Source organism: Flavobacterium sp., assembly GCF_035292545.1.
Classification (GTDB): domain Bacteria; phylum Bacteroidota; class Bacteroidia; order Flavobacteriales; family Flavobacteriaceae; genus Flavobacterium.
Genome location: NZ_DATDPV010000036.1, coordinates 1 through 57,671 on the forward strand (window position 1 = coordinate 1; position 57,671 = coordinate 57,671).

The window sequence follows — 57,671 nt, forward strand, 5'->3', positions numbered from 1 at the left end:
ATAGTGCGGTTACTACAGGAACTATGGCTACGGCGTTATACACTGGAACGCCTGGAAGTCTGGTCCAATTGACAGGAGCTTGTCTGTCAGGTGCTTCTCAGGATTTCTTAGGTTTAACAGTAGGGACAACTTATTATGCTCGCGTGTATACAACGTCTTCAACGGTAACTTTAACTACTAATTTTACGGTTTGTTTAGGAACATTGCCTGCTCCACCAACAAATGATGAGCCATCAGGTGCTGTGGTTCTGACTGTCAATCCTGATATGGCTTGTGCTATTACAACAAATGGAACTACAATATCAGCAACAGCTTCAACTGCTGTTGCACCTTCATGTAATGCTACTGGTATTAATGATGATGTTTGGTACACTTTTACAGCTACTGATGTTGCGCATAGATTTGTTTACAGTGGAGTAACTTCAGGAACTATAGCTACAGCATTGTATACTGGAACACCTGGAAGTCTTGTTCAATTGGTAGGAGCTTGTCTGTCAGGTACTACTCTAAATTTTACAGGTTTGACAGTGGGCACAACCTATTATGCTCGCGTATATACAACTACATCAACAGTAACAATTACTACTGATTTTACAATTTGTTTAGGAGTGCCGCCACCTGCGCCAATTAATGATTTTATTGCAAATGCTTCAATATTGACGGAATCTACAAATGAAACTTGCAATAATGGACTTGTTGGAACAACAGATTCTGCAACTCATTCTGCCGATTATATTTGTAACGCTACGGATCTTGATGTATGGTATACTTTTACACCATCTACAACGGGAACCTATAACTTTAACAGAACAATTACTTCAGGAACAGGAACTGGTTATATTTCAGTATATTCAGGGGTTTCTGGAGCTTTAACCAGATTAAATACTAGTTGTACTATAAATAATTTTGCTCTGACATTAACTGCAGGAACTACCTATTATATATCTGTTGCATCTGCTGCAACTTCTACTATTAACTTTTCTTTATGTGCTTATTTAGTTCCGGCAGCTCCGGCAAACGATCTTTGTGCTAATGCCGTTACGTTAACTGCTGGAAGTGTATTTGCAACTGGAGCAGTTGTTGGTTCAACTGCAGGAGCTACAACGGTTTCAGGATTAACGTATGCATGTCAGGCGACGAATCGCTCTGAAGATGTTTGGTATACTGTATCAGTTCCTGTTTCAGGAACCTTAACGATAGAAACAAAACAAGTAAACGGTTCACCATTACTTGATACGGTTCTTAGTGTGTTTTCCGGAACGTGTGGTTCTTTAATCGAAATTGGATGTAATGATGATGGCGGAGATGGAAATCATTCTATTGTCAGTTTAACCGGGCAAACTCCTGGATCAACTTTATATATTGGAGTATGGAAATTTAATTCGTCAGCAAGTGGACAATTCCAAGTTTCAGCATTCGATGCTTCATTAAGCAATTCAGGTTTTGATAACAATGGTTTCAGTGCTTATCCAAATCCAGTGAAAGAGGTATTGAATTTATCATACACTCAAAACATTTCTGTTGTGGAGGTATATAATTTACTTGGACAACAAGTGATTGCAAAAACAATCAATGCCAATCAATCACAAATTGATATGTCTCATTTATCAAGTGGAGCATACATGGTAAAAGTTACAGCTGATAATCAGGTAAAAATGATTAAAGTGATTAAAGAATAAGTTTTATAACATTTCTTCATATTAAAACCACCAACATAAAAGTTGGTGGTTTTTTTATATCTCATTGTATTTAATGGAATTAATCTCATTGTCGAATAATAAAAAACAACAATCAATTGCTAAATAATTAGCCTCATTCTCAATTAGTCTGAAAGAGTGAATGGACTTTATAAAAATATTTAATGTTTATGATAAAATATAACATTAAATATTTAAAATGTTAGAGACCTTGTTATTATGATTTTTTTTTTATTATTTATTTATATTAGCAATCTAATAAATATAATTAATACTTATTAATATGAAAAAAATTACTTTGTTATTTATGTTGTTTCTGGGAATACATTCTTATGGACAACTTTTTGAAATTGCATCGTGCTCAAATGGTGGTTCGTCAAATTATGGACCAATGTATAGCACAGCAGTAGTAAATGCTACAAACCGTACTGCAGTTATTTATCCGGCTTCACAATTAGCTGGTATTGCAGGTAATAATTTAAATGGAGCCTATTTTAAAAGATCCACTGCATCAGGAACTATGGCCGGAACTCCAAATTTTAAAATCTATTTGAAGGAAACTTCAAGTATTGATTGGGGATCAGGAGCAGTAGATTGGGCAGTAATTTCTACTGGTGCAACTTTAGTATATGATTCGAATCCTGCTTCAAGTGTTGGTGCCGATGCTGGATGGAAAAATTTTGCATTTACTACAAACTTTTTATATTCAGGAACACAGAATTTGGCTGTTTTCTTCGAATATACAAATGATACAGCAAGTACTTCAATTGCATGGAATTATGAATTTAACAGCCCATGTATAGTCACAACAAACAATAATACAACTAAATATAGTAATAATACTTCAGGTACATTGCCAAGTTCATTAACTACATCAGAATATAGAAGGCCTTTAATAGGTTTTGATTTTGTTGTAAGTTGTCCATCACCAACAGGATTTTCTTTTTCAAATCTTACTAATTCATCAGTAAATTTGAATTGGGTTGCCGGTGGAGCAGAGACAAGTTGGGAATATGCAGTTTTGCCTTCAACTAATCCAGTCCCAACATCGGGAACGTCAATTGGAGCCAATTCAGTTATTGCGGCTGCGGTATCTCCTAATACAAGTTATACTGCATATGTAAGAGCAATTTGTGGTGCTGCAGATAATTCGGTATGGAAAACAGTGAGCTTTGTGACTCCTTGCGTTCCAATAACTGATTTTATTGAGAATTTTGAGTCATGGCCTACTGGAACAGGAAATTTACCTGATTGTTGGAGAAAACTAGGAACTAGTGCTAATGTTTATAATACTACTGGAAGTGTGGCACCAATGTCGCCAGCAAAAAGATTGTATTTAAATAGTGGAACTGGACTAAGTGCATTAGCCATTCTGCCTCCTGTAAGTAATTTGTCTTCTAGTACTCATAAATTAAAATTTACAGCATATGCTACTGCGGCAGATAAATATCTTGAGGTAGGATATTTGACTAATGCATTAGATGCCAGTACATTTGTGCTGATAGAATCTCTATTAATGCCAAGTACAGTAGCTAGTACAGCGCAAACGTTTACTGTTGTTCCTTTATTAATACCATCCGGCGCTACCAATTTGGTTTTTAGAAATCAACCTGCAGTCGGAACATCTACAATTTATATAGATGATGTGAAGTGGGAAGTGAATTCATCTTGCGTTGAACCTTCAGCATTATCAGCAAATAATATTACAACTGACACTGCTCAATTAGGATGGACTGGTGGTCCAGAAACAGAGTGGTCTATTCAATACGGATTACAAAATTTTCAATTAGGTACAGGTACAATTGTTCCTAGTGTAACCACTAACCCATATGTAATTAATGGTTTAACTCAAAACACTGTTTATCATTTTTATGTAAGAGCTATATGTACAGGAAACATTAATAGTTCATGGACGGGACCATTTACTTTTTCAACTCCATGCGCTTCGGTTACTGATTTTATTGAAAATTTTGAATCATGGCCTACAGGTACAGGAAATTTACCTGCTTGTTGGAGTAAATTGGGAACAAGCGCGAATGTTTATACCACTACCGGTAGTGTTGCACCGATGTCACCTGCAAAAAGATTGTATTTAAATAGCGGTACCGGACAAAGTGCATTGGCCATTCTTCCTCCTGTAAGTAATTTACCTGCGGAAACTCATAGATTAAGATTTACAGCCTATGCCACTGCGGCAGATAAATATCTAGATTTAGGGTACTTAACTACACCTTCAGATGTTAATTCATTTGTATTGCTTGAATCTCTGCTGATGCCAAGTACGACAGCTACTACAGCACAAATTTTTACTATTATACCTTATTCAGTACCATCAGGTGTTACCAATTTGGTTTTTAGAAATCAACCTGCAGTCGGAACAGCAACAATTTATATTGATGATGTAAAGTGGGAAGTGAATTCCTCTTGTGTTGAACCATCAGCTTTATCAGCGAATATGATTACTACTGGCACTGCTCAATTAGGATGGACAGCAGCAGGTCCTGAAACAGAATGGACTATTCAATACGGATTGCAAGGTTTTACATTAGGTACAGGTACCATTGTTTCTAATGTAATGACTAACCCCCATTTAATCTCAGGTTTATCTTCCAATACTGCTTATCAGTTTTATGTAAGAGCAGTATGTGCAGGGGCTATTAATAGTTCTTGGAGTGGACCATTTAGTTTTAGAACTCTTTGTACTGCGGTTACTGCATTTTCTGAAAACTTTGATTCCTCACCAACCGGTACAGGTAATTTGCCTGATTGTTGGAGTAGTATTGGTACAGCAACGACTGTTTATAATACTACAGGAAGTGTCGCTCCAATGTCTCCGTCTAATAAATTATATTTATATGCGGGAACTGGTTTAAATGCGGTTGCGGCATTGCCTACAGTAAGTAATTTATCAGCGGGAACGCACCGATTAGTTTTTAGAGCTTATGCAACTGCTATCGATAAAATGTTAGAAGTGGGTTATTTAACGGATGGGTCAGATGCTAGTTCATTTGTACTTATTCAATCTATTCTTATGCCAAGTACTGTAGTAGCTAATGCTCAGGTATTTACAGTAATCCCAGTTTCAATACCTGCAGGAGCAGTGCGATTGGCACTTAGAAATCAGCCAGCTACTGGAACTTCAGTTATTTATATCGATGATGTGAAATGGGAAGCCGTACCATCGTGTGTGGAACCCACTAATATCGTTGTAAGTAATGTAACGACAACTTCTGCTACTGTAACATGGACCGCTTCTTTTACTCCGCCGGCAATGGGTTATGAATATTATTATTCAACTACAAATACAGCGCCAACAGCTGGAGCTGTTCCAACAGGTGCAGTAGCAGCGGGAGTAACAACAGTCAATCTGACTGGACTTACACTTTCATCTACCTATTATCTATGGGTACGTTCAAAATGTACGGGATCCGATTCAAGTGTTTGGAGTCCTGTGGTTTCATTTATAACTCCATGTAATCCTTATACAATTCCTTATTTCGAAGGTTTTGAAACCGGATACACGCAAGATGTTGCAATTGCCGGATGTTTGACTCAAGCATCTATAACAGGAACGAATGATTGGGCAGCGAATACTTCTTTAACTACCTATAATAGAACGCCAAGAACAGGTGTATGGAATGCTTATCTTAGATATGGTAATGAAGATTGGTTATTTATTCCAATAAGCTTAGTAGCAGGAACAAATTACACCGTGAGTTTTTATGCGCGCCAAGACGGGGCTACTGCAGCCAATTCTACTATGGCTGTGAGTTATGGAACTGAAGGTACTGTAGCTGGTATGACCAATGCAATAGTTGCTGCAACAGGTATCATTAACGGTAATTATCAGCAAATTACGGGTATATTTACGCCTGCAACTTCAGGGGTGTTTTATGTAGGAATTAAAGGATATATGAATAGTACTCCTTGGTATATTTCATTAGATGATATCAGTATTGATGTTAGTCCTACTTGTCTTGCTCCCTTAGGTTTAGCGATTAACAACTTGACGAGTACTAGTGCAACTCTTACTTGGGCAGCCTCTTCTACGCCGCCGGCATTAGGATATGAATATTATTATTCAACTATAAATACAGCTCCAACAGCTGGAACTGTTCCTACAGGTGCAGTAGCAGCGGGAGTAACAACAGCCAACCTGACTGGTCTTAGTGTTGCCACTACGTATTATGTATGGGTGCGATCTAAATGTACTGTGTCCGATAGTAGTTCTTGGAGTGTATTGTTTTCCTTTACTACCAATTGTACTGTTGCTACAGTGCCTTATACTCAGGACTTCGAATCATCAATTGTGCCTGCTATGCCAATATGTACATCAATTGGAAATGCGGGAACAGGGAACAACTGGGAAACAGCCAGCAATCCTGGATATGGTTTTACTTCAAAAGTATTGCGTTATACTTATAACACTACAAATGCCGCAAATGCTTGGTTTTATACACAAGCTATAACTTTAACAGCAGGTACTAGCTATAACATCGCCTATAAATATGGTAATAATAGTACTACTTATGTAGAAAAATTAAAAGTAGCTTATGGCATGACTGCGACTTCAGCAGGCATGACAACTGTTCTAGCGGATCATCCAAGTATTACCGGAGGAACAACAACCTCTACGGCAACATCAAACATGGTTTCGTTTACACCTACAGTATCCGGCGAGTATTACTTTGGTTTTAATGCGTATTCTATTGCTGATCAATATTATCTTTTTGTTGATGATATTGCGATTACTACAACATTAGGAACCGATTCTTTTGATAATACTAATTTTTCGTACTATCCAAACCCGGTAAAAAACACACTGAATTTATCTTATACTCAGAACATTTCTTATGTAGCGGTATATAATTTACTTGGACAACAAGTGATTGCAAAAACAATCAATGCCAATCAATCACAAATTGATATGTCTCATTTGTCAAGTGGTGCATACATGGTAAAAGTTACTGCTGATAATCAAGTAAAAATGATTAAAGTGATTAAAGAATAAGATAATTTTTATATTGAAAAACCATCAACAAAAAAGTTGGTGGTTTTTTTTTATATTTTTTAAAGTTTACCTTTGTTAAAGTTTAATTGATGTAATTAAAAATAGTTAACTCATAAATAAAAACAATGTATTTCTCTTTAATTATCCCTGTTTTCAATCGTCCGGAAGAAGTAAAAGAACTTTTAGAAAGTTTATCACAATCTGATTTTAAGGAAGAATTCGAGATAGTTATTATAGAAGATGGTTCTACTTTTCCTTGTGAAAATGTAGTTGATTCCTATAAAGAAACATTAAACATTTCCTACTATTTAAAATACAATTCAGGTCCTGGAGATTCCAGGAATTTTGGTATGGGTCTTGCTAAAGGCGATTACTTTCTGATTTTTGATTCAGATTGTATCATTCCGAAGCACTATTTGACCGAAGTATCAAAAGCATTAAAACAAAATTATGTCGACTGTTTTGGTGGTCCTGATAAAGCATTAGATTCGTTTTCTGATATTCAAAAAGCAATCAATTTTGCAATGACATCATTTTTAACAACGGGCGGAATCCGCGGAGGTTCAGAAAAAATAGACAAATTTCAACCAAGGAGTTTCAATATGGGATTGTCTAAAAAGGCATTTGAAGTCTCTGGAGGTTTTGGAAATATACATCCCGGAGAAGATCCGGATTTGACGATTCGATTATGGAATCTAGGTTTCAAAACCAAACTTTTTCCAAGCGCGTATGTATATCATAAGCGAAGAATTGATTGGGATAAATTTTCAACACAAGTTAACAAATTTGGAAAAGCAAGACCAATTTTAAACAGTTGGTATCCAAAATACAGCAAATTGACTTATTTTTTTCCATCGATTTTTATTATGGGATTTTTTGTAGCGTTAATATTGTTAATTTTCGCGCAAGATTTATTGTTAAAATTATATTTTTTTTATTTTTTTGTTTTGTTTTTAGTTTCAACATTTCAGAACAAAAGCTTAAAAATAGGTTATCTGTCACTAATTGCAGTATGGAAACAATTTTTCGGATATGGTTTTGGTTTTTTAGAATCTTTTATTAAAATAAATATTTTAAAGCAAAAACCCCAAGAAGCATTTCCAGAATTATTTTTTAAAATATGACAAAAATAATCGGTTTAACGGGCGGAATCGGAAGCGGAAAAACGACGATTGCAAAGTACATTCAATCGTTGGGGATACCCGTTTATATTGCTGATGATGCTGCAAAAAAAATAATGGAATTACCAGAAACCATAAGCTCAATAAAACAGGTTTTTGGAAGCGAAGTATTTGAAAATGAAAAACTAAGTAAAGAGAAGTTAGCCAAAATAGTTTTTAATAATTCACAAAATCTAAAACAGTTAAACCAAATCGTTCATCCGGCAGTGAAACGTGATTTTGATGAGTGGTTTAGTAAGCAAAAAGGATTTCCTTTTGTCGTCAAGGAAGCCGCAATTCTATTCGAAAGTGGCAGTTATAAAGATTGTGATGCCATTATTACTGTTGAAGCACCCTTAGATACTAGAATTCAGAGGGTAATCAAGCGGGATAATACAAATCTTGAAAGCGTAATGAGTCGCGTCAATAACCAGTGGACTGATGAAATGCGGGCAACAAAAAGTGATTATGTGGTTGAAAATGTGGATATTAAGAAGGCGATGTTGCAAATTGATGAAATTCTTAAAAAAATGACAAATCAATAAAAATAAAGATAGGTGTTAATGTTTGGTTAATATATTTATTGCTTAAGTGTTAAAATGTTAAATTTGTAGTGATGAATAAATTGTTTTTCCGATTACTGATTGTACTGATGAGTTTATCCCTAATTGGGATAATTTTAGTGCAGGTATATTGGTTTAATACTTCCTTTCAGAATAACGATGAACAATTTCGATTTCATGTTCAGCAGGTGATCAGTAATGTAGCTGGAAAATTACAAAAACAGGAAGCGTATAACTTTTATGACAAGTATAACCATTACAAAGACAGTACTGGTAAAGCGCCTCAAAAAAATGATTTATTAGAATTTTATTACGTTCAAAAAAATTCCAGAACTAATGAAACTATAATCTATTCAAACAGTATAATATCCGAAGATTATGATATATCTTCATCGTTCTTTGATAAGAAAAAAGACAGTGTAAAACTAAAGAATTTTTCATCCAAAAGAGTTACAGAGGTTTACAACAATAGCAATATTGATAAATCAACGATTCAAAATAATTTAATTCCGGATGTTAAAATTCAAAAGTCCGGGAACTTGGATATATTAGATAATGCCCAATTTGAAATTTTTTTCAAGGACGTTGCTTCAACAATGCCGATACAAGAAAGAGTTTCAAAAGCAGCATTACAAAAGTTATTGGCAAATGAGCTTAATGAATTTGGAGTAAAAACGCCTTTTGAATACGGAATTTACAGTAACGGATTGGCAACAAAAATCAAATCTGATAAATTCAGATATGATAAATTTACAACTTATTCCATTCCAATATTTGTAGATAATGAAGGAAACAGTAAATACCAATTACTGGTTAGTTTTCCACATAAAAAGAAATTTTTATTTTCAGAATTAGTAGGAATAACCGTTTTGTCAATAGTTTTCACATTAATCATTGTCATTGCTTATTCGAGTGCCTTGAACCAGTTAATACGACAACGTCAGATTTCTGAAATCAAAACCGATTTTATCAACAACATGACGCATGAGTTCAAAACACCGATTGCCACCATTAATTTGGCTTTGGATGCCATTAAAAATCCAAAAATTATAGACGATAAAGAGAAGGTACATCGGTATCTGCAAATGATTAGGGATGAAAATAAACGAATGCATGCACAAGTAGAAAATGTGCTTAGAATTTCAAAATTAGAGAAAAGAGAGCTCGAAATCAGTAAAGAATCAAATGATATTCATGAGGTAATTGACGAAGCGATTGAGCATGTTAATTTAATTATTGAAGACAGACAAGGAACAATCACTACGCATTTTAATGCAAAAAGAACCACCGTTTTATTAAACGATGTTCATTTTACCAATGTGATTGTAAATATTCTGGACAATGCCATAAAATATTCTCCCGAAGCACCAAAAATTGATGTTTATACAGAGAATATAAAAGATTTTATAATTATTAAAATCAAAGATCAGGGTGCAGGAATGAGCAAAGTGGCCCAAAAAAGAATTTTCGAAAAATTCTATAGGGAACACACCGGAGATTTGCATAATGTTAAAGGCCATGGTTTAGGTTTGGCCTATGTTAAAAGAATAGTTGAAGATCACCACGGTGAAATATTTGCAGAAAGCGAAAAAGGAAAGGGTAGCACCTTTATAATAAAAATACCACTAATTAATTAAGGTTATGGAAACAGAAAACAAAAAAATACTTTTAGTAGAAGACGACCAAAATTTCGGCGCAATCCTTAAAGATTATTTAATGCTAAATGATTTTGATGTTACATTGGCAAAAAATGGAATGGAAGGTTTTGAAAAATTCAAAAAAGACACTTTCGATTTGTGTATCCTCGATGTCATGATGCCTTATAAAGATGGTTATACTTTAGCTAAAGAAATTAGAGAAAAAAATAAAGAAGTGCCTATTATTTTCCTGACCGCAAAATCTATGAAAGAAGATGTGCTAAAAGGATACAAAGTAGGAGCAGACGACTATTTGAACAAACCTTTTGATTCAGAAGTTTTGCTAATGAAAATCAAAGCCATTATTCAAAGAAAATCAACCGATGTAAAAACGGATATTACCAAATTTGAATTCCAAATCGGTAAGTTTCATTTGAATTCTAAACTTAGATTTCTGACGTTCGATAATGAAGAACCAATAAAATTGTCTCCAAAAGAAAACGAATTGCTAAAAATGTTGATTCTTCATGAAAACGATTTGATGCCAAGAGAATTGGCCTTGACAAAAATCTGGAGAGACGACAACTATTTCACTTCAAGAAGTATGGACGTTTATATCGCCAAATTGAGAAAATACCTAAAACCGGACGAAGATGTAGAAATCTTAAATATCCATGGCGAAGGTTTCAGATTGGTAGTAAAAAATAAGGTAATGGAATAACAAAATAGCTTCGAGAAATCGGAGCTTTTTTTTTGAAGCTAATCCAGCTATACGTTCCAATCTTTTCTTTTTTAAAGAAAAAAAGAAAAGGATTTCCACTGCTATCTGGGCTATGGCAATAAGGATATATGAACTTTAATTTATAATTTTATTTCCAATTCAATTGCAAGGCAAAACAGGTTTTATCGTCTTTTGTAATATTAAAAATGGAAGCCTTTTCCGTCACGCTTTCATGGATAATAACGGTGTCTTTTAACGATAATTCTTTTAAAAAATTCATCTCAAAACTTTCAATCTTCTGTTTCAAAATGGATATTTCGTCAACCAAATCCAAACACCATTCCAGGTATTTTACATTATTCACATGATTTACAATATCCAAATCAGATAAGACGACAGTTCTTTCAAACACCATTTCCTTTTCATCCTGAAGTGTGATTTTAGAAAATGGTTTTTCGGTTGCTTTCTTTTCAGGATAGATTTCAAAATGGGCATAGGGTAATGCCAAGGCTTCCGGTCGTCTGGTTTTAGTGTTAAACACGGCCCAAAAGGTTTCTGAACCCACCATTTTCGCTCCGTTGACATACACTTCCAGAGCTCTTACCGATCGGGAATTTTCCAGAGAATTAATCCATGTTTTTACAGTAATAACATCTTTCCATTTGGGCAATTCTGTAATTTCAACCCGCATTCTGCTCAAAACCCAAGCTTGATTAAATTCTTGCATATCGGTAAAACTGATCCCTCCAATTTCCGAATGTGCCGCAGCAGTCAATTGCAAAAAATTACACAAATCCGTATATTTCAAATAGCCGTTTGGTGTGCATTGTGTAAAATTGATTTCCCAATCTTTACTAAAAACCGAAGTGAAATTTGGTGCTATTGGCATAAAAATAAATTAGGAATCATGTTTTTTTGTTTTGATATAATCAATGATTTCATTTTTATTAATGGTGAAATCGAACCATTTGGTATCCTCATCTCTCTTAAACCAAGTTAATTGTCTTTTAGCAAATCGACGGGTATTTTTCTTGATTTCTTCAATGGCAAATGCCAATGTGAATTCACCGTTAAAATAACTGAATAATTCCCGGTAACCTACAGTTTGTAAGGCGTTAAGGCTTTTATGAGGATATAGGTTTTCGGCTTCTGCCAATAAACCTTCGTTTATCATAATATCTACACGTTGGTTTATTCTATCATAAATGATAGGTCTTTCGGCTTCCAAACCAATTTTTATCGGGGTAAAGTTACGTTCGTTTTTCTTTTGATTTAAAAAAGAAGAGTAGGGCTTCCCGGAGCCGATACACACTTCCAAAGCGCGCATCATGCGTTGCGGATTTTCTTTGGCAACTACGGCAAAATAGTTTGGATCTCGTTTTTGTAATTCGGTTTGTAAATATTCAATTCCCAATTTTTCGTAATTTTGGGTTACTTGTTCCCGAACAGAAGCATCAATCTCTGGAAATTCGTCGAACCCTTTTAAAACTGCATCTACATACAATCCGGAGCCGCCAACCATTACGACATAATCATTGGTTAAAAATAATTCATCCAGTTTTGCAATGGCTTCTTTTTCGAAATCACCAACGGTATAATTCTCAAAAATGGATTTGTTATGAATAAAATGGTGTTTTGCCGCAGCTAATTCCTCGGTTGATGGAACGGCCGTTCCAATAGTCATTTCCTGGAAAAACTGTCGGCTGTCGCAAGATATAATTTCGCAATCGAAATGTTGTGCCAAAGCAATACTCAAGGACGTTTTTCCTATGGCTGTTGGTCCGATAATGGTGATTAGGTATTTCATATTTTTTAGCCCGGATGGAAACGAAAACCCCACAGTTATGAAAGTTAGTTTTTCTTGGTTGTAAAAGAGCGACCTTAGAAGCTCCTTTTACGGCCTTAGAAAAACAACTTGAATGACGAGGAGTTGCAGTGCATAGCCGGAAATAGCTTCAAATTAATTTTCTTCTAAACGAAATCCGCAATGATCGCAAAACTTTGCGTTTTCACGATGGTATTTTGTACCGCAACTTTCACATGGATTTTTAAGGTCTGAATCTGTTTTTTTAGTATTTGTTTTGGCGATTTCCGCAGTTACAATTCCTGTTGGAACGGCAATGATTCCGTACCCTAAAATCATAGCTAAAGAAGCTATAAATTGACCTAATGGTGTGATAGGAGAAATATCGCCATAACCTACGGTGGTCAGCGTAACGATGGTCCAATAAATGCTTGTTGGAATGCTGGTAAAACCACCTTCTTTTCCTTCAACAACATACATGATCGATCCTATTATGATGGTGCTAATCAGCACAAAATAAACAAAAATAATAATCTTTCCTTTACTGGCCAACAGGGCTCTTTTCAATTGAAGGGATTGGCTTGAAAATTTTGGATGGTTTAATATTTTGAATAATCTTAACAATCGGAAGGCTCGAACTATGGTTAAAACACTTGCTCCGGTAAAGAAAAAAGTCAAATACATGGGCAGTACGGCAATCAAATCTATAATGCCGTAGAAACTGAAAATGTACCGGAACGGTTTGTTGATAGAAATGACTCTTAAAATATATTCGATGGTAAATAAAATGGTGATAACCCATTCAAAAAACACAAGATAATCATGGTATTTCTGATTGAAATCCTGTACCGTTTCCATCATTACCAGAAGAACACTCAGCAAAATAAGACCTAGAAGAATCTTGTCAAACAGTCGGCCAGCAACTGTGTTGGTGCCATGAACAACGATATGGATTTTTTGTCTTAAAATGTCGAATTTTGATTTTATTCCCAGCATGATATGAAATTAAGTGAAGTTAATAAAATTAAAAATTTACAATCTTCATCACCTTGCTTTTTCGCATATAATTTTGAATGCTATTTCGAGTATCGCGATTGTTTTGCATCGGAATAATGATGTTTCTTAAAATCTCAATATTGTTAATCTGGTAATTCAAATCGTAGAAAGCATAGCCTTTATAAACTCCATTTTCTATCAAAACAGCACTGCGTTCATTAATGGTGCGGCCTTTATCTACAATGACCATGCTTTTATTTTCAAACAGGTTTTTGTTGATAAATGTCTGAACTCGGGCATTATATTCTTCGGAAGAAATTTTCCCTACACAAGCACCATCACATTCATTAATAGTATGTTGAAAACAATGCGTTTTGGTTTCGTATAAGCCGGTTAATTTCTGGCATAAATTATAATGAGACGTAATTCGGAACATCGCATTTTTTCCTTCTTGTGCAGTGACGAAAGCTGTAACCTCTTTTTTCCTGCCATCGGCTTTTAAAAGTTTCAAATTCAGATACCCATTTTTGTCTTTTTCGGCATAGATAGCCCAGGCAAAATTAGTCTTTGGGGACATTCTGTTATAAATAGGTCTGTTGATTTTTATTTCTTCCGATTCTTTTAAAAGGGCAATCAATTCGCTTCCGGTTTCCTCATAAGTCACCGTGAAAACTTCATTTTGAATTTTTTTGGCACTTTTTGTAATCCCTGTAAAATGCTGATTGACTCTTTTTTTGATGTTTTTGCTTTTACCAATAAAAATAATACTTCCATCTTCCCGATGAATGTAATAAATTCCCGTTTTTGAAGGCAAATGTTCAACGATATCTAACAATTTGGGAGCAATTCCTTTGACAATATCTGTTTTGATGAGTTCTTTTACGATAACTTTTTCCAAATCTTTATCCAAAAGCATTTTGAATAATTTCACGGTTGCCATGGCATCACCAGTTGCGCGGTGTCTGTCAGCCATTGGAATCCCTAAGGCTCGAACTAATTTCCCTAAACTGTGTGAAGGTTGTTCGGGTAAAAGTTTTTTAGATAATTCAACCGTACAAAGAGTTTTTTGATTAAAGTCATAGCCTAAGCGACTAAATTCGGTACGTAAAATTCGGTAATCAAAAGAAGCGTTATGCGCTACAATTACACAATCATTGGTCATTTCTATAATACGTTTGGCAACTTCAAAAAACTTTGGAGCACTTCGTAACATCGCATTATTTATGCCGGTTAATTTGACCACAAAGGGCTGAATGGGAATTTCCGGATTCACCAAACTGATGAATTGATCCACGATTTCGTGGCCATCAAATTTATAAATGGCAATTTCGGTAATTCCTTCTTCGTTGAATTGTCCTCCAGTGGTTTCTATGTCGAGTATAGCGTACAAGATATTTGTTTAAAGTTTAATATTTGAAGTTGTGCAGCTTCAAAATTCATTGTTCGTCTTTCAATAATCAAATATTGAATTAACGATTACCAAAGATACGACTTCCTATTCGAACCATCGTACTTCCACAGTCAATTGCGAGTTGATAATCGCCTGACATTCCCATCGATAATATAGACATGTACTGCTGTGTATCTTTACTTGATGCGTCTTTACGTAATTCATCAAAAATCGATTTCAAATGTGTGAATTCTTTCCTAATTTGGTTTTGATTTTCGGTAAAAGTCGCCATTCCCATTAAACCTGTAATGCGAATGTTTTTCATTTGCTGAAAAGCTTCAGAGGATAGGAGAGCAGTGAGTTCTTTTTCGTCGAGACCAAATTTTGTTTCTTCTTCGGCAATATGTATTTGCAGCAGGCAATCTATGATTCTGTTGTTTTTTAATGCTTGTTTGTTGATTTCTTCTAATAATTTCAAACTATCGACACCGTGAATCAGGCTCACAAATGATGCCATAAATTTGACCTTATTCGTCTGAACGTGACCTATCATGTGCCATTCGATATCTTTGGGCATTTGTTCCCATTTCTCAGCCATTTCCTGGATTTTGTTTTCACCAAAAATGCGTTGTCCGGCATTGTAGACTTCCATTAGATCGGAAACGGGTTTGGTTTTGGAAACCGCAACAAGAGTTACGTGTTCCGGTAAAGTGTTTTTTATGGAAAGTAAATTTTCAGCAATTGACATTTTTGAATCTTTTAATTTTTAAACCTTTTCATTAAGATTTAAAGTTCATAAACCACTAATCCACTTCTGAATTTTGGTTCAATATATGTGCTTTTTGGAGGCATAATCAAATTGGCATCGGCTATAACCTTGATTTCATTGGTATTAGATGGGAATAATATAAAACCAATTTCAAATTCTTCGCTATCCACTTTTGCTTTTACATCCAAAACAGATTGCTTTCCGGGGATATATTCAATTCGTTCATCATTGCGTAAATCTTCAATTCCTAATATAGGTAAAAGTACGGTTTCGTATAAAATTTGTGCATCCAAACTCCCTAAAATGGTTTTGAAATGATTTTTTTCTTTTAAGAGTAAAGCATAAAAATTGCCATCTAGATACATTCCAAATTGATGTTTGTCTGAAGGTTGAAATAACTTTTCAGATTTTATTTCTACAACGAAATTTTTGGATAATTTTTTTATAAAATCGTCTTTGGTTAAGCCATTCAAATCTTTGATTAACCGATTGTATTCGTAGATTTTCACATTACTTTCAGCGATGAGGAAACTCATAAAATAGTTCAGGTTCTCATTACCCAAATGCTTGTTTTGTTCGTATAATAATTCAGCGGAAGCCGAACGATGATGCCCATCGGCAATATACAAATCACCAATTTCATCAAAAGTTTTTTGCAACCAAATGATTTCTTTTTCATCATCAATTTTCCAGAGATAATGAATGTCTTTGTTAGTTGTCGAAAATTCAAAATCAGGAATTGCTTCTTTCTTTTTGATAAACCAACTCTCAATGTCGGGATTATCGGGATAGGTCATCAAAACGGGTTCGGTATTAAAACCCGCATATTTGATGTAATCTTTAAACAAATCGACACGGTATTCGAGCGTGTCTTCGTGTTTTTTGATGATATTGTTTTTATAATCTTCAACAGAAGTACCAACAATAATACCTATAAATGTATGTTTTTCAGTAGTTATCTGATATAAATAGACTGATGGCTTTTGGTCTTGAACCAAAATATGTTCCTCTTTAAATTCCTGAAATTTTTGATTAACCTGCTTAAATCGTTTTTCAAAAGTATTCTTTTGTTGATTGGTATAAGCTGGGTTCAAAATATGCAAAAAGGACAACGGATTAAAATCCAATTGCGAAGCCAGTTCGGCTGCTGAATATTCCTCATAGGAACGTGAAGTCACTAAACTCACTTTGTCGCGAGTGGGACGAACTGCTTTAAAAGGAATTATTTTTGCCATTTATAGAATTGAAAAATGATAATTTATGCGAACATTGTTGCTACTTTTTCTGCTTTTTTGCTTTCTGCATAATCGTAAAAACCTTCACCTGATTTTGCTCCTAATTTTCCGGCGCGAACCATATTTACCAATAATGGACAAGGGGCATATTTTGGGTTTTTGAAACCGTCGTACATTACATTCAATATTGCTAAACATACGTCAAGCCCAATAAAATCAGCTAATTGTAAAGGTCCCATTGGGTGTCCCATTCCTAATTTCATTACGGTATCAATTTCGTAAACACCAGCTACTTTATTGTATAACGTTTCGATAGCTTCGTTAATCATTGGCATTAAAATTCTGTTGGCCACAAATCCAGGATAATCATTTACTTCAACAGGAGTTTTTCCTAATTTTTCAGATAAATCCATGATTTGTTTGGTCACTTTGTCTGAAGTATTGTAACCACGAATGATTTCAACCAGTTTCATAATCGGCACCGGATTCATGAAATGCATCCCGATAACTCTTTCAGGATGAGAAACAACCCCGCCAATTTGTGTGATGGAAATGGAAGAAGTATTGGTGGCTAAAATGGTGTCATGGGAGCAAGCATCATTTAATTGTTTGAAAATGTTTAGTTTCAATTCTACATTTTCGGTTGCAGCTTCAACTACTAAATCTACACCAACAACACCATCTTTTATGTCTGTATAAGTGATAATATTACTAATCGTTTTGAATTTATCTTCTTCAGAAATTGTTCCTTTTGCAACCATTCTGTCCAAATTGGCAGCAATAGTTGCCATTCCTTTATCCAAAGATTTTTCGGAAACATCGATTAATTTTACGGTAAAACCGCTTTGTGCAAAAGTATGCGCAATTCCGTTACCCATTGTTCCTGCTCCGATTACTGCAATATTTTTCATTTTTTATGTTTTGAATTTAAAGATTTTAAAATTTTATAATGGATAGACTATTTTTTGAAACAATCAATGATTTGATATGCTACTCTTAAAGCATTTGTTCCTTGTTCTAAAGTTACCACTGGAGTCGTATTGTTATTTATGGCATCTGCAAAAGAATCCAATTCGTCCAAAATAGCATTGTTTTGTTCTACTTCAGGATTTGCGAAATAGATTTGTTTTTTTATGCCTTCGGCATTTTGAAGAATCATATCAAAATCCCCGGGAATTTCGGGAGCGTCTTTCATTTTTACGACTTCACATTTTTTCTCCAGGAAATCTACAGAAATGTAGGCGTCTTTTTGGAAAAAACGAGATTTACGCATGTTTTTCAATGAAATTCTGCTGGCTGTTAAATTGGCCACACAACCATTTTCGAATTCAATTCTAGCATTAGCAATATCCGGCGTATCACTAATTACCGAAACGCCGCTGGCATTGATGTTTTTTACTTTGGAATTCACCACGCTCAAAATCGCATCAATATCGTGAATCATCAAATCTAAAACCACAGGAACATCGGTGCCACGAGGATTGAATTCGGCCAAACGATGCGTTTCTATAAACATTGGGTTTTCAATCATGTTTTTGGTGGCGATAAAAGCAGGATTGAACCTTTCGACATGGCCAACCTGACCTTTTACCTTGTATTCATTGGCTAAAGCGATGATTTCTTCGGCTTCTTTGACTGTATTTGAAATGGGTTTTTCTATAAAGACATGTTTACCCGATTTGATGGCTACTTTGGCACATTTGTAATGTGAAAGCGTTGGAGTTACAATATCAATAACATCAACAGCGTGAATTAAAGTGGCTATGGTATGGAATTGTTTATAACCAAATTCAGCTGCTATTTTTGCCCCGTTTTCTTGATTTTCATCATAAAAACCGACTAATTCGTATTTATCAGACTGTTGTAATAATCGTAAATGTATTTTTCCAAGATGACCGGCACCTAAAACCCCTACTTTTAACATATAAATGTATTTTGAACAAAAATAGGAATAAAATGATAATTGATAATTGATAATTCATAATATTTTAGCCCCGATTAATTCATCTAATTTTTGTTTTAATTAGAGTTCAGTGAATTTCATTTATAGTAGAAATCCTTTTTTGATGAACGAAAAAGAAAGATTACTTCACCATGCATTTATTTGATTTGAAGTTCAGTGAATTTTATTTGAAACGAATAGCATTAAATGCTTCTTAAATTTATATTTCTTTTCTTAATTTTACCAAAATAAATCAACCCCAGTTTTGAAAGATACCGCCAAACACCAAGGACTTCGTAATCAATTAGTAAAACTTTTAGAAGGAAAAAGAATTACAGATTCCACTGTTTTGGAAGCTATTAAAAAAGTGCCAAGACACTTGTTTTTCAATTCTAGTTTTGCGGATTATGCATATCAGGACAAAGCTTTTCCGATTGCTGCCGGACAAACGATTTCTCAGCCTTTCACGGTAGCGTTTCAAAGTCAATTATTGGAAGTAAAAAAAGGTCATAAAGTGTTAGAAATAGGAACAGGTTCAGGTTATCAAACCGCTGTTTTGTGTACGATGGGAGCGACAGTATATAGTGTAGAAAGACAAAATGAATTGTTCAAGCAAACCTCTATTTTACTGCCAAAATTAGGAATTCGTCCCAAACTTTTGACTTTTGGAGATGGTTATAAAGGATTACCCAATTATGCTCCTTTTGATAGTATCATCGTTACGGCTGGAGCACCAATTATTCCGAAACCATTGATGGCACAATTGAAAATAGGGGGAAGACTAGTTATTCCGTTAGGGGAAGACGTGCAGATTATGACTTTATTGATTCGGAAAAGCGAAACCCAATTTGAAAAACATGAATTTGGAGAATTTCGATTCGTTCCTCTATTGGAAGATAAAAATTAAACCAAAACCCATTCACAATCGAATGGGTTTTTTATTGACCAATAATTCCAATATAACGCTCCAAACTTTCTTTCTCAATTTGAGCAATAAACAATAAGAAATCTTCTTTATTGTTTTTTGTTTGAGCCGTTTCTAATGTTTGATAATATTGCATTCTGGAATCATAATCGCCTTTGATATTGGCAATGATATAACCATGTTGCAATAAAATCAGGTTCATTACCAAACGAGAAGTTCTCCCGTTTCCATCAATAAATGGGTGGATAGTAACCAAACGTTCGTGCATTTCGGCAGCCAGAACGATGGGATGCAAACTGTTTTTATAAGTTTCATACCAAATGAAAAAATCTTCCATTTCTTTACTGACCATAAAAGGTTGTGGCGGCATGTAGGAACTTCCTTTTATCATGACTTGCACTTTTCTATAACGACCGGCGTCTTCAGGATAAATACCTCTCAAAATCAGATTATGAATAGATAAAACTTCACGTTCATTCAAAGAAGTATTTTTCTCCATCAGATGCTTGATGTAACCAATAGCTTCCTGATGATTAATCGCTTCGAGATGTTCGCGCATACTTTTTCCGGAAATGGTCAAACCTTCATTTATAACCAAATCGGTTTCACGAAGCGTCAGAGTATTTCCTTCGATACGGTTGCTTTCAAAAGTATATTCCAATTCTAAAGCTTGGGCAATTCTAAAACTGTCAAACTGACGAAAAGTATCTAATTTTGCTTTTAAAACATCGATTTCATCTAGAATAGTTTGCAATGTTTTTGAAATTTTTTTAGATGAAGAACTTCTTACATATTTAATTTCATCTTCGGCAACTTTTAAGGCTTTTAAGGCAAATTCGTCCTGACCAATTTCATAAAGAATTTTTTCTTTTAGCCAGGCTACCATTATCGTTTCAAAATCGATTTCAAGAAGTGAAGCTAATTTTATAATTTGTTCTTTGGTAGGTTTTCTTGTTCCGCTTTCGAATTTACTGATTAAAGCCTGATCAATTCCTAAAAGTTGAGCCACTTCTCTCGTTTTTAATCCTTTTTGCTCTCTTGCATTTTTGAGTAGTGTTTTCATTTTCGAGGATGTTTAAAATTGTCTTGACAAATTTAGTCATAATTTTTTGATAAAAAAAAAACATTTCCAATTTTAACCTAAAAATTACAACTTAAAATGATTTTTTGATTCGATCTAGATCACGCTTTGTGTCTTGCTCTTTTAGAGATTCGCGTTTGTCGTAGGTTTTCTTTCCTTTGCAAAGTCCAATTTCGAGTTTGGCCATTCCTTTTTCGTTGGTAAATAACTTAAGAGGAACAATGGTTAATCCTTTGGCCTGAACACTTTTTAGCAACCCTTTCAATTCTTTTTTATTCAATAAAAGCTTGCGTTCGCTTCTTGCTTTGTGGTTGAATTGATTCCCAAAAGTATATTCTTCTATGTAAGTATTAATAGCAAACAACTCGTTATTGCTGAATTCACAAAAACTTTCAGTGATATTGGCTTTTCCTAAACGAATAGATTTAATCTCAGTTCCGGCCAAAACAATACCAGCCGTAAATTTTTCAATTATTTCGTAATCGAATCGGGCTCTTTTGTTTAGTATGTTGATTGTTTTTAGCATAGGAATGCAAATGTACAAACTATTTATTCAACAAAAAATAATTCAAAAACGAATATTAATTTTATAAAAGTTGAAAGTTATTTTATAATAAAAAAGTGCTGACATTTAAATTATTATTATATTCGTAATTCAAACGCTAAAATTGTATAAAAATGACAAAAAAATTACTAAAATTATCTGTTATTTCGTTTTTACTTATTGTGTCTTGTACCAAAGAGGACGCAGTTCAAGAAAGTAATATTATTATTGATGCCTCTCAAAAAGAGCCTCTGACAGCAAAAGAAATTAATGCGAAAATAGACGAAGCTATAGCAACCAAAGGTTCGTTTAACTGGAATGAAGCCTCAAATCATTTGCTTTGGAGTGCGGCAGTTCGTGGAGAAAATGTTATTACAATAGGATTTGGAAATTCAAACAAAGATATTGAAAGAGCAAAATCGTATAGTAATGCAGATATTCAAAACGATTTATTGGGTTTAATTATGAAATATGAAGGAGCAAGTTTAGAGAAAACCCTTATTTCTGCTGATGAATATTTAAATTTGATTGATGTTATTATCTCAAAACAAGAAACTATAATTGCCCTGAGAAACAGTAAATTTATTCGTTATATCGAACCTGGAGATTACAAATATTTTGAAATAAAAAATGCAGAAAGTCGTTCCGATTCAAGTTCCGGTTCTGGTTGTGGTTTTGATACTTCAATATTAAGTTCCGTTGATTATACTACAATAACTCCAAATGCAAAAGCTCCTTGGACATTCTATCAGCACAATATTCCAAATGCATGGAATTATAGTACCGGAAGAGGAATTACCATTGGAATTATTGATACCGGAGTTTCCCCAAATCAAACATTATTAGGGTCGAGTTTTAATGATGGATTTTCAACAGGAAGAACAATCCAAAAGTATGGAACTTATGTAGATTCTATTTGGCCTTGGAGTACAACAACCGATGGTTCAAGTGATCAATGTGGCCACGGGACAAGCATGTCTTCAGTTGCTGCTGCCCCTAGAAATGACAATGGCATGCCTGTTGGTGTTGCTTACAATGCAAATTTAGTTACTTATCGTGCGGCGTTGAATGTAGTTTTAGATGGATATCACGAACAAAATGGTGTGAAAAATGCTTTTACAGCTTTGGCAAATAATGCTAATGTTAAAATTATTTCCATGTCAATGGGACATATTTTCTCAGTTGGTAAAATTGAAGACGGAATAAAATATGCTTACAGCAAAGGAAAATTGATTTTCTGTGCAGGCGGAACGTCAACTAGTTTTACCAACTTTGTGGGAGTAATTTTTCCAGCCTGGATGGCAGAAACTGTTGCTGTAACCGGAGTTAAAGAAGGTTCGGTCTATCAAAAGTGTGATGTATGTCACACGGGCGGAAAAATAGATTTTACTGTAGTAATGGAAAGAACAGTTTCCGGAAATACGGTTCCCGTTGGTAGTTATTATGATAATCAATCAGATTATGTAGGCGGTTCATCTGTTGCAACGGCTACCACTGCCGGAATTGCAGCTTTAGTTTGGTCAAAAAATCCAACGTGGACCAAAGATCAGGTTTTAACAAAAATGAAACAATCGGCAAGTTTTTACCCAAATAAAAATGCAGATTTTGGTTACGGAAATATTAATGCTTTGTTAGCCGTTCAATAATCGATGTTTAAATAATACAAAAAGCCATCAGAAGTAAATTTTGATGGCTTTTTTATGGTTACTAATAACTAAACACTATTTTTGCGTCATGAAAGATAACCAATCAAAAGATCCGCTTCACGGAATTACGCTTCAAAGAATTTTGGAACAATTGATCGATTATTACGGATTTGATACGTTAGGCGAACTGATAAAAATCAAATGTTTTACTGATAAGCCAAGTGTTAAATCCAGTCTGACTTTTTTACGAAAAACAGATTGGGCCAGAAAAAAAGTGGAGGAATTGTATTTGAGAACTTTGCCTAAATTTGAGGATAAATAGCTTTTATTTATTTAAAAGAGAATAAATAACGGTGTCCAAAAACCGACCTTCATAAAATTCATTTTCCTTTAAGTGGGCTTCTTTTACAAAATTATTTTTTTCTAAAACGATAGCCGAAGCTGTATTTTCAGGGTCAATGATAGCTTCAATAGAATGGAGTCCCATTACATTGAATCCATAATCAACTGCTTTTTTAATAGCTTCTGAAATAATCCCTTTTCCCTGAAATTCAGGAAGCAGCATATAGCCAATTTCTGCACGAAAGTGCTCGGGTTTTATTCTGTAATGACCAATTATTCCGATTAATTTCGGATTACCTTTTAATGTAATGGCCCAGTTAATTCCTTCGTTAGCTTCAATTTTTGAATCAATCATGGCGATATGTTCCAAAGCATCTTCAATACTTTTCACTAAAGGCCTTGGGATATATTTCATGGTTTCGACATTAGAACGTAAGGTAAAAATTTCGTTTACATCATTATTATCGACACGTCTTAAAAGCAATCGTTCGGTTTCAAGATTAGGAAAAGGAGTGAAGTTTATAGTTAACATTTTAATTCTTATTTAAAAATTCAACAACTTTTATATTTATAATTTCCGACTGATCGATACTTAAGAAATGCCCGGCATCTTTGATAACCGCAGTTTCTACATTTGGAATAAATTTGTGTGCTTTTACGAATATTTTCTCATCATTTACTATATCCTGATCGCCAATCAAAACCATTACAGGAATTTTTAATGACCTTAAATTCTTTTCAGAAAATCGGGTCATATCTAACAATCGAGGTTTGCTGTTTCCATATTTGTAAGCCAGAAAAAGTTGGTTTTTAAACAGACTGTCAATTTTATCCGGTTCGGATGAAAAGGACTTAAAAAATTTCGTAAGACTTTTTTCGCTAGGATATAATTTAAGAACTAGTCCGGAAAGCACTTTCCCTAAATTTTGAATTCCGCCGAAAGTTTGAGCCGGACTTAGTAAAATCAGTTTTTTGATTTTGTTGTCAGGCTGCACCGCTAAATAGGTTGCCATCCATCCACCTCTTGACACACCCACCAAATTAATATTTTCCATCTGAAAATGATCAAAAATCTCATTATAAAAAATACCGGTTTCTTTATTAGTCAATTTAATGCGGTTTGCTACTGACTTTCCAGCTTCTAAAGGAAAATCGATTGCATAAACTCGATGTTCTTTACTAAATTCTTTTACATTGGGAAACCACATGGTAGAACTCGCATCAGTGCCATGAAACAAAATTACAGGCTCGCCGGTTTTTGGTCCGCAGATAATGACGTGGGCTAGTCCGTAACTGGTTAGCACATCAATTTCTTCAAAAGGAACATCCCATAATTTTAGTGTTAGATTATAGGAGTCTATATATTGGCTTTTTTCTTTTTTAGATGGGAAAACGTAATCTAGTGTTATTTTAGAACTGGAACATCCTGTTAACAAAATTATTAAAGTTAACAGAAGAAGTAAATTGCGCATAAGGGGATTTTAAATATAGAAAGTTTTATTTATATACGAACTTTAGTTGCTTTTAGTTCATTTTCCAAATATAGAAAATTGTTTTCATTGATTAGAAAATTTCAATGTTGAATTTTGCTTCAAATTTTTCTCCGGAATTCAGAATTTGAATGCCTTCTTTTTCAAACAAATTACCCGATTTTTCGATTGTATCGGAATAACCTAACCAAGGTTCAATGCAAATAAATGGCGCATTGTTTTTTGTCCAAATGCCCAAAGACGGAAAATCATCAAATCTGATACGAAGCAGCGGTATATTTTTCTCTATAATATCAACATATTTGGACTGTATTTTTTTTAAAATTAGAGCGTCATTTTTAAACAAAGAATAGGTAAGAGGCAGTGTGTTTTTTATCATTGGTAATTCAATCGTTTTATCAGAAATCAAATCATTTTCAAGCGGATAAACGACTAGTTTTTCTTCTTTTTCAAATAGAATCTGATAATCATCAAAAGCTTTTGATAAAGCAAATGCCGGATGCGCACCAATAGAAAAAGGCATTGCAAACGAGTTTTTATTAATGACGTGATAGACAATTTCTAAATCATTATCGAGTAGTATATAATGTATTTGCAATTCGAATTCAAAAGGATAACATCGCAACGTTTCCTCAGAATGAGTTAATGAAAAAACAACATGATTCTTGGAATTTTCGATTAATTCAAATTCCATATCTCGAGCAAAACCATGGCGGGATAAAGAATAAGTTTTTCCATTATACTCGTATTGATTGTTCTTTAAAGTTCCAACAATTGGAAATAAAACAGGGGAGTGTTTGCCCCAAAAAGCGGAATTTCCATCCCAAATATATTCTATTTCAGAACTATTTAGTAAAGAAACTAATTCGGCACCTTTATGGTTTATTGTGGCAATTAAATTGGAATTCGAAAGTGTTGTTATCAAGGTAATTTTAAATTTAAGGCTATTTGTGTTGATTTGTAAATATATTTCATTAATTTTATTTTAACCGCTTATCTTTTATTAAAAATTTAACTAAAACTATTATGAATACAAAATTCGAAATCATTGAAAAAGAAGTAATTGAAACACTTCATTTTCCAAAAACCGATGTTCTCGAAGATAAAGATGAAATTCAGCAAAGAAATTCAGAGTTAGAAAGAGCACTTTCATTGGGTAATTTAGAACATTCTAAAATTAAAATATTTTTTGAGGACAATGAATCTAAAAAGGTAGTTGAAACTACCGTTTGGGGAGTAACTGATAAAAGAGTAATCTTAAAGCAGGGTGTTGGTATTCCGATAAACAGAATATATAAAACAGTTTAGCATTATAAAAGTTTGAATAAAGACATTAACTTTCGTTGGTGTTTTTTTTTTTTTGTCTTTTTTAGTTGAATTAATTTTGACCAAAAAAGCGAAATTTTTGTAACAAAATATAGAAAAACGAGTCTTAAACTATTATCAATCAAAATAAACTATATGAAAAACAATTTTTTTAAAGCCAATTTGGTTTTGGCTTTATTCTTAGGAGCATTGTCACTAAAGGCACAACAAACTCCAACTGCTGCATCAGCAAATCCATCGGCTTCCAATTACAATTATCATGATGCTTTTGCACCACTTTTTTATACCAAAAATGGAACAAGCACACGTTCAGCAAGCGGTCAGCCAGGTGCTAAATATTGGCAAAACAGAGCGGATTATCAGTTAACTGCAAAATTAAATGATCAAACCAATGAGATTATTGGAACTGAAACACTGACTTACACCAATAACAGCCCCGATAAATTATCATTTTTATGGATGAACGTTGATCAAAATCTTTTCAAAAAAGACTCTCGCGGTAATGCGGTAATTCCTGTAACCGGAAGCCGTAATGGAGCAAGAGGAGAAGTTTTTGACGGAGGTCATAAAATAAAATCGATAAAAGTGGTTTCTATTATCGGCGGAAAATCTATCGAGAAAGAAGTGAAATTCGAAATTATTGATACCCGAATGCAAATTTTTCTTCCTCAGGAATTGAATGCTAACGGTGCAACTGTAAAACTAAAAATTGATTTTTCTTATATTTCTCCAAAATACGGTTCGGACAGAACAGGCGTTTTAGATACAAAAAATGGAAAAATTTTCACAATAGCACAATGGTATCCACGTATGTGCGTCTATGATGACGTGAAGGGATGGAATACACTTCCGTATTTAGGCGCAGGAGAGTTCTATCTTGAATATGGCGATTTTGATGTAAATATTACAGCACCGGCAAATCATATCGTAGTTTGTTCTGGTGAATTACAAAATCCTGCCGAAGTTTACACTACAGAGCAACAAAAACGTTGGACAGCAGCTGCAAATAGCGATAAAACGGTTATTATTCGTTCTGCTGAAGAAGTGACGAATGCAACGTCTCGTCCGTCTGGAAAATCGACATTGACTTGGAAATTTAAAATGAAAAACTCCCGTGATGTATCTTGGGCATCTTCGGCAGCATTTATTATAGATGCAGCTAAAATCAATTTGGCAAGTGGTAAAAAATCGTTGGCAATTTCGGCTTATCCTGTTGAAAGTAACGGTGGTAATGCATGGGAGCGTTCTACAGAATATACCAAAGCATCTATTGAAAATTATTCTAAAAGATGGTTTGAATATCCTTATCCAGCAGCAGTAAATGTGGCAGGGAATGAAGGCGGAATGGAATATCCTGGAATTGTTTTTTGCAGTTGGGAATCTAAAGGAGCCGATTTATGGGGTGTTACAGATCACGAATTTGGGCATATTTGGTTTCCTATGATTGTAGGTTCGAATGAACGTTTATTTGCCTGGATGGATGAAGGATTTAATACTTTTATTAACTCTTTGAGTTCAGTTGATTTTAATAAAGGGGAATACAAATCTCCAGTAACAGATATGCATCAAATGTCTGAAGCATTTACAAATCTTAAGATAGAACCAATCATAACGGCACCAGACGGTTTGAAGGAAGCTAATTTAGGAATATTAGCCTATTATAAGCCATCGATGGGATTGGTTATGTTAAGAGAGCAAGTATTAGGAGAAGCACGTTTCGATAATGCTTTAAGAACATATGTCGCTCGTTGGGCTTTTAAACATCCTACTCCGGATGATTTTTTCAGAACGATGGAGAATGTTTCCGGTGAAGATTTAAATTGGTTTTGGAGAGGTTGGTTTGTAAACAACTGGCGTTTAGATCAGGCGGTAACTAAAGTTAAATATGTGAAAAATGATCCAAAATTAGGTGCAGTTATTTCTATTGAAAATATGGAAAAGATGCCAATGCCGGTAATTTTAGATATAAAATATAAAAGTGGTGCTGTAAGTAGAGTTAAACTTCCGGTTGAAATTTGGGAACGGAATATCAGTTGGTCGTTCAAGCAGGCTTCAACTGAAGAAATTGAAACGATAACTTTAGACCCGGATCACGTTTTACCAGATGTAAATCCCGCTAATAATGTTTGGAGTTCAGGTAAGAGTGAATTAGAAAAAGACGTTATTTTAGATGGGTATTTAGGAAATTTTTCAAGTAAAATGATTCCTATAAAAATCACATTTACCGAAGATAATGGTGTGCTTGTAGCAAATGCAACTGGTCAGCCAGAATTGCATCTTGAATCTGCAGGGAAAGATAAGTTTGTATTTGAGCAAGCCGGTCTCATAATGCAGTTTAACGAAAGCAAAAACGAATTTACTTTGGGAGTTAACGGACAGAGTTTTTTATTTACGAGAGATAAATAATTTATAACTTTATTATAAATGAAAAAACACCAACTTTCAGTTCGTGTTTTTTTTTTTTGCGAATCAATTATCTGGTTCGCTTTGGCATAGGTTCGTAGTGGATATTCTTGCAAAAAAAACTGAAAAAAAACTAACTTATATTAACAAAACTTATTGAAACAATTAACTATATAGACTTAATAAAAATAGTAATTTTACTTAAGCAAATAAATATTTTTAAATGTAAACTTAAAACAATAAGTAGCTAATATTTTGAAAAACAGTTATGTATAGAAAAAAATAAAATAACAAAAAGGGGAAGAAAATAATAAGCCTTAGAAATTTTTTCTATAATATAGTCATTAACTGAATATTAATTTAAGAAAGAATATCATGAAATCACTTGTTATTGTTTTGTTTTTTTTGGGTTTAACCACCTTATCTTATTCTCAAGATAAAAAAGGCGGTGATGGAAGTATGAAAGCGGAAGAATTACCAGAAGTTGTAATAAAAAGTGCGGGAAAAGATTTTTCTGTATACTTACCGGACAGAAACCCAGATGAAAAAGTAAGACGTCTCCAAGAAAAATTCATTTCCTATGACCTAGGAAAAGATTATGAGGGGTTTGATACGTACTTGGTAACTATGGAAGTTAAAAATGGCTTATTGGCAGCAACTTATAATGAAAATGGAAAATTAATTAGTGTTGTTGAAAATTATAAAAATGTAAAACTTCCAAGTGAAGTAATTTACTCTGTTTATAAAACATTCCCTGGTTGGAAAATTGTAAACGACAAATTTCTATACTCTCAAGAGGATGGCGATATTGTTAAAAAAGAGTATAAACTTAAGATTAAAAAAGATAAAGAAACACGTAGTTTAGTCGTTCATCCTAATGGAGAAATTTTGAAAGGAATCGACTAAAAAACATTTAAAAACTAATTAAAAAAAAGAGGTTTAGTATTAAAATGGTACTAAACCCCTTTTCTTTTCAAATCTTTTTTATTGCAAAACTAAATCTGTTTGATTTCTAAAAACCAATTTTCCGTCAAATTCATCAATCAAAATAACGCTATCCGTTTTAATTGTTCCGGCTAATATTTCTTTTGATAATTCATTTAATACTTCTCTCTGAATCACCCGTTTTACAGGTCGTGCGCCAAATTGCGGATCATATCCTTTTTTAGCTAAATATTTAACAGCTTCCGGTGTAGAATCCATGGTGATGTTTTGCTGTGCCAGCATTTTAGTTACTGATTTCAGCTGTAGTTCTACAATTCGCTGGATGTTTTTATTGGTTAATGGTGTGAACATCACAATTTCATCAATACGGTTAATGAACTCAGGACGAACTGTTTGTTTTAACAATCCTAAAACCTCTGCTTTTGCTGCTTCAGTTGCTGCTTCGATATTTCCTTTTAAGTTCTCGAATTTTTCTTGTATAATCTGGCTTCCCATATTGGATGTCATGATGATAATCGTGTTTTTAAAATCAGCCAAACGTCCTTTGTTGTCTGTCAAGCGTCCTTCATCCAATACTTGCAATAAGATATTAAACGTGTCCGGATGTGCTTTTTCAATCTCATCGAGCAACACAACAGAGTATGGTTTTCTGCGAACTGCTTCGGTTAATTGTCCCCCTTCGTCATAACCGACATATCCCGGAGGAGCACCTACCAATCGGCTTACACTGTGGCGTTCTTGGTATTCACTCATATCAATTCGGGTCATTGCATTTTCATCATCGAACAAATATTCTGCTAAGGCTTTCGCTAATTCGGTTTTTCCCACACCAGTTGTTCCCAAGAATAGAAAGGTTCCTACCGGTTTTTTCATGTCTTGTAATCCAGCCCGGCTTCTTCGTACCGCATCACTAACGGCTTCGATTGCTTCTTCCTGACCAACGACGCGTCTGTGTAATTCATCTTCAAGTTTTAAGAGTTTTTCTTTTTCACCCTGAAGCATTTTCATAACTGGAATTCCGGTCCATTTTGCCACTACTTCGGCAATATCTTCCCGTGTTACTTCTTCTTTTATCAAAGATTTTCCCGATTGATTTTCTTGTAATTGTTTCAGTAAAACATCCAAACGTTCTTGTGCTTCTTTGATTTTTCCGTAACGGATTTCGGCAACTTTCCCATAATCACCATCGCGTTCGGCACGTTCGGCTTCATATTTAAAATTTTCAATTTCAGTTTTTATAGCCTGAATGTTATCTACAACATCTTTTTCAGATTTCCATTTGGCATATAATTCATTACGGTCTTCTTTTAAATTGGCTAAATCCAATCCAAGCACTTTCAATTTATTTTCGTCTTTTTCACGTTTAATGGCTTCGATTTCAATTTCCAATTGCATTATTTTCCGATCCAAAACGTCTAATTCTTGAGGTTTAGAATTGATTTCCATGCGTAATTTTGAAGCTGCTTCATCCATTAAATCAATGGCTTTGTCAGGAAGAAAACGATTGGTGATATAGCGTTGCGATAATTCGACAGCCGCAATAATCGCATCATCTTTTATCTGAACCTTATGATGGGTTTCGTATTTTTCTTTAATACCACGCAAAATCGAAATCGCACTTTCGGTATCTGGTTCGTCGACCAAGATTTTCTGGAAACGACGTTCTAATGCTTTGTCTTTCTCGAAATATTTTTGATATTCATCCAATGTTGTGGCGCCAATAGCACGCAGTTCACCACGAGCCAAAGCAGGTTTTAGAATGTTTGCTGCATCCATGGCACCTTCGCCACCCCCGGCACCAACTAATGTATGGATTTCATCAATAAATAAAACGATATCCCCTTCGGCAGAGGTTACTTCTTTCACAACGGATTTCAAACGCTCTTCAAATTCCCCTTTGTATTTGGCACCGGCTATTAACGCACCCATATCGAGAGAGAAAATAATTTTATCTTTAAGATTATCGGGTACATCTCCATCTACAATTCGATGGGCCAATCCTTCGGCAATAGCCGTTTTACCAACACCCGGTTCGCCGACTAACATAGGATTGTTTTTGGTTCGTCGGGTTAGTATTTGTAACACACGGCGAATTTCCTCATCACGACCAATTACAGGGTCGAGTTTACCATCTTTTGCTAGTTCGTTGAGGTTTTTGGCATATTTGTTCAAAGCATTATAGGTTTCTTCTGCCGAAGCGGAGGTCACTCTTTCGCCTTTTCGTAATTCATCGATAGCCATTTGTAAGGCTTTTTCTGTTACGCCTTGGTCTTTTAATATTTGGGCGACTTTACTTTTTGATTTGAAGATAGCAATGATTAAATGTTCAATCGAAACATATTCATCCGTCATTTTTTTTGCAATATTATTGGCTTCCAGCAATGAATTATTGGCATCACGAGACAACATCAATTCCCCGCCGGAAACTTTTGGAAAACTTTGAACCGTACTGTCTAAAATCTGTTTGAACAGATTCACATTTACATTCAATTTTTTCAAAATGAATGGTGCTACATTTTCATCAACTTCCAGAATGCCTTTAAATATATGTTCATTCTCAATTTGTTGTTGACCAAAGCCTTGAGCAATTTGTTGCGCTTGCTGAATGGCTTCCTGCGATTTAATTGTAAAATTATTTAAGTTCATAGCTGTAATGTTTTAACTTTGCTGATAGGAGTTCAATTTATATTCCAATACGTAAAATCTGACAAAATGTCTGTTTGCGAATCAGTTGCAAAGACAAAATGTCCTAAAATAAGACAAAATGAGTATTCTTAAAAACTTTTTTGGTAATTCGAGTGAAGAGAATCAACCTTCAAAAATTAATTGGATTCCATTGACTGATTTAGATCAGTTGAATGAAATTAGTGTTGCTTCGAACGAAAAACCAATGGTCATTTTCAAGCACAGTACAAGGTGTAGTATCAGTCGAATGGCTTTGAAACAGTTTGAAAATGAGTATGCCTTAACTGATGATGAAGTTACGATTTATTTTTTGGATTTGTTGTCTTTTCGGGATATTTCTAATGCAATTGCCACTCGTTTTCAAGTGGAACATCAATCGCCACAGTTAATTTTAATCAAAGAAGAAAAAGTAATTTATAATGCTTCGCATAGCGATATTGATGCAGAGACTTTAAAAAATAAATTATAATAAAAAAAGCTCTTCAAATACGGTCAAGAGCTTTTTATTTTAATGTAAAATCGGGAACTATTTTTTTATAATTCTCTTATTGTATTCTTTTCTGTCAACAACGATTTTAACTAAATAAATGCCACTCGGCAGATGTTTAATGTCGATATGATTATTATATGTTTCGTCTGACGAAGTTGATTTTGAAGTATAAACATTTTGACCATTTAGATTAAAAATAGTAATATCTAAAACTTTGTTTAGGGCATTATCAATATTTAAATAAAAATCACCATTGGATGGATTTGGATAAATGGCTATTTCATTTTTATACGTTTCCGTTTCACTAGCAATTCTTGCACCAATACAACTTATAGCCGTTGCAGAAACAGTTCCATTAGCGTTGGCAGTATTTCCTACGCTATTTTTTGCCACCATCGAAAACGTATAAGTAGAACCAGCAGTAATTAAATACGTATTTAAAAATTGCGTACCGGTTACATTACTTGCGTAAAGATTACCATTTCTATAAATATCATAAGCTGTTGCACCTGCCGAAGCGGTCCAAGTCAAATTAATTCTGCTTGTAGTGGTAGCACAATCTGGAGTTGCAGTTAGGGTAAATGCTCCGGGAGGACAACTTATTGCGGTTACTGGTAAAGTGCCATTTGAATTTGCAGTTTGACCAATATTGTTTTTTGCTTTAACCGAATAGGTATAAATAGTTCCACCAGCAATTAAATAGGTATTTAAAAATTGAGTTCCAACAATATCACTTGCATAAAGAGAGCCATTTCTATAAATATCATACGACGTAGCATTTGCAGAAGCAGTCCAGGTTAATTTTATTTGACTGGTTGCTGTAGCATTACATTCTGGAGTTAGCGTAAGTGTAAATGCTCCGGGAACAGCACAATTTATAGCTGTTACAGACAAAGTTCCGTTTGAATTTCCGACTTGAGTAGGAGAAGTGTTTTTTGCTTTTACAGAATAAGTATAGCCAGTACCAGCTGTTACGGCGGTATTGATAAATTGTGTGCCTGTCACATTAGTATATAAAGCACCATTTCTATAAATATCATATGAAGTTGCATTTGCCGAAGCCGTCCAGGTAAGATTTACTCTACTGGTTGTTGAGGAACATTCCGGAGTTGCAGTTAACGAAAATGTTCCCGGAATAGCTGCACTGCAAGTAAGATTTAAATTGGATTTGAATGCATTAAAATAAGCTAAAGCAAATTTATCTCTCCAAGTAGTACTGGTCAATTTTGCAGCATCAGTTGTCGTGTCAACAAAACCAATTTCATTTAAACAAGCAGTAGCCGACGAATATCTCAAAACTCCAAGATGATAAGCTAAAAAACTATTGTCTTCCACGCATCTTCTGTTATTCCAAACTCCATTTGTAACCATATCGGCCTGAATTTTTGTTGCAAAGGCAATGTCCGGAGCCGTATTGGTATCGCTATCGGTGCAGTAAAAAGTTTCTGTTCCGGTTCCGCCTCCTGCATTACAGTGAATACTCAAAAATCTATCCGCATTCCAATTGTTAGACATAAGCGCTCTTTGATTCACGGAAATCCAACTGTTTAAATTGGTAGTTCGTGTCATTTGAGCAGTCCATGTGCAACTGTTTTGGATTAATGTTTTGGTTCTTAAACCTACTTCTAGTGAAGTTTCAATTTCGATAGCCGTTCTTCCGTCAGGATTATTACTCACTGTTGCGCCATAACCATGACCCGGATCAATAACTATAATTTGAGCGTTCGCTGTAAAAGAGAGCAGGATTACAATTAAAAATAAGTATATTTTTTTCATAAGTAGCTATATTATAATTTGATTCTTGAAGTAAATATTTGACCCGTTTTATCATCAGCATAAATTATTTTGTCTCCATCGTAAAAACTTGGAAACATTTCAAATACTTCTTCTGAATTAGTGATTTTTGTAGTTTTTGAAGTAGCAGCGTTAAATAAATACAATTCTGAATTGCTTATTTCATGACCATCTTTACTTTCGTCTAAAAAGCCAATAAGATATTTATCGTCTTTTGACCAGGAAGTTGCTATTCCGGTTCCGATTTTAGTAATTAATCCGGAACCATCGGTATTATAAACATAAATATCAGAACCATTATGGACGGCTACTTTCTTTTTGTCATTTGATAAAATAGCGTTGTAAAATTGACCTTCATCATTGGTAACAACCCAAGATTTTGATGTTTTTAAATCTTTCGCTTCAATTTTCAAAGTAGACAAATTGGTATAAATCACAATTCCAGTACCTTTTTCTTGGCCATTAAATGAAGGCAAATAATTATGATTAATATCTAAATGCTTTTTAATCAGCTTTGTTTTAATCGTATAACTTTTTACTTCTGAATTGGCAACATAATCGTTTTCTTTTTTTTCTTTGAAGAAAATGGTTTTTCCATCATTTGACCAACTATATCCGTAACCACTTCCCGAAACTCTGGAAATTTGGGTTGTCTTTTTGGTTTTCATGTTCAATAAATAAACGCCATTAAAATTCAAACCAGTCAATAAAGTATAATTTCCAGTGGGCGAAACCAAAGGATTTGTATAAAAACCCTTGACAGGAATTTTTCTGACTTCCGATAAATTTTGAGAATAACTACCCAAACCAATGAGTAATAAACAAATTGTAATAAGATATTTTTTCATAGTTTTTTTGGAAAAAAAATTAGTATTCTATAAATCTATAAAAAATATATAGAATATGATAAAATATTTATTAACAAATAGTTATGAGTAAAAGTTTTACAAATTATTTTATACAAAAAACGCTTTCAAATTTTGAAAGCGTTTTTTTAAATCTAAAAATTTAGGTTTATCGCTTGAGTCAATTTCTTGAAATGTAGTCCAAGAGCCATTTTTTTAAAAGGATTGATCCATCTTTTGTCTGATTTCTTTTAAACATAAATTATTGATACTTCCTTCATGCGTGTGTGTAGTGGTTTTAGGAACTTTAAAGATGCCGCTTTCAAGTTGTTCCGCAACCATTTTATAGGCATCTCTAAAAGGAATTCCCTGTATGACCAATTCATTTAAAGTATCAACCGTAAATAAATAATTGTACTTGGAATCATTCAGAATCGTGTCTTTTACCTTGATATCCTGAATCGCATAATGTGCCATTGATAAACAGGATTTCAGGTTTTCAATAGCGGGAAACAATCCTTCTTTCAAAAGCTGAAAATCCCTGTGATAACCACTTGGCAAATTGTTGGTAATTAAGGTCAATTCATAAGGTAAACTTTGAATTTTGTTCGATTTCCCACGAATTAATTCGAAAATATCAGGGTTTTTTTTGTGTGGCATGATGCTGGAACCGGTTGTTAAATGACCTGGTAACGAAATAAAATCAAAATTCTGACCTAAATACAAACATACGTCCATTGCTAATTTTGACAAAGTTCCCGCAACACTGCTCATCGCAAATGCTACCGTTTTTTCCGATTTTCCACGGCTCATTTGTGCAGCAACCACATTATATTTTAAGGTTGCAAAATCCAATGCTTCTGTCGTGAAAGTTCTGTCGATGGGAAAAGAACTGCCATAACCGGCTGCAGAACCCAACGGATTCTGATCGACTATTTTTAAAGCAGCATTTAACATGGTAATATCATCAATCAGACTTTCGGCATAAGCAGAAAACCACAATCCAAAAGAAGATGGCATGGCCACCTGCAAATGGGTATATCCCGGAAGCAAAATGTTTTTATTTTTCTCTGCCAATTCCATTAATAGGTCAAAAAGTTCTTTTACCAATGCTTTGATATTGATGATTTCATCTTTTAAATACAAATGCATATCAACTAAAACCTGATCGTTTCTGGAACGTGCCGTATGGATTTTCTTTCCGGTATCACCCAATTTTTCGATAAGCAGGTATTCGATTTTTGAATGGACATCTTCAAAAGTATCCTCAATTACAAAAGAATCATTTTTTATTGTAGAAAGAATATTTTCTAATGCTAAAATCAAATCAGTTGCTTCCTGTTCAGTAATCAAACCTACTTTACTTAACATTTTTGCATGTCCAATGGAACCCAGAACATCATATTTTGCTAAAATAACATCTAATTCTCTGTCATTTCCAACGGTAAATTGTTCTATTTTTTGATCCGTCGGAATTCCTTTTTCCCATAGTTTCATAGCGTTGTTGTTTTATTTTGATTTAAAAAATCCGAAAGTATTTTGATATACAATTGAATTCCTTCTTCGATTTCGTTAATATAAATAAATTCATCAGCAGTGTGCGAACGCAATGAATTTCCCGGACCCAATTTTAAGGATTGACAACTCAAAACCGATTGATCCGATAGCGTAGGGGACCCGTATGTAGTGCGTCCAAGTTCAATTCCGGCCTGTACTAATCCATGATTTTTATCGATGGAAGAAGCATTTAAGTGCATAGAACGTGGTTTTACGGTTGCTTTTACATTTTGGACAACAGTTTCAAAAATTTCCTGATTATTGTATTTATCATTCACACGAATATCTACAACCAAATGACATTCCGATGGAACTACATTGTGTTGTTTTCCGGCATTGATTTGTGTAACGGTCATTTTTATAGGACCTAATATTTCAGAAACTTTCTCGAAAGTATAGTTCCTGAACCACTCAATGATTTCTATTGCGTTATAAATTGGGTTGTCGTTATTAAGATGTGCCGCATGACTGGCTGTTCCCGGAACGATTACATCTAAAACCAATAACCCTTTTTCGGCTATGGCCAATTGCATTTCGGTAGGTTCCCCCACAACGGCGCAATCCAGTTTAGGCAAATGTTGTAGTACACTGTTTAAACCTTTCGACCCGCTATTTTCTTCTTCCGCGGAAGCAACTAGTACTAAATTATGCGATAGATTTTCCTGCTTGTAGAAATGAGTGAAAGTTGCTAATAGCGAAACCAGGCAACCGCCCGCATCGTTACTTCCTAATCCGAAAATTTTCCCGTCTTCTTCAATTGCCGAGAAAGGATCTAAGGCATAACCCTGATTCGGTTTTACCGTATCATGATGAGAATTCAATAATAATGTAGGTTTTGATTTGTCAAAATGGAAATTATAAGCCCAAATGTTATTGTTTTCTCTTTCAAAAGGAATTTTATTATCGTTGAACCAGTCTGCTATTAAGACCGCAGTTTTATCTTCTTCACCTGAAAAAGAGGGTGTTTCAATGAGTTTTTTTAATAATGTTATGGCTTCGGTTGTTACTATTTCGATTGATTTCATAGGCTGATAGTTGTGTAAATGGAATCTTGTTTTGTAATTACGGAATGATGCCCAATAATAATATTTTGAACTCCTTTTGATAACGCATAAAAACAATTGTCAAGCTTTGGAATCATTCCGGAATGGATGGCGCCTTTTTCGAGTAAATCTTTATAATCTGATCGATTAATATTCAAAATAACGGAATTTTCATCTTCCGTATTTGCTAAAACACCTTGCTTTTCAAAACAATATATAAGTTTTACATTGTAATATTTAGATAAAGAAATAGCTAGTTCACTGGCAATGGTATCGGCATTTGTGTTTAAAAGCTGACCCTCTCCATCATGTGTAATAGCACAAAACACAGGAACCATATTTTGTTCGATTAATTTAAAAAGCAAATCACTATTCACAGAAATTACATCACCGACAAATCCAAAATCGGTTACTATGTTATCTTTTTTTTTAGATAGAATCAGATTTCCATCGACACCGCTCAATCCGATAGCTAGATTTTGTAAGGCGATAAGTTGCGCCGTTATTTTTTTGTTTAATAAGCCGGCATACGTCATTACAACAACATCGAGCATTGCATTATCAGTAATTCTTCTTCCATCAATCATTTCAGGTTTAAGACCTAATTTTTCAGCGATTCGACTGGCTTCTTTTCCACCTCCGTGAACCAATAGTTTTGGGCCTTCAATTTTAGAAAAATCATTCAATACTTTGGCTAACGAAATCGGATCGTCGATTATATTTCCTCCAATTTTAATGATGGTTAATGCCAGTTTATTAGTCTTCATTTCTTAATATTTTTGTCAGTATGGCTTGTGCCGCATAGGTTCTGTTATTTGCCTGCGGAATTACAATAGAACTGTCGCTATCCAACACCGCATCACTTACAATTTGATTTCTTCTTACCGGTAAACAATGCATAAATTTAGCTTTATTTGTCAGCGCCATTTTTTCGGGATTAACTGTCCAGGACAAATCACGGGAAAGGATTTGCCCATAATCGTTATAATTACTCCAGTTTTTGGCATAGATAAAATCGGCATCTTTGAAAGCATCATTTTGGTCATGATTAATCAGGCTATTTTTCGTCACTTCCGGATTTAATTCATACCCTTGTGGATGCGTGATTACGAAATCAACATCGGCCAATTGCATCATTTTTACAAACGAATTAGGAACCGCATGTGGCAAAGCTTTTGGATGTGGCGCCCATGTTAAAACCACTTTTGGTCTTTTCTTGGTTTGATATTCGCGAATGGTTATAATATCGGCAATAGCCTGTAACGGATGCTCTGTTGCACCTTCTAAACTAATTACGGGAACTGTAGCATATTTTGCAAACGAGTTAATCACCTGATCTTCTTCATCTTTTTCCTTATCTGTTAAAGACGGAAAACTACGAATCGCAATAACGTCACAATATTGAGAAATTACCTGAGCGGCTTCCTTGATATGTTCGGCTTTGTTTCCGTCCATGATGGCACCGTCTTCAAATTCTAAACTCCAGCCTTCGGTGTTTAGATTCATCGTAATGCAGTGCATCCCTAAATTGGCAGCTGCTTTTTGAGTGCTTAATCGGGTTCTTAAACTCGGATTGAAGAATAACATTCCTAAGGTTTTGTTTTCTCCAATGGCTTTGTTGGCATAGGGATTGGCTTTGATTTGTTTCGCTAATAATATAAGTGCATCCAAATCTTCGATCTGATTTACTGATGTGAAATGTTTCATTCTAATTTAATTTAATGTTGCTAATGCTTTTTTCAATCCTTTGACAAAGAAATCAATGTCTGAATTTGTGATTATCAATGGAGGAAGAATACGCAACAAGTTTTTTTGCGACGCACTTCCTGTGAAGATGAACTCCTCATAAATTAGTTTTTTACGCAATTCGCTGATGTCAAAATCAAATTCTAACCCCAGCATTAATCCTTTTCCTTTGATTTTTTTGATTTCGGGAAATTGTTTCATCTGACTGATGAAATATTCATTTTGGACGTTTACATTGTCCATCAGATTTTCACTTTCAATCGTTTCCAACACAGAAATTGCCGCGGCACAAGCCAAATGATTCCCTCCAAATGTGGTTCCTAACAATCCATGAGAAGCTTTAAATTCCGGGCTGATAAGTATTCCGCCAATTGGAAAACCATTTCCCATTCCTTTAGCCATCGAAATAATATCAGGTTGAATTCCATTATGTTGGTGTGCAAAGAATTTCCCCGAACGACCAAATCCGCTTTGGATTTCATCTAAAATTAAAATCACGTTATTGGCTTTACAGCTATTTTGAAGCGCTTGAAAAAACTCGGTAGTTCCTTCGTCCAATCCGCCAACGCCTTGAATTCCTTCAATGATTACGGCACAAACATTGTTTTTAGCGATTTCGGTTTCTACCAAAGTAATGTCGTTCAATGGCAAAAAGACCACTTCGTGATTATTGTTTATTGGAGCGACAATCGATGGGTTATCGGTTACCGCAACCGCTGCTGACGTACGCCCGTGAAAAGCATTTTTGAAAGCAATAATTTTTGATTTCTTATTATGAAAAGATGCCAGTTTTAAAGCATTTTCATTGGCTTCGGCTCCCGAGTTGCATAAGAATAAGGAGTAATCGGTATAACCTGAAACTTCAGTTATTTTTTTGCCTAAATTTTCCTGAATTGGATTTAAAATAGAGTTGGAATAAAACCCGATTTTTTGAACCTGCTCCGTTATTGCTTTTACATAAGCAGGATGGGAGTGGCCAATAGAAATTACGCCATGCCCTCCGTAGAAGTCAAGGTATTCCTGGTTGTTTTCGTCCCAAACTTTTGCGCTTAATGCCTTGGTTGGTGTGATGTTATATACTGGATAAACGTTGAATAAATTCATTGGTTATAATTATTAAAAATTACCTGATTTTAGTTTTAAACCTGTTTTTTCGTCAAGGCCAAACATCAGATTCATATTCTGGATGGCTTGTCCGGAAGCCCCTTTGATGAGGTTGTCAATTATCGATGTGATTAAAAGATAATCCTCTTTTTTAGCCAGAGATATGATGCATTTGTTGGTCTGAACGACTTGTTTTAAATGTATGTTTTCGGTGGTTACCACTACAAAAGGTTCATTTTTATAAAAATCCTCATATTGTTTTACAATGGTTTCCAATGACGTTTCTGTTTTTGTATAAAGCGTTGCAAATATGCCACGGGTAAAATCACCACGATTTGGAATAAACAATAACTCCTGGTCAAAACCAATTTGTGTTTGGAATAAGCTTTGATTGATTTCGCCCAAATGCTGATGTTCAAATGCCTTATAATGTGACATATTGTTGTTACGCCAACTGTGATTTGAAGTTTCAGAAGGTTGTGCGCCAGCTCCCGTACTTCCTGTTGTAGCGTTAACGTGAACACTATTTTTCAATTCATTATTTTTCGCCAAAGGCAATAAAGCCAATTGTATAGCAGTTGCAAAACAACCTGGATTAGCAATGAATTGCGCTTTTTTTATTTCAGCTTTATTCAGTTCCGGTAATCCGTAAATAAATGTATCATCTTTAAAATCAGCATCTTCCGTTAAACGGAAATCATTCCCTAAATCAATGATACGGGTATGTTTTTCAAAATTATTTTTGGATAAAAACTCCTTTGATTTTCCATGACCTAAACACAGAAATACAATGTTTACGCTAGGATTGACAGTATCAGTAAACACAAGCTCAGTTTCACCAAGTAAATCCTGATGCACCATCGTGATTGGTTTACCAGCATTGGTAGTGCTGTAAACAAAATCTACTGTCGTATTGGGATGATTATTCAGCAAACGCAACAATTCCCCTGCGGTGTAGCCCGATCCTCCTATAATACCAACCTTAATCATAATCCAAATGATTTACCTGTGAATAAATAGTTTGTGCATTCCCCAAAATTTTGATAAAACCTTTCGCATCGTCAGCAGTCCAGGCATTATTCATTTCACCATATTGCCCAAATTGGGAGTTCATTAAATCATGAGCGGATTCGATTCCGTCTAAAGTAAAATGATAAGGTTTTAGCGTAACCGTAACTTTTCCGGTGACCATTTTTTGCGTATCTGTGAGAAATATTTCAATATTACGCATCACGGGATCTAAAAATTGTCCTTCATGGAAAAGCATTCCATACCAGTTTCCCAGTTGTTCTTTCCAGTATTGTTGCCATTTTGAAAGTACATGTTTCTCTAACAAATGATGTGCTTTTATAATAATTATTGGCGCAGCGGCTTCAAAACCAACTCTTCCTTTAATACCAATAATGGTATCGCCCACGTGCGTATCTCTGCCAATAGCAAAGGCACTTGCTATTTCTTCTAATTTGATAATATTGTTTGTGGGGATGTCCTTTTTACCATCGATACTTATCAATTCCCCTTTTTCAAATTCTAAAACAACTTTTTCCGGAGTTTCCTTTTTTAATTGTGAAGGAAAAGCTTCTTCGGGCAAAGGAAGGTTAGAAGTTAGCGTTTCTTTACCGCCGATACTTGTTCCCCAAATTCCTTTATTAATGGAATACTGCGCTTTTTCCCAAGAGTAGGAAACACCATTTTGCTGTAAAAATTCGACTTCCTCTTGTCTGGACAACTTTAAATCTCTGATTGGAGTAATAATCTCTATTTCTGGCGCAATGGTTTGAAAAATCATGTCAAAACGAATTTGGTCGTTTCCGGCCCCGGTACTTCCATGTGCTATTGCGGAGGCTCCATTCTTTTTAGCATATTTTATAACTTCCAAAGCCTGAAAAACACGCTCGGCACTTACTGAAAGGGGATAGGTATTGTTTTTAAGCACATTACCAAAAACCAGATATTTTATTGCTTTATCATAATATTTTTGAATAATATCAAGGTTTACGTGTTGCGTGCTGCCCAATTCATAAGCTCTTTTTTCAACAGCTTTGAGTTCTTCCTTAGTAAAACCTCCTGTGTTTACCAGAACAGTATGAATTTCAAATCCTTTGTTGATTAAATACTTAAGACAGTACGAAGTATCTAAACCGCCACTGTAGGCTAAAATTACTTTTTTCATTTTTTTATTTTTAAGAAAAGAGCCTGCTTGATGCTTTTTAATCTGGCAAGTACTTTTTTATTAAACGGATGTTTTTCTTTTTGATTTTTTGTCTCTTTAGGATCATATAGCATTCCGGTACAGAGACACATTTTATTTTCTTTGCTTTGAAGAATTTCAAAATTGGTACATGTTTTACAGCCAGCCCAAAAACTCGGGTCGTCTGTAAGTTCTGAAAAGGGAACCGGACGATATCCTAAATCGGAATTGATTTTCATAACCGCTAAACCTGTGGTAATTCCAAAAATTTTAGCGGCTGGATATTTTTTGAGGGAATAGTCAAAAACAAAGGTTTTTATTTTTTTGGCCAATCCCAAGTGTCTGTAATCAGGATGCACAATTAATCCCGAATGGGCCACAAATTTTCCGTGTTGCCAACTTTCGATATAGCAAAATCCTGCAAAATTGTCATTCTCTAAAGCGATAATTGCTTCTTGTTGGTCAATTTTTTTACGAACATACTCAGGTGTTCTTCTGGCAATTCCCGTACCTCTTTGAAGTGCTGAAACTTCAATGGTATCGCAAATTTCCTGTGCATAATGGTAATGCTCTTTTTGAGCAATAGCAATGGTTACATTCATGATTAAAGATAATGAAAAAAAATAATAATTGAAGATTGGATATTGGTAATCAGTAGTTTAGAACAATATCGATTGTTCTAAATGAAAAGAAGTAAGCCTTACCGCCTTATTGTAATAGTTACAAACGGAAAAGAATAAATAATAAAAATACTATTGATACAAAAAGTCGGGAATGATAAAATAGATAGTTCCAAAATAAGGAAATGAAAAATGAATAACAATATGAAAAACTCGGGTACTAGAATGTTGACCGCTCTGACCGTAAAGATAGGGTCAGGGTTTTCCGTGTAGAAAAGTTAATAAGTAACTTTGTTGTTTTCATCGATGCAAATGTATGCAAATTGTAATATGAAAATAAAAAAAAAGTGCATTATAACAAAATTTTAAGGTTCTGTTATGTTTGTAAAATAAAAAACCCGAAGCGTTAACTTCGGATTTTTGTGTTTATTTTCTAAATCGATTTTTGGTAATAATGTCTTTTAGTTTGGCTTTCAGATCCTCGCCGGTATCATAAACCATTTGCTCATTAGATGGAAATGGAACTGCTCTTTTATCAAAATAAGACAAATAATTATCGTCCGAAGCGCGTTTGTCACCATTATAATTGGCATAAATATTCTCAAAAATAAATTCACTGGAGATAGGGAATGTATCAATTAATTGATTCGTTCTAAAGTCGATATAATCCACTTTTGCGGTTATCTGACAAGATTTAAATTGTCTGAATTCATAAATATTAACGCGAATAGTTTTAAAATTATCCACTTTAATCGGATTCCCTAAACTGTCTTTCACCACATTTCCCCTAACATCCAAAAGCGTTTTTACGCCATCTTTAATTTGCTTTTCCTTGATGAATTCTTTCTCTTTTATCTGTTCCGGCGAAATATTAATTTGTCTAAAATTAACAATCAAACCATAATCATAGTTGATTCCTTTTTGTTTGTTACTGTGATAAACCGTCCATTTATCATTCAAACCATAAGTGCTGATATCCAACAAATCGTTTTGTAAACGAACCGGAATAACCATATTGGTTTCATTTTTCGCATATACATTTACAAAATCAGTTCCTTTGAATTCGGCTTCAGCCATCAATTTTGAGCTGTCTTTATAACCAGGATTTATAGTTTCTAAATAAGACAAATCATCATAAGCTTTACGAAAACTCATTTTATCTTTTGTCAGCAATAGGGCTTTCGAATTATCATACAAATATTTCGATAAAGCGTTTTTGCTATTTATAATCTGCTCGGAATAGTTGTCAAAAGGAAAAATGGCATTGCGTCCTTCCTTCATTAATTTCAATGGCAACAGCGGACGAATGCGTTCCTGACGATTGTTCAATTGCAGATAAGTATTGTATAAAAGCTCCAATTTCGCAGGGCTGGCATCTTTGACTAACAAATCAATTTCATGTAAATCACGCTCCTTTGCTTTAGCGAAAGCTTCCTCCATTAAATAAACATAATCTTGTTTACTTTTTGCATTTTTATTGCTACGCAGACCTTCAATAGCCCGATTAATGGCACCGTCATAATCACCGTCGCTCAACATACTTCTTGTTTTTTTGACACCACAAGAAGATACAATTATAAATAAAGCCAGGAGTAAAGTAATTTTCTTCATAAACAATAAATTTTAGCAAATATAATTTTTTTTAGGAGCTATTTCCAGCTATCCGTTTCAATCTTTTCCTTTTTTAAAGAAAAAAAGAAAAAGGATTTCCACTTCTATCTGGGCTAAGCTGAATCCAATATTCGGGAACATAAAAAAACCCCGAGAGAACTTCGGAGTTTTTAGCTTGTATTTATAAAATCTTATTTTCTGACAAAAGGAGGCAATAGTTTGCTTGAAACTTCACCAAAACCAATTCGAATCTGCTCATTTTTGCAAAAACCTTTCATGATAACCGTATCATAATCATTAATGAACTTTCGCTCCGTACCGTCCTTCAGTTTAATTGGATTTTTACCACCCCAAGTCAATTCTAACATCGAGCCAAAACTATCCGGAGTAGGACCCGAAATCGTTCCGGAACCCATCATGTCACCAGAATTCACTCGGCAACCGTTAGAAGTGTGATGCGCTAATTGCTGGCTCATCGTCCAATACATATATTTAAAATTAGAATGGGAAATTACGGTTGGTTCACCATTTTCCGGTTGAATAGCCACTTCTAAATTAATATCAAAAGAATGCTTTCCTTTTTGTTGCAAATATGGAAGCGGGGTTGGGTCTTGTTTTGGTCCTTTGGTTCTAAAAGGTTCCAAAGCATCCATCGTAACAATCCAAGGCGAAATAGAAGAAGCAAAGTTTTTTGCTAAGAATGGCCCTAGCGGCACATATTCCCATTTTTGTACATCGCGAGCACTCCAGTCATTCAATAAAACCATTCCGAAAATATAATCTTCAGCTTCATTTACGGCAATATTTTCGCCCATGATATTCACATCTGTTGTAATAAAAGCGGTTTCCAACTCAAAATCAACAGATCTTGAAGGACCAAAAACAGGTGTGGTTTCCCCATTTGGCAAGGTTTGTCCCATTGGTCTGTGAACCGGGATTCCAGATGGAATAATAGTGGAACTTCTTCCGTGATAGCCTACAGGAATGTGCAGCCAGTTTGGTAATAATGCATTTTCCGGATCACGAAACATTTTTCCTACGTTTGTAGCGTGTTCTTTACTCGAATAAAAATCGGTATAATCACCAATTAAAACTGGCAATTGCATTTCGACATCTTCCATTTTGAAGATAACTATGTTCTTATCTTTTGTATTGTCTCTTAATTTTGGATTTTCTGCATCAAAAATATCGGCAATTCGGTTTCTAACCAAACGCCACGTTTTTTGTCCATCAGAAATAAAATCATTTAAAGTATCCTGCATGAACATATCGTCCGTCAATTCGATGCCTTCAAAGTAATTTAATTGTTGTAATGCTCCTAAATCAATGGCGAAATCCCCAATTCGGGTTCCAACGGTTACTACGTTTTCTTTGGTCAAAAATACTCCAAAAGGAATATTCTGTATAGGGAAATCACTATCTGTTGGTACATTTAACCAAGATTTTCTATCGGGATTATTGGCAGTTATCGGCATTTTGTGTGTTGATTTATTTATTGAAAATTCAGTTATCAAATATAACCACATCATTCATTTTACCAAACGATTTTCGTATTTTTGTCACCAAATTAACGAAAAATCATCAAATGCAACACGACGAACAAATTTTTGACCTTATTCTTGAAGAACAAGAGAGACAAATTCACGGATTGGAATTGATTGCTTCTGAGAACTTTGTGAGTGATCAGGTAATGGAAGCTGCCGGTTCTGTATTAACGAATAAATATGCCGAAGGTTATCCTGGCAAAAGATACTACGGCGGTTGCGAAGTGGTTGATGTTGTAGAGCAAATTGCCATTGATAGAGCAAAAGCATTATTTGGAGCAGAATATGCGAATGTACAGCCACATTCTGGTTCTCAGGCAAATACGGCAGTTTATGCCGCTTGTTTGAAACCGGGTGATAAAATTTTAGGTTTCGATTTATCTCATGGCGGACATTTAACGCATGGTTCTCCGGTAAACTTTTCAGGGAAATTATACAATCCTGTTTTTTACGGAGTTGAAAAAGAAACTGGACGTTTTGATTATGATAAAATTCAGGAAATTGCGACCAGAGAAATGCCAAAAATGATTATTGCCGGTGCTTCTGCGTACTGTCGTGATATGGATTTTGAGCGTTTCAGAAAAATTGCTGATAGTGTTGGTGCGCTTTTATTAGCTGATATTTCTCATCCTGCAGGTTTAATTGCCAAAGGATTAATGAATGACCCAATGCCGCATTGCCATATTGTGACCACAACAACACATAAAACACTAAGAGGACCAAGAGGTGGAATGATTATGATGGGTAAAGATTTTGAAAATCCATGGGGATTGACGACTCCAAAAGGGGAAATCAGAATGATGTCCTCTGTTTTGGATTTATCGGTTTTCCCAGGAAATCAAGGTGGGCCATTAATGCATATCATCGCTGCCAAAGCGGTTGCTTTTGGTGAAGCTTTGACAGATGAGTTTTTCCATTATTCAATGCAAGTCCAAAAAAATGCGAAAGCGATGGCCGAAGCGTTTATGAAAAGAGATTATAATTTAATTTCCGGAGGAACCGACAATCACATGATGCTGATTGATTTGAGAAATAAAAATATTACAGGTAAAGAAGCTGAAAATGCATTGGTTAAAGCTGAAATCACCGTAAACAAAAACATGGTTCCTTTTGATGATAAATCACCATTTGTAACTTCCGGAATTCGTATCGGGACACCGGCAATCACGACTCGTGGCTTGGTAGAAGAAGATATGGAAGCGATTGTGGCTTTAATTGATAAAGTTTTGATGAACCATACTAACGAAGCAATCATCGAAGAAGTTGCTGACGAAGTAAACGAAATGATGAGCGAAAGAGCGATTTTCGTTTTTTAATAAATTGTTTTTAAAAGTTTAAGGTTTAAAGTTTAAAGTTTTGGAATTCCAAATTATAAAAGTACTTCTGTATTTGATAATTTTTTGTTCTATGATTTTTAACTTTAAACCTTTTTTAACTTCAAAACCTTAAACAAAAATTATGTCTGTATTACGACTAAAATTGCCAACCGATCCAAGATGGGTGAATATTGTGGAGAAAAACATCGAGGAAATCCTGACGGATCATGCCTGGTGTGAACAAAAAGCAGCCACTAATGCCATTACAATCATTACTAATAATTCGGAACATCAGGATTTAGTTCAGGATTTATTGGCTTTGGCTAAAGAAGAAATCGACCATTTTGAGCAGGTTCACAATATTATTATCAAAAGAGGGTTGAAGCTGGGTCGCGAACGCAAAGACGATTATGTAAATGAATTGTATTTGTATATGAAAAAAAGCGGTGACGGAAGTCGTGTTTCCAGTTTGGTGGAACGATTGCTTTTTTCAGCCATGATTGAAGCCCGTAGCTGCGAACGATTTAAAGTGCTGTCAGAAAATATTCAGGATGAAGAATTAGCCAAATTTTACAGAGATTTAATGGAAAGTGAAGCAGCACATTACACCACTTTTATTACTTATGCCCGAAAATACGGTAAAGGAATTGATGTGGAAAAACGATGGAGAGAATGGATAGAATTTGAAGCTTCCATTATCGAAAATTATGGTAAAAGTGAAACCATTCACGGATAAAATTAAGATATATGCGTTTATTTTAAAGCATAAATAATTGGAATCCACTTCAGGATTTAAAATAATTAATAATCAGGTATTTATAAAAAATCTCCCTGAAAACAGGTTTGTCTTCCGCATTAAATTTATTTTTTTGTTTTATGATTAATAATTTTTGATATATATTTATAATATTAATCAATTATAATTAGTGTCTGAAATGAAACTGTATATTAAATATGATGGAATTGTTGCTTGTAGAGTAATATTGCAAGAACAACTGGAAAGGCTTGATATTAAGCATCAACTTTTGGATTTAGGCGAAATTGTTTTCAGTGAGGGTATTTCTGAAGAAAGTCTTACTGAACTCCAAAATGCTCTCAATAAATACGCTATTTACATTCTAAATGATGAAAAAAGCCAACTTATTCAGAAAATTAAAGATGTTATAGTGGAGATGATTTATGAAAATGATAAATTGCCGACTACAACTATTTCGTACTATCTTTCTTCAAAACTCAATTTAAGTTATGGATATATCACGAATATTTTTTCTGAATATACCTACACATCGATTGAAAATTTCATTATTATTCAAAGAATCGAAAGAGTCAAAAAAATGATTGTGGAAGAGAAATTAACATTAACCGAAATTTCTTATAAATTAAATTATAGCAGCGTGGCCTATTTGTCATCGCAATTTAAAAAAGTTACAGGATTAACTCCTTCTACGTTCAAAAGAATTGTAGACAAAAGGAGGCAATTATCAAATATTGAATCCTAATTAGACAAAACTTTAGCCCCAATATTTATGATTACACACGAAAATCCAATACATATTCTTTTAGCTGACGACGACGAAGATGATCGCGCTTTTTTTAGCGAGGCGATTACTGAGCTCAAAATGAATAATAAGTTGACTTTATTTAAAGACGGTAAAGATTTGATGGATTATTTAGTGCATCCTGATACCCATTTGCCTCATATTTTATTTCTGGATATAAACATGCCGTATAAAAACGGAATTGATTGTCTCAAAGAAATCAGAGCCGATGGGCGTTTCAAAGAAATATCGATTGCTATTTATTCAACATCTTCTTCAGAAAAAGACATAGAAGATACCTTTATTGAAGGAGCGAATATTTACATTAAAAAACCAAATGATTTCTCTGAATTAAAAAAAGTCATCAAGGATGTTGTAAATATGAATTGGCAATTTCATTCCTCGGGATTAAATAAAGAGACTTTTTTCTTTAGTATATAATAAAGATTAGATGAAATTAGGCTTGTATAAAAATTCTCAAATTTTCAAAATTGCTTTAGGAATCGCAATAGTCATCATAGGCTATATTGCTTCGGTTTTTTATTCCCAAATGCAAAAATTGGATTCTCATGTTGAATTAATTTCCAATTCCAATGAAACGCAAATTGAATTAGAAAAAATATTGTCTAAAATCAGCAGTTACGAAACAAATCTGCGAGCTTACATTATCACAAAAAATGAATCTTATATTGAGAATCGGTTTTTGGACAGAGGTGAAATTGAATTGAATCTTCAAAAAATAAAAAAATTAGCGGCAAATAATCCGGCAAGAATTAAAGACATTGACAGTCTGAAAAAAATGGTAGATTATAGATTCATTTTGTTTAGAAAAACATTAACCATTGCGAAAAGTAAAGACGTCAATGAAAAAGAACTAAACGAAATACTAACCACAAGCAGTGACTTAACTGAAAAAATGAAAATTTTTGTATATAAAAGAATAAATGCAGAAAATTCATTTGTTAAATTTAACAATAACAGCCATCAATTTGAGTTGCGGGATTCAATGATAAGCGCCTTTTTATTGGTGATACTGTCATTGCTGATCTTGTGGTTATCCTTTAATAAAATGAATGTCGATATTGAGGAACTAAAAAAAGCGAATGATGAATTAAAATTATTAAACCATTCGTATAATAGCGCAGAAATGACTGCGGGATTCGGACATTGGAAACTTAATTTAAAGACCAATAAATACCTATTTTCAGATAATTTGTACCGACTTATGGGAGTAGAACCCCATGCGTTTGAACCCAGCTTAGAAAATGCTTTGAAATATTTTCATCCGGATGACTTAGACTATGTGATGGAAGTACATAAAAAATCGCTGGAAGACCATATGGCAACGTCTTTGGTATACAGGGTTTTAACTCCTGATAATAAGATTAAATATATTAGAAGCGATGCGAGTTTTACAAAAAATGGGAAAGGTGAATTGGTTAAAGTAGGTGTTAACTATGATATTTCTGAACAATACAAAAAAACGCGTGAGCTGGAAGAAAATAATAATGAACTGAAATCCATAAATGCGGAACTGGAATCCTTTAACAATATTGTAAGCCATGATTTGCAGGAACCATTGCGTAAAATTCAAATGTTTATTTCAAGATTAGAAGAAAAAGAAATTAATTTACTTTCGCAGCAAGGGAAAGATTATTTTTCAAAAATTCATCTCACAGCCAATAGAATGCAGGCACTTCTAATTGATTTGCTCAATTATTCCAGAACAATAAAAGGAGATAAAATTTTTGTAAAAACAGATTTAAACGAAATTCTGCAACAAATACTTCAGGATTTGGCTCCCACTATTGAAGAGAAAAATGCGGATATTTATATCGAAGATCTCCCAATTTTAAATGCAATACCATTCCAAATGGTGCAATTGTTCACCAATTTAATTTCCAATTCACTTAAATATAGCAAAGAAGATGCGATTCCAAAAATCAGTATTTATTCTGAAAAAATAGGTGAAAATGAAATATTTGAAGGTAAATTAATTGTTGAGCAACACTATTATAAAATTATCATCAAAGATAACGGCATCGGATTCAAACAGGAATATGCCGAAAAAATATTTCTGTTATTCAAACGATTGGAAACAGATTCCAAATATTCAGGAACAGGATTAGGGCTTGCTATTTGCAAAAAAATTATGGATAATCATAACGGATTTATAAAAGTAGAAGCAGAACCAAATGAAGGCGCTAAATTTTCTGTATTTATTCCAAAAGCGAATTAAATTGGCGTTTTTATATTAAAACATAAATAAAGTATGATAACAATTTCCGAAGCCACATCCAAAGATTTTAAAGTAATCCAAGAAATTGCCTATCAAACCTGGCCGGATACCTATGGCGAAATCCTCTCCAAAGAACAATTGGATTATATGTTGGCTCAATTTTATTCTGAAGAAACTTTAAATGAAAATGTAACTGAAAAAGGGCATCATTTTTTATTGGCTAAAGAAGAAAATGTTGCTTTAGGCTTTGCTTCTTATGAGCATAATTACAATCAAAAACCGGTAACAAGGATTCATAAAATCTATATTTTACCACAAACACAGGGCAAAGGGATAGGAAAATTATTGTTGGATACAATCGAAGCATTGGCAAAAGAGAAGCATTCCGAAACGCTTTCCTTGAATGTTAATAAATTCAATAAAGCATTGACATTCTATCAAAAATTAGGATTTAAAATTGTTCTGGAAGAAGACATCGAGCTGGATCACGGCTACTTGATGGAGGATTACGTAATGGAAAAGCAATTATAACTTATTTCTTAAATAATTTTTGTACTTATAAATTTCATTGAGCGTTCCGAAAACGGTCTGAATACCTACCAATTCTTTAAATATTATTCTTATTAACACCCCGTTTTATAGAAAAAAGCAGTAAATTTAATACATTATTAATTGCAGTATATTTCTTAAAACTATAAGGATGAGATTCACAAAAATAGCGGTTATCATTATAGCACTTTTGAGTTTTTCCTGCTCAAAAAAAGAAGTTAAAATAAAGCCGACAGTTGGAAACGTAACCGAAAGCGTTTATGCTTCAGGGGTGATTAAAGCCGAAGATCAATATACAGTTTATTCAACGGTGAATGGTATTTTACAAAAAGTTAAAGCTGCTCCATACCAACAAATCATTCAGGGACAATTGTTGTTTGAACTCGAAAGCGACAAAGCCGAACTCAATACTGAAAATGCGCGACTGGCCTATCAATTGAGCCAACAAAACAATCGCTATATTCAGGATAAAATTGCCGAGATGGAAATGAAAGTGCAATCGGCCAAAGATAAACTCACTTTAGACGAATCGATTTACATCAGAAATAAAAACATTAAAAGCCAGGGAGGAATTTCAGAAGTTGATTTTGAAAGGGTAGAATTGGCTTATAAAAGTGCTAAAATCAATTATGAATCTACTAAAAAACAATTGGCACAGTTAAAAGCACAATTGAAAAACGAGCAAGACCGTAATAGCATCAACCTTAAAATCAGTCAGAAATCCCAGAGTGATTTTAGCATTAAAAGCGCATTTTCGGGACAATTGTTTGATGTTTTGGTAAAAGAAGGAACTTTGGTCACGCCGCAAACCCCTTTGGCGATTATCGGTAAAGCAGATTCTTTTTTATTGGAACTCGAAGTCGATGAGAACGATATGGTTCGTGTAGTTATTGGTCAAAAAGCACTCATAACGATGGACAGTTATAAAGGGCAGGTTTTTGAGGCAACAGTTGACAAAATCTATCCGATTATGGATGAACGTTCCCGAACGTTTAAAATTGAAGCCCATTTTGTAAATCCACCAAAGAAACTCTATCCCAATCTTACTGCCGAAGCCAATATTATTATTCAAACTAAGAAAAACACAATTACTATTCCCAAGAGTTATTTAATTCAGGGCGAATACGTTTTAGTCAATAAAGACGAGAAGCGAAAAGTGAAAACCGGTTTGAGTGATTATCAAAAAGTGGAGATTCTGGAAGGATTAAAAGCAGAAGAAACTATTTATAAACCCGAGTAATGAACTTTAAACTCATCTTAAACATTGCGCTGCATTTGCTCCGAGCCAGGCTAAAACAAACCGTAGTTGCGGCGGTGGGCGTTACTTTTGGGATTGCAATGTTTATTGCTTTAGTGAGTTTCATGAATGGTCTGAATGATTTACTCGATGGATTAATGCTCAACAGAACGCCCCATGTTCTTTTGTATAATGAAATTAAACCTTCCGAAAATCAACCGATTTCATTATCCGAAGCCTATAAAAAGAATACGAATTTTATCAATTCAATAAAACCAAAAGACAGGGGAAAATCGATTTACAACAGTAAAACCATCATTAAAGTTTTACAAGAAGACGAACGCATTATTGATGTGGCTCCAAAAATAACTACTCCGGTTTTATTTAACTCGGGAACCATTGAAATATCAGGTGTTGTTAATGGTATTGATGTATTATCGGAAGAAAAATTATTTAAAATAAGCGATTATATTATAGAAGGAAAAGTCGATGATTTACTTCAAAACAACAGTATTATCATCGGAAAAGGATTGGCTGATAAAATGCTTCTGGTTAGAGGAGATATTATCAAAATCACCACCTCGAAAGGTAATTTAGCCTCCTTAAAAATCGTTGGTATTTCCGAAATTGGCATCGCCGAAATTGATAATATTACCAGCTATACATCATTGGCGACAGCCCAAAAAATATTGGGGGAACCAACGAATTATATCACTGATATTCAGATAAAACTATACGATATGACTTCGGCACCAGCAGTGGCAAAAGAGTTTCATAATAAATTCAATTTGGATACCATTGATTACCAAACCGCCAATTCACAATTTGAAACCGGGAGTACAGTCAGAAATATAATTTCCTATGCGGTAGGTATAGTGTTGCTTATTGTGGCGGGTTTTGGAATTTATAATATTCTGAATATGATGATTTATGAAAAAATGGACAGTATCGCCATTCTCAAAGCAACTGGTTTTTCGGGTAATGATGTAAAATGGATTTTTGTATCATTAGCCATTATAATAGGACTGGCGGGAGGAATTTTTGGTTTGTTGTTTGGATATATTTTCTCATCAATTATTGATGTAATTCCCTTCGAAACGGCCTCGCTGCCCACCGTAAAAACCTATCCAATAGATTACAATCCGTTATATTATATTATCGGAATTGTCTTTGCGCTATTTACAACCACTATTGCCGGGCTTTTTCCTGCTTTAAAAGCCAGTAAAGTCGATCCGGTAGAAATTATCAGAGGGAAATAAATATGGAAAATAATAAAGTTTTAGAGACTATTGGTCTAACCAAATATTTTTATGATCCTGCAAAATTTCAGGTGCTTAAAGAGATTAACATGAGCGTGAATCATGGTGAATTTGTTTCCATTGTTGGAAAATCTGGTTGCGGTAAATCGACATTATTGTATCTGCTTTCTACGATGGATACCGATTATGAAGGACAATTATTGATTCATAATGAGCTTGTAACAGGACAATCAGATGCTAATTTGGCAAAAATCCGTAGCGAAAAAATCGGTTTTGTATTCCAATTTCATTATTTACTTTCAGAATACAATGTGTTGAAAAACATCATGCTTCCAGGGTTGAAATTAGCAAAATATTCTGATCAGGAATTAGAATCCCGAGCTATGGGCCATCTAAAAACCTTGGGTATGGAAGATCAGGCTTTAAAAATGCCGAACCAGTTGAGTGGTGGAGAAAAACAGCGTGTAGCCATTGCCAGAGCTTTAATAAATGATCCTTTAATCATAATGGGGGATGAGCCAACTGGAAATTTGGATAAGAAAAACAGCGATTTGGTTTTTGATATTTTCAACAAACTGGCCCAAGAAGAAAACCAAACCCTATTGATAGTTACCCACGATATTGATTTTGCTGAAAGAACCAACAGAATCATAACTATGGAGGATGGAAGAATTATTTCGTAATCTAATTTATTTAACGACAAGTTCATGCATAAATAATAATCCTTTTAAACCTTCTAAAGAAAAGATAGCTTTCTTCAATTTCGTTTTTTCCGGATCAATAGTATAGTTGTAGCTCGTTTTGAAATTAGCTTTATTAGCAATTCCTTTTGCAAATTCGGAACGATACAAATCGCAATTATCAAAAACAACTTCGGTTAAATCAGTACTCATAAAATCGACGGCAATAATACTACAATTGGTGAATGAAGTTCCTTTTAATTTTAAAGTATAAAATTTAGAAAAATCCAAGACACAATCTTTAAAGTGGATTTCAAAAATCAATTTATCACACATTGCAAAATTGACTTCCTTTATTTCGCAGTTATTGAAAAATACGGTTCGAAATGCGACATGATTGATTTTTGCACTAGAAAACATACAATCGTTAAAGGTGCAATCAATAAAAGTAACGGCTACAAAAGAACATTGTGAAAAGTTACAATTGGTAAAAGTACAGCACTCAAATTCCTTAAAATTGACTTCTTCTTCACCATAAGTAATAGTATTGTATTGGATATCAAAGAAATATTCGGGCATTCAGTTTAATTCAAATTGGGTTAAGTGCTAATGCAGTATTTGGCAAAGAAACAAAATTTTGCACTTGTAAATGATATAATTCGCCAAGTTTTCTAAAGAGTATTTAGTCGCTTTTTTAAAATTAGACCCTTTCATAATCGCCTTTCCAATTTATAATCGCTTTTTTGATTGCTACTGCCGAGAGGTTTTCTTTTAGGATTCTTTCTGTAAGGCCAACAAGTTCTTCATCGGGAGAAAATCGAAGTGCAAATAATTGTTCCTCCTTCAGCTTATATTCGAATTCTTCAAATCTTTTTCCTGTCAGTGTAAAATAGCGGTATCGAAGCTCTAAACGTACGATTCGGTTTTGTAATGTTAAGGCATAATGTTGTCGTAACATAAATGCCAAACAAAATAACACGACGAAAATCCCACTTATGAAAGTCCAAATCAATTGATCCTTAGTTGTAAAACTAAAATAGATGCTGAAGGACAACAGTGCTATTAAAATCGGGTAATAAACAAAATGATGGGGAGGATAATATCGGATGTGGTTCTTATAGGATTGGGTTTGCATAATTTTATTTTAAAAAGTTCCTAAATATAATCAAAACTAATGATTTTATAATCTTGTTATGAATAGTAAGAATTCCGATTTCTAAGATTTTTTGGAATCTTTAGCTAAAGTTTAGAGTGAAATCTTATTTTAGGGTTAACTAAAAATAAGAAACCCTAAACATTTTTACGTGTTTAGGGTTTTTTTGAGTGACCTTGACTGGATTCAAACCAGTAACCTCTTGAGCCGTAATCAAGTGCGCTATTCAGTTGCGCCACAAGGCCTCATTGCGGGTGCAAATATAAGTATAATTGTTTAACTTGCAAATCAAATTCACCTTAAAAATAAAAAAAATGTCAATAGCTAATTACATTCGTGATGTAAAAGATTTTCCAAAAGAAGGTATTGTTTTCAAAGATATCACCCCATTATTGAACAATCCGGAAGCCAGAAAAGAATGCTTGAAACTGTTAGTGAGCGGTTTAAATGGTAAAAAAATTGATAAAGTTGTAGGGGTGGAGAGTCGCGGTTTTCTCTTCGGAATGCTTTTAGCACAGGAATTAAATGTTGGTTTTATACCGGTTCGTAAACCAAAAAAATTACCTTATAAAACCATTTCGGCCTCTTATACGTTAGAATATGGTACCGATACGTTAGAAATTCACATTGATGCGATTCAAAAAGGAGATAAAGTCCTCATTCATGATGATGTTTTGGCGACTGGAGGAACAGCAAAAGCAGTTTGTGAATTAGTAGAGCGATTAGGTGGCGAAATTGTACAATGCAATTTCTTAATGGAACTGGCTTTTTTGAAAGGAAGAGAAAAAATCAGTCAATATGAAATTTATTCCCCTTTAGTTTATTAATCCAAAGCGCGGGTTG

52 protein-coding genes and 1 tRNA gene (1 of these 53 running past the window's edge) are annotated in these 57,671 nt (G+C 34.3%); 23 read left to right on the forward strand and 30 right to left on the reverse strand.

The features are described 5' to 3' along the window. The 6 genes from VI621_RS05725 to VI621_RS05750 form a co-directional block, all read left to right on the forward strand. Window positions 1-1,679: T9SS type A sorting domain-containing protein (locus tag VI621_RS05725; RefSeq protein WP_324217422.1), on the forward strand; the 1,679-nt coding region annotated here is incomplete at its 5' end. Between the two features lie 301 nt (window positions 1,680-1,980). Next, window positions 1,981-6,708, forward strand: a complete 4,728-nt coding sequence (locus tag VI621_RS05730; RefSeq protein WP_324217423.1) for a fibronectin type III domain-containing protein — start codon at window positions 1,981-1,983, stop codon at window positions 6,706-6,708. 125 nt (window positions 6,709-6,833) lie between these two features. Continuing rightward, window positions 6,834-7,832, forward strand: coding sequence for a glycosyltransferase (locus VI621_RS05735; protein WP_324217424.1), 999 nt, complete (start codon window positions 6,834-6,836; stop codon window positions 7,830-7,832). Continuing rightward, entirely contained in the window at window positions 7,829-8,413 is a 585-nt protein-coding gene (gene coaE, locus VI621_RS05740; protein ID WP_324217425.1) for a dephospho-CoA kinase, read from the forward strand. The genes VI621_RS05735 and coaE overlap by 4 nt, the downstream gene beginning before the upstream one ends. A gap of 71 nt (window positions 8,414-8,484) precedes the next feature. Continuing rightward, entirely contained in the window at window positions 8,485-10,068 is a 1,584-nt protein-coding gene (locus VI621_RS05745; protein WP_324217426.1) for a HAMP domain-containing sensor histidine kinase, read from the forward strand. A 4-nt stretch (window positions 10,069-10,072) separates the two neighbouring features. Beyond that, complete coding sequence (locus VI621_RS05750) at window positions 10,073-10,789, forward strand: response regulator transcription factor (protein WP_324217427.1); 717 nt, start codon at window positions 10,073-10,075, stop codon at window positions 10,787-10,789. A 148-nt stretch (window positions 10,790-10,937) separates the two neighbouring features. Here VI621_RS05750 and VI621_RS05755 read toward each other — a convergent pair whose 3' ends face one another. The 8 genes from VI621_RS05755 to VI621_RS05790 all read right to left on the reverse strand — a co-directional run bounded on the left by VI621_RS05755 (window position 10,938) and on the right by VI621_RS05790 (window position 18,907). After that, window positions 10,938-11,678 carry an acyl-[acyl-carrier-protein] thioesterase gene (locus VI621_RS05755; protein ID WP_324217428.1) on the reverse strand — a complete coding sequence of 247 codons (741 nt, stop codon included), beginning with the start codon at window positions 11,676-11,678 and terminating at the stop codon, window positions 10,938-10,940. Window positions 11,679-11,687: 9 nt separating this feature from the next. After that, complete coding sequence (miaA, locus tag VI621_RS05760) at window positions 11,688-12,596, reverse strand: tRNA (adenosine(37)-N6)-dimethylallyltransferase MiaA (RefSeq protein ID WP_324217429.1); 909 nt, start codon at window positions 12,594-12,596, stop codon at window positions 11,688-11,690. A gap of 153 nt (window positions 12,597-12,749) precedes the next feature. After that, the gene (locus VI621_RS05765) at window positions 12,750-13,589 is read right to left on the reverse strand and encodes an ion transporter (RefSeq protein WP_324217430.1); all 840 of its coding nucleotides are present in this window, start codon (window positions 13,587-13,589) and stop codon (window positions 12,750-12,752) included. Window positions 13,590-13,617: 28 nt separating this feature from the next. After that, window positions 13,618-14,979 (reverse strand): exonuclease domain-containing protein, encoded by a 1,362-nt coding sequence (locus VI621_RS05770; protein ID WP_324217431.1) that lies wholly within the window; start codon window positions 14,977-14,979, stop codon window positions 13,618-13,620. A gap of 79 nt (window positions 14,980-15,058) precedes the next feature. Beyond that, window positions 15,059-15,727, reverse strand: a complete 669-nt coding sequence (locus VI621_RS05775; protein ID WP_324217432.1) for a YggS family pyridoxal phosphate-dependent enzyme — start codon at window positions 15,725-15,727, stop codon at window positions 15,059-15,061. A gap of 38 nt (window positions 15,728-15,765) precedes the next feature. Then, the gene (locus VI621_RS05780; RefSeq protein WP_324217433.1) at window positions 15,766-16,983 is read right to left on the reverse strand and encodes a DUF1015 domain-containing protein; all 1,218 of its coding nucleotides are present in this window, start codon (window positions 16,981-16,983) and stop codon (window positions 15,766-15,768) included. 23 nt (window positions 16,984-17,006) lie between these two features. After that, a complete protein-coding gene (locus VI621_RS05785) occupies window positions 17,007-17,894 on the reverse strand; it encodes a 3-hydroxybutyryl-CoA dehydrogenase (RefSeq protein WP_324217434.1) in 888 nt (295 codons plus the stop codon). A 47-nt stretch (window positions 17,895-17,941) separates the two neighbouring features. After that, on the reverse strand, window positions 17,942-18,907 hold the full coding sequence (locus VI621_RS05790) for a Gfo/Idh/MocA family oxidoreductase (protein ID WP_324217435.1): 966 nt from the start codon (window positions 18,905-18,907) through the stop codon (window positions 17,942-17,944). Window positions 18,908-19,190: 283 nt separating this feature from the next. Here VI621_RS05790 and VI621_RS05795 point away from each other — a divergent pair, with 283 nt between their 5' ends. Continuing rightward, window positions 19,191-19,832 (forward strand): protein-L-isoaspartate(D-aspartate) O-methyltransferase, encoded by a 642-nt coding sequence (locus VI621_RS05795; protein ID WP_324217436.1) that lies wholly within the window; start codon window positions 19,191-19,193, stop codon window positions 19,830-19,832. A 31-nt stretch (window positions 19,833-19,863) separates the two neighbouring features. On the opposite strand, the gene VI621_RS05800 is transcribed toward VI621_RS05795, so the two are convergent. Beyond that, window positions 19,864-20,913, reverse strand: coding sequence for a Fic family protein (locus VI621_RS05800; protein ID WP_324217437.1), 1,050 nt, complete (start codon window positions 20,911-20,913; stop codon window positions 19,864-19,866). Between the two features lie 91 nt (window positions 20,914-21,004). Next, window positions 21,005-21,457 carry an SsrA-binding protein SmpB gene (gene smpB / locus VI621_RS05805; protein WP_324217438.1) on the reverse strand — a complete coding sequence of 151 codons (453 nt, stop codon included), beginning with the start codon at window positions 21,455-21,457 and terminating at the stop codon, window positions 21,005-21,007. A gap of 152 nt (window positions 21,458-21,609) precedes the next feature. On the opposite strand from smpB, the gene VI621_RS05810 reads away from it, so the two are divergent. Together VI621_RS05810 and VI621_RS05815 are read left to right on the forward strand one after the other, a co-directional pair. After that, window positions 21,610-23,121, forward strand: coding sequence for a S8 family peptidase (locus VI621_RS05810; protein ID WP_324217439.1), 1,512 nt, complete (start codon window positions 21,610-21,612; stop codon window positions 23,119-23,121). An 88-nt stretch (window positions 23,122-23,209) separates the two neighbouring features. Beyond that, window positions 23,210-23,443 (forward strand): VF530 family protein, encoded by a 234-nt coding sequence (locus VI621_RS05815; RefSeq protein WP_324217440.1) that lies wholly within the window; start codon window positions 23,210-23,212, stop codon window positions 23,441-23,443. A gap of 3 nt (window positions 23,444-23,446) precedes the next feature. Here VI621_RS05815 and VI621_RS05820 read toward each other — a convergent pair whose 3' ends face one another. From VI621_RS05820 to VI621_RS05830, 3 genes are all read right to left on the reverse strand, one after another. After that, on the reverse strand, window positions 23,447-23,995 hold the full coding sequence (locus tag VI621_RS05820) for a GNAT family protein (RefSeq protein ID WP_324217441.1): 549 nt from the start codon (window positions 23,993-23,995) through the stop codon (window positions 23,447-23,449). Window position 23,996: 1 nt separating this feature from the next. Continuing rightward, the gene (locus tag VI621_RS05825) at window positions 23,997-24,935 is read right to left on the reverse strand and encodes an alpha/beta hydrolase (RefSeq protein WP_324217442.1); all 939 of its coding nucleotides are present in this window, start codon (window positions 24,933-24,935) and stop codon (window positions 23,997-23,999) included. 91 nt (window positions 24,936-25,026) lie between these two features. Then, window positions 25,027-25,878 carry an aldose 1-epimerase family protein gene (locus VI621_RS05830; protein WP_324217443.1) on the reverse strand — a complete coding sequence of 284 codons (852 nt, stop codon included), beginning with the start codon at window positions 25,876-25,878 and terminating at the stop codon, window positions 25,027-25,029. Window positions 25,879-25,979: 101 nt separating this feature from the next. Here VI621_RS05830 and VI621_RS05835 point away from each other — a divergent pair, with 101 nt between their 5' ends. The 3 genes from VI621_RS05835 (at window position 25,980) to VI621_RS05845 (ending at window position 29,588) form a co-directional block, all read left to right on the forward strand. Beyond that, the gene (locus tag VI621_RS05835; RefSeq protein ID WP_324217444.1) at window positions 25,980-26,261 is read left to right on the forward strand and encodes a hypothetical protein; all 282 of its coding nucleotides are present in this window, start codon (window positions 25,980-25,982) and stop codon (window positions 26,259-26,261) included. A 153-nt stretch (window positions 26,262-26,414) separates the two neighbouring features. Next, window positions 26,415-28,685, forward strand: a complete 2,271-nt coding sequence (locus VI621_RS05840; protein WP_324217445.1) for a M1 family metallopeptidase — start codon at window positions 26,415-26,417, stop codon at window positions 28,683-28,685. A gap of 372 nt (window positions 28,686-29,057) precedes the next feature. Then, a complete protein-coding gene (locus VI621_RS05845) occupies window positions 29,058-29,588 on the forward strand; it encodes a hypothetical protein (RefSeq protein WP_324217446.1) in 531 nt (176 codons plus the stop codon). Between the two features lie 78 nt (window positions 29,589-29,666). Here the strand turns inward: VI621_RS05845 and clpB are convergent, their stop codons facing one another. Continuing rightward, a complete protein-coding gene (gene clpB, locus VI621_RS05850; RefSeq protein ID WP_324217447.1) occupies window positions 29,667-32,273 on the reverse strand; it encodes an ATP-dependent chaperone ClpB in 2,607 nt (868 codons plus the stop codon). A 118-nt stretch (window positions 32,274-32,391) separates the two neighbouring features. Here clpB and ytxJ point away from each other — a divergent pair, with 118 nt between their 5' ends. Beyond that, a complete protein-coding gene (ytxJ, locus tag VI621_RS05855) occupies window positions 32,392-32,781 on the forward strand; it encodes a bacillithiol system redox-active protein YtxJ (protein WP_324217448.1) in 390 nt (129 codons plus the stop codon). A 57-nt stretch (window positions 32,782-32,838) separates the two neighbouring features. On the opposite strand, the gene VI621_RS05860 is transcribed toward ytxJ, so the two are convergent. The 12 genes from VI621_RS05860 to fahA all read right to left on the reverse strand — a co-directional run bounded on the left by VI621_RS05860 (window position 32,839) and on the right by fahA (window position 46,788). Next, on the reverse strand, window positions 32,839-34,578 hold the full coding sequence (locus VI621_RS05860; protein WP_324217449.1) for an N-acetylmuramoyl-L-alanine amidase: 1,740 nt from the start codon (window positions 34,576-34,578) through the stop codon (window positions 32,839-32,841). An 11-nt stretch (window positions 34,579-34,589) separates the two neighbouring features. Continuing rightward, complete coding sequence (locus VI621_RS05865) at window positions 34,590-35,444, reverse strand: hypothetical protein (RefSeq protein WP_324217450.1); 855 nt, start codon at window positions 35,442-35,444, stop codon at window positions 34,590-34,592. A gap of 213 nt (window positions 35,445-35,657) precedes the next feature. Next, window positions 35,658-36,938: an argininosuccinate lyase gene (gene argH / locus VI621_RS05870; RefSeq protein ID WP_324217451.1), complete on the reverse strand. Its 1,281-nt coding sequence runs from the start codon at window positions 36,936-36,938 to the stop codon at window positions 35,658-35,660. Then, window positions 36,935-38,023: a M20 family metallo-hydrolase gene (locus VI621_RS05875; protein ID WP_324217452.1), complete on the reverse strand. Its 1,089-nt coding sequence runs from the start codon at window positions 38,021-38,023 to the stop codon at window positions 36,935-36,937. The genes argH and VI621_RS05875 overlap by 4 nt, the downstream gene beginning before the upstream one ends. Then, window positions 38,020-38,808 (reverse strand): acetylglutamate kinase, encoded by a 789-nt coding sequence (gene argB, locus VI621_RS05880; protein WP_324217453.1) that lies wholly within the window; start codon window positions 38,806-38,808, stop codon window positions 38,020-38,022. The genes VI621_RS05875 and argB overlap by 4 nt, the downstream gene beginning before the upstream one ends. Beyond that, window positions 38,798-39,748 carry an N-acetylornithine carbamoyltransferase gene (locus VI621_RS05885; RefSeq protein WP_324217454.1) on the reverse strand — a complete coding sequence of 317 codons (951 nt, stop codon included), beginning with the start codon at window positions 39,746-39,748 and terminating at the stop codon, window positions 38,798-38,800. The genes argB and VI621_RS05885 overlap by 11 nt, the downstream gene beginning before the upstream one ends. 6 nt (window positions 39,749-39,754) lie before the next feature. Then, window positions 39,755-40,891 (reverse strand): aspartate aminotransferase family protein, encoded by a 1,137-nt coding sequence (locus VI621_RS05890; protein WP_324217455.1) that lies wholly within the window; start codon window positions 40,889-40,891, stop codon window positions 39,755-39,757. 12 nt (window positions 40,892-40,903) lie between these two features. Next, window positions 40,904-41,881 carry an N-acetyl-gamma-glutamyl-phosphate reductase gene (gene argC, locus VI621_RS05895; RefSeq protein WP_324217456.1) on the reverse strand — a complete coding sequence of 326 codons (978 nt, stop codon included), beginning with the start codon at window positions 41,879-41,881 and terminating at the stop codon, window positions 40,904-40,906. Then, the gene (gene argG / locus VI621_RS05900; RefSeq protein WP_324217457.1) at window positions 41,874-43,064 is read right to left on the reverse strand and encodes an argininosuccinate synthase; all 1,191 of its coding nucleotides are present in this window, start codon (window positions 43,062-43,064) and stop codon (window positions 41,874-41,876) included. Before argG ends, argC begins: the two co-directional genes overlap by 8 nt. Next, window positions 43,061-43,684, reverse strand: a complete 624-nt coding sequence (locus VI621_RS05905; RefSeq protein ID WP_324217458.1) for a GNAT family N-acetyltransferase — start codon at window positions 43,682-43,684, stop codon at window positions 43,061-43,063. The genes argG and VI621_RS05905 overlap by 4 nt, the downstream gene beginning before the upstream one ends. A 444-nt stretch (window positions 43,685-44,128) precedes the next feature. Beyond that, window positions 44,129-45,313 (reverse strand): hypothetical protein, encoded by a 1,185-nt coding sequence (locus VI621_RS05910; protein ID WP_324217459.1) that lies wholly within the window; start codon window positions 45,311-45,313, stop codon window positions 44,129-44,131. A 191-nt stretch (window positions 45,314-45,504) separates the two neighbouring features. Further along, window positions 45,505-46,788 carry a fumarylacetoacetase gene (gene fahA / locus VI621_RS05915; RefSeq protein WP_324217525.1) on the reverse strand — a complete coding sequence of 428 codons (1,284 nt, stop codon included), beginning with the start codon at window positions 46,786-46,788 and terminating at the stop codon, window positions 45,505-45,507. Window positions 46,789-46,898: 110 nt separating this feature from the next. Between fahA and glyA the strand changes: the two genes are divergently transcribed. The 9 genes from glyA to VI621_RS05960 all read left to right on the forward strand — a co-directional run bounded on the left by glyA (window position 46,899) and on the right by VI621_RS05960 (window position 55,678). Beyond that, window positions 46,899-48,173, forward strand: a complete 1,275-nt coding sequence (gene glyA / locus VI621_RS05920; RefSeq protein WP_324217460.1) for a serine hydroxymethyltransferase — start codon at window positions 46,899-46,901, stop codon at window positions 48,171-48,173. A gap of 142 nt (window positions 48,174-48,315) precedes the next feature. Continuing rightward, window positions 48,316-48,909 carry a tRNA-(ms[2]io[6]A)-hydroxylase gene (locus VI621_RS05925; protein WP_324217461.1) on the forward strand — a complete coding sequence of 198 codons (594 nt, stop codon included), beginning with the start codon at window positions 48,316-48,318 and terminating at the stop codon, window positions 48,907-48,909. A gap of 199 nt (window positions 48,910-49,108) precedes the next feature. Further along, window positions 49,109-49,672 (forward strand): AraC family transcriptional regulator, encoded by a 564-nt coding sequence (locus tag VI621_RS05930; protein WP_324217462.1) that lies wholly within the window; start codon window positions 49,109-49,111, stop codon window positions 49,670-49,672. Between the two features lie 27 nt (window positions 49,673-49,699). Beyond that, complete coding sequence (locus VI621_RS05935) at window positions 49,700-50,152, forward strand: response regulator (RefSeq protein ID WP_324217463.1); 453 nt, start codon at window positions 49,700-49,702, stop codon at window positions 50,150-50,152. Between the two features lie 10 nt (window positions 50,153-50,162). Then, complete coding sequence (locus VI621_RS05940; RefSeq protein ID WP_324217464.1) at window positions 50,163-51,950, forward strand: ATP-binding protein; 1,788 nt, start codon at window positions 50,163-50,165, stop codon at window positions 51,948-51,950. A gap of 33 nt (window positions 51,951-51,983) precedes the next feature. Then, on the forward strand, window positions 51,984-52,481 hold the full coding sequence (locus VI621_RS05945) for a GNAT family N-acetyltransferase (protein ID WP_324217465.1): 498 nt from the start codon (window positions 51,984-51,986) through the stop codon (window positions 52,479-52,481). Between the two features lie 169 nt (window positions 52,482-52,650). After that, window positions 52,651-53,739: an efflux RND transporter periplasmic adaptor subunit gene (locus VI621_RS05950; RefSeq protein WP_324217466.1), complete on the forward strand. Its 1,089-nt coding sequence runs from the start codon at window positions 52,651-52,653 to the stop codon at window positions 53,737-53,739. Continuing rightward, entirely contained in the window at window positions 53,739-54,995 is a 1,257-nt protein-coding gene (locus tag VI621_RS05955; RefSeq protein ID WP_324217467.1) for an ABC transporter permease, read from the forward strand. The genes VI621_RS05950 and VI621_RS05955 overlap by 1 nt, the downstream gene beginning before the upstream one ends. A 2-nt stretch (window positions 54,996-54,997) precedes the next feature. Beyond that, the gene (locus VI621_RS05960; RefSeq protein ID WP_324217468.1) at window positions 54,998-55,678 is read left to right on the forward strand and encodes an ABC transporter ATP-binding protein; all 681 of its coding nucleotides are present in this window, start codon (window positions 54,998-55,000) and stop codon (window positions 55,676-55,678) included. A 6-nt stretch (window positions 55,679-55,684) separates the two neighbouring features. Here the strand turns inward: VI621_RS05960 and VI621_RS05965 are convergent, their stop codons facing one another. The 3 genes from VI621_RS05965 to VI621_RS05975 form a co-directional block, all read right to left on the reverse strand. Further along, complete coding sequence (locus tag VI621_RS05965) at window positions 55,685-56,254, reverse strand: pentapeptide repeat-containing protein (protein ID WP_324217469.1); 570 nt, start codon at window positions 56,252-56,254, stop codon at window positions 55,685-55,687. 121 nt (window positions 56,255-56,375) lie between these two features. After that, window positions 56,376-56,810: a DUF6526 family protein gene (locus VI621_RS05970; protein WP_324217470.1), complete on the reverse strand. Its 435-nt coding sequence runs from the start codon at window positions 56,808-56,810 to the stop codon at window positions 56,376-56,378. A gap of 189 nt (window positions 56,811-56,999) precedes the next feature. After that, window positions 57,000-57,073, reverse strand: a tRNA-Arg gene (locus VI621_RS05975). Between the two features lie 69 nt (window positions 57,074-57,142). On the opposite strand from VI621_RS05975, the gene VI621_RS05980 reads away from it, so the two are divergent. After that, entirely contained in the window at window positions 57,143-57,655 is a 513-nt protein-coding gene (locus VI621_RS05980) for an adenine phosphoribosyltransferase (protein ID WP_324217471.1), read from the forward strand. Here VI621_RS05980 and VI621_RS05985 read toward each other — a convergent pair. Further along, window positions 57,652-57,671: the final stretch of an SsrA-binding protein gene (locus VI621_RS05985; protein ID WP_324217472.1), read on the reverse strand. It continues 121 nt past the right edge of the window; 20 of the gene's 141 nt are visible here — the last part of the coding sequence; its start codon lies off the right edge, out of view — the gene reads right to left on this strand; the stop codon is at window positions 57,652-57,654. The two genes, VI621_RS05980 and VI621_RS05985, sit on opposite strands and share 4 nt — an antisense overlap.

Coding starts and splice junctions, on each gene's coding strand:
- VI621_RS05730 (WP_324217423.1), top strand. CDS start 1,981: ATGAAAAAAATTACTTTGTTATTTATGTTGTTTCTGGGAATACATTCT.
- VI621_RS05735 (WP_324217424.1), top strand. CDS start 6,834: ATGTATTTCTCTTTAATTATCCCTGTTTTCAATCGTCCGGAAGAAGTA.
- coaE (WP_324217425.1), top strand. CDS start 7,829: ATGACAAAAATAATCGGTTTAACGGGCGGAATCGGAAGCGGAAAAACG.
- VI621_RS05745 (WP_324217426.1), top strand. CDS start 8,485: ATGAATAAATTGTTTTTCCGATTACTGATTGTACTGATGAGTTTATCC.
- VI621_RS05750 (WP_324217427.1), top strand. CDS start 10,073: ATGGAAACAGAAAACAAAAAAATACTTTTAGTAGAAGACGACCAAAAT.
- VI621_RS05755 (WP_324217428.1), bottom strand. CDS start 11,678: ATGCCAATAGCACCAAATTTCACTTCGGTTTTTAGTAAAGATTGGGAA.
- miaA (WP_324217429.1), bottom strand. CDS start 12,596: ATGAAATACCTAATCACCATTATCGGACCAACAGCCATAGGAAAAACG.
- VI621_RS05765 (WP_324217430.1), bottom strand. CDS start 13,589: ATGCTGGGAATAAAATCAAAATTCGACATTTTAAGACAAAAAATCCAT.
- VI621_RS05775 (WP_324217432.1), bottom strand. CDS start 15,727: ATGTCAATTGCTGAAAATTTACTTTCCATAAAAAACACTTTACCGGAA.
- VI621_RS05780 (WP_324217433.1), bottom strand. CDS start 16,983: ATGGCAAAAATAATTCCTTTTAAAGCAGTTCGTCCCACTCGCGACAAA.
- VI621_RS05785 (WP_324217434.1), bottom strand. CDS start 17,894: ATGAAAAATATTGCAGTAATCGGAGCAGGAACAATGGGTAACGGAATT.
- VI621_RS05790 (WP_324217435.1), bottom strand. CDS start 18,907: ATGTTAAAAGTAGGGGTTTTAGGTGCCGGTCATCTTGGAAAAATACAT.
- VI621_RS05800 (WP_324217437.1), bottom strand. CDS start 20,913: ATGAAAACACTACTCAAAAATGCAAGAGAGCAAAAAGGATTAAAAACG.
- smpB (WP_324217438.1), bottom strand. CDS start 21,457: ATGCTAAAAACAATCAACATACTAAACAAAAGAGCCCGATTCGATTAC.
- VI621_RS05810 (WP_324217439.1), top strand. CDS start 21,610: ATGACAAAAAAATTACTAAAATTATCTGTTATTTCGTTTTTACTTATT.
- VI621_RS05815 (WP_324217440.1), top strand. CDS start 23,210: ATGAAAGATAACCAATCAAAAGATCCGCTTCACGGAATTACGCTTCAA.
- VI621_RS05820 (WP_324217441.1), bottom strand. CDS start 23,995: ATGTTAACTATAAACTTCACTCCTTTTCCTAATCTTGAAACCGAACGA.
- VI621_RS05825 (WP_324217442.1), bottom strand. CDS start 24,935: ATGCGCAATTTACTTCTTCTGTTAACTTTAATAATTTTGTTAACAGGA.
- VI621_RS05835 (WP_324217444.1), top strand. CDS start 25,980: ATGAATACAAAATTCGAAATCATTGAAAAAGAAGTAATTGAAACACTT.
- VI621_RS05840 (WP_324217445.1), top strand. CDS start 26,415: ATGAAAAACAATTTTTTTAAAGCCAATTTGGTTTTGGCTTTATTCTTA.
- VI621_RS05845 (WP_324217446.1), top strand. CDS start 29,058: ATGAAATCACTTGTTATTGTTTTGTTTTTTTTGGGTTTAACCACCTTA.
- clpB (WP_324217447.1), bottom strand. CDS start 32,273: ATGAACTTAAATAATTTTACAATTAAATCGCAGGAAGCCATTCAGCAA.
- ytxJ (WP_324217448.1), top strand. CDS start 32,392: ATGAGTATTCTTAAAAACTTTTTTGGTAATTCGAGTGAAGAGAATCAA.
- VI621_RS05860 (WP_324217449.1), bottom strand. CDS start 34,578: ATGAAAAAAATATACTTATTTTTAATTGTAATCCTGCTCTCTTTTACA.
- VI621_RS05865 (WP_324217450.1), bottom strand. CDS start 35,444: ATGAAAAAATATCTTATTACAATTTGTTTATTACTCATTGGTTTGGGT.
- argH (WP_324217451.1), bottom strand. CDS start 36,938: ATGAAACTATGGGAAAAAGGAATTCCGACGGATCAAAAAATAGAACAA.
- VI621_RS05875 (WP_324217452.1), bottom strand. CDS start 38,023: ATGAAATCAATCGAAATAGTAACAACCGAAGCCATAACATTATTAAAA.
- argB (WP_324217453.1), bottom strand. CDS start 38,808: ATGAAGACTAATAAACTGGCATTAACCATCATTAAAATTGGAGGAAAT.
- VI621_RS05885 (WP_324217454.1), bottom strand. CDS start 39,748: ATGAAACATTTCACATCAGTAAATCAGATCGAAGATTTGGATGCACTT.
- VI621_RS05890 (WP_324217455.1), bottom strand. CDS start 40,891: ATGAATTTATTCAACGTTTATCCAGTATATAACATCACACCAACCAAG.
- argC (WP_324217456.1), bottom strand. CDS start 41,881: ATGATTAAGGTTGGTATTATAGGAGGATCGGGCTACACCGCAGGGGAA.
- argG (WP_324217457.1), bottom strand. CDS start 43,064: ATGAAAAAAGTAATTTTAGCCTACAGTGGCGGTTTAGATACTTCGTAC.
- VI621_RS05905 (WP_324217458.1), bottom strand. CDS start 43,684: ATGAATGTAACCATTGCTATTGCTCAAAAAGAGCATTACCATTATGCA.
- VI621_RS05910 (WP_324217459.1), bottom strand. CDS start 45,313: ATGAAGAAAATTACTTTACTCCTGGCTTTATTTATAATTGTATCTTCT.
- fahA (WP_324217525.1), bottom strand. CDS start 46,788: ATGCCGATAACTGCCAATAATCCCGATAGAAAATCTTGGTTAAATGTA.
- glyA (WP_324217460.1), top strand. CDS start 46,899: ATGCAACACGACGAACAAATTTTTGACCTTATTCTTGAAGAACAAGAG.
- VI621_RS05925 (WP_324217461.1), top strand. CDS start 48,316: ATGTCTGTATTACGACTAAAATTGCCAACCGATCCAAGATGGGTGAAT.
- VI621_RS05930 (WP_324217462.1), top strand. CDS start 49,109: ATGAAACTGTATATTAAATATGATGGAATTGTTGCTTGTAGAGTAATA.
- VI621_RS05935 (WP_324217463.1), top strand. CDS start 49,700: ATGATTACACACGAAAATCCAATACATATTCTTTTAGCTGACGACGAC.
- VI621_RS05940 (WP_324217464.1), top strand. CDS start 50,163: ATGAAATTAGGCTTGTATAAAAATTCTCAAATTTTCAAAATTGCTTTA.
- VI621_RS05945 (WP_324217465.1), top strand. CDS start 51,984: ATGATAACAATTTCCGAAGCCACATCCAAAGATTTTAAAGTAATCCAA.
- VI621_RS05950 (WP_324217466.1), top strand. CDS start 52,651: ATGAGATTCACAAAAATAGCGGTTATCATTATAGCACTTTTGAGTTTT.
- VI621_RS05955 (WP_324217467.1), top strand. CDS start 53,739: ATGAACTTTAAACTCATCTTAAACATTGCGCTGCATTTGCTCCGAGCC.
- VI621_RS05960 (WP_324217468.1), top strand. CDS start 54,998: ATGGAAAATAATAAAGTTTTAGAGACTATTGGTCTAACCAAATATTTT.
- VI621_RS05965 (WP_324217469.1), bottom strand. CDS start 56,254: ATGCCCGAATATTTCTTTGATATCCAATACAATACTATTACTTATGGT.
- VI621_RS05970 (WP_324217470.1), bottom strand. CDS start 56,810: ATGCAAACCCAATCCTATAAGAACCACATCCGATATTATCCTCCCCAT.
- VI621_RS05980 (WP_324217471.1), top strand. CDS start 57,143: ATGTCAATAGCTAATTACATTCGTGATGTAAAAGATTTTCCAAAAGAA.